Annotated in this window: 44 protein-coding genes and 1 pseudogene; 36 read left to right on the top strand and 9 right to left on the bottom strand. The window is 70.2% G+C overall.

Annotated features, from left to right (window positions below; genetic code table 11):
- The first annotated feature begins 19 nt into the window (after positions 1-19).
- The 4 genes and pseudogenes from ON36_RS31025 to ON36_RS37000 all read left to right on the top strand — a co-directional run.
- Positions 20-1225, top strand: coding sequence for a glycoside hydrolase family 76 protein (locus ON36_RS31025; protein WP_043661185.1), 1206 nt, complete (start codon positions 20-22; stop codon positions 1223-1225).
- A 122-nt stretch (positions 1226-1347) separates the two neighbouring features.
- Positions 1348-1815: a peptide-methionine (S)-S-oxide reductase MsrA gene (gene msrA, locus ON36_RS31020; RefSeq protein ID WP_373281868.1), complete on the top strand. Its 468-nt coding sequence runs from the start codon at positions 1348-1350 to the stop codon at positions 1813-1815.
- A 112-nt stretch (positions 1816-1927) separates the two neighbouring features.
- Positions 1928-3169, top strand: a complete 1242-nt coding sequence (locus tag ON36_RS31015) for an MFS transporter (protein ID WP_043661180.1) — start codon at positions 1928-1930, stop codon at positions 3167-3169.
- A gap of 40 nt (positions 3170-3209) precedes the next feature.
- Positions 3210-3434: pseudogene (locus ON36_RS37000) on the top strand (MHYT domain-containing protein); the annotation flags it as partial.
- 118 nt (positions 3435-3552) lie between these two features.
- Here ON36_RS37000 and ON36_RS31010 read toward each other — a convergent pair.
- The gene (locus ON36_RS31010; RefSeq protein WP_373281867.1) at positions 3553-5493 is read right to left on the bottom strand and encodes a gamma-glutamyltransferase family protein; all 1941 of its coding nucleotides are present in this window, start codon (positions 5491-5493) and stop codon (positions 3553-3555) included.
- Positions 5494-5578: 85 nt separating this feature from the next.
- On the opposite strand from ON36_RS31010, the gene ON36_RS31005 reads away from it, so the two are divergent.
- Together ON36_RS31005 and ON36_RS31000 are read left to right on the top strand one after the other, a co-directional pair.
- Complete coding sequence (locus tag ON36_RS31005) at positions 5579-5962, top strand: hypothetical protein (RefSeq protein WP_043661176.1); 384 nt, start codon at positions 5579-5581, stop codon at positions 5960-5962.
- On the top strand, positions 5959-7134 hold the full coding sequence (locus tag ON36_RS31000; protein WP_043661175.1) for a cytochrome P450: 1176 nt from the start codon (positions 5959-5961) through the stop codon (positions 7132-7134). Before ON36_RS31005 ends, ON36_RS31000 begins: the two co-directional genes overlap by 4 nt.
- Positions 7135-7137: 3 nt before the next feature.
- Here the strand turns inward: ON36_RS31000 and ON36_RS30995 are convergent, their stop codons facing one another.
- On the bottom strand, positions 7138-8259 hold the full coding sequence (locus ON36_RS30995) for a serine hydrolase domain-containing protein (RefSeq protein ID WP_043661221.1): 1122 nt from the start codon (positions 8257-8259) through the stop codon (positions 7138-7140).
- A gap of 32 nt (positions 8260-8291) precedes the next feature.
- Complete coding sequence (locus ON36_RS30990; protein ID WP_157225098.1) at positions 8292-9773, bottom strand: hypothetical protein; 1482 nt, start codon at positions 9771-9773, stop codon at positions 8292-8294.
- Between the two features lie 152 nt (positions 9774-9925).
- Between ON36_RS30990 and ON36_RS30985 the strand changes: the two genes are divergently transcribed.
- The gene (locus tag ON36_RS30985; protein ID WP_174377627.1) at positions 9926-10771 is read left to right on the top strand and encodes an oxygenase MpaB family protein; all 846 of its coding nucleotides are present in this window, start codon (positions 9926-9928) and stop codon (positions 10769-10771) included.
- Between the two features lie 7 nt (positions 10772-10778).
- Here ON36_RS30985 and ON36_RS30980 read toward each other — a convergent pair whose 3' ends face one another.
- Positions 10779-11330 (bottom strand): TetR/AcrR family transcriptional regulator, encoded by a 552-nt coding sequence (locus ON36_RS30980; RefSeq protein ID WP_043661173.1) that lies wholly within the window; start codon positions 11328-11330, stop codon positions 10779-10781.
- Between the two features lie 89 nt (positions 11331-11419).
- Here ON36_RS30980 and ON36_RS30975 point away from each other — a divergent pair, with 89 nt between their 5' ends.
- Complete coding sequence (locus ON36_RS30975) at positions 11420-11839, top strand: nuclear transport factor 2 family protein (RefSeq protein ID WP_043661172.1); 420 nt, start codon at positions 11420-11422, stop codon at positions 11837-11839.
- 3 nt (positions 11840-11842) lie between these two features.
- Here ON36_RS30975 and ON36_RS30970 read toward each other — a convergent pair whose 3' ends face one another.
- Positions 11843-13078 carry a PE-PPE domain-containing protein gene (locus ON36_RS30970; protein WP_052314565.1) on the bottom strand — a complete coding sequence of 412 codons (1236 nt, stop codon included), beginning with the start codon at positions 13076-13078 and terminating at the stop codon, positions 11843-11845.
- 475 nt (positions 13079-13553) lie between these two features.
- On the opposite strand from ON36_RS30970, the gene ON36_RS30965 reads away from it, so the two are divergent.
- Together ON36_RS30965 and ON36_RS30960 are read left to right on the top strand one after the other, a co-directional pair.
- Entirely contained in the window at positions 13554-15500 is a 1947-nt protein-coding gene (locus ON36_RS30965; protein ID WP_245558274.1) for a sensor histidine kinase, read from the top strand.
- Complete coding sequence (locus ON36_RS30960) at positions 15497-15877, top strand: DUF742 domain-containing protein (RefSeq protein WP_043661171.1); 381 nt, start codon at positions 15497-15499, stop codon at positions 15875-15877. The genes ON36_RS30965 and ON36_RS30960 overlap by 4 nt, the downstream gene beginning before the upstream one ends.
- A 4-nt stretch (positions 15878-15881) precedes the next feature.
- Here ON36_RS30960 and ON36_RS30955 read toward each other — a convergent pair whose 3' ends face one another.
- Both ON36_RS30955 and ON36_RS30950 read right to left on the bottom strand, forming a co-directional pair.
- Positions 15882-17183: a diacylglycerol/lipid kinase family protein gene (locus ON36_RS30955; protein ID WP_043661169.1), complete on the bottom strand. Its 1302-nt coding sequence runs from the start codon at positions 17181-17183 to the stop codon at positions 15882-15884.
- The gene (locus ON36_RS30950; protein WP_043661165.1) at positions 17180-19006 is read right to left on the bottom strand and encodes a glycoside hydrolase family 15 protein; all 1827 of its coding nucleotides are present in this window, start codon (positions 19004-19006) and stop codon (positions 17180-17182) included. The genes ON36_RS30955 and ON36_RS30950 overlap by 4 nt, the downstream gene beginning before the upstream one ends.
- Before the next feature lie 426 nt (positions 19007-19432).
- Here ON36_RS30950 and ON36_RS30945 point away from each other — a divergent pair, with 426 nt between their 5' ends.
- The 23 genes from ON36_RS30945 to ON36_RS30835 all read left to right on the top strand — a co-directional run bounded on the left by ON36_RS30945 (position 19433) and on the right by ON36_RS30835 (position 44161).
- The gene (locus tag ON36_RS30945; protein ID WP_157225097.1) at positions 19433-20338 is read left to right on the top strand and encodes an alpha/beta fold hydrolase; all 906 of its coding nucleotides are present in this window, start codon (positions 19433-19435) and stop codon (positions 20336-20338) included.
- A 167-nt stretch (positions 20339-20505) separates the two neighbouring features.
- Positions 20506-21354, top strand: coding sequence for a PaaI family thioesterase (locus tag ON36_RS33165; RefSeq protein ID WP_157225096.1), 849 nt, complete (start codon positions 20506-20508; stop codon positions 21352-21354).
- Complete coding sequence (locus ON36_RS30935; protein ID WP_043661161.1) at positions 21351-21626, top strand: phosphopantetheine-binding protein; 276 nt, start codon at positions 21351-21353, stop codon at positions 21624-21626. The genes ON36_RS33165 and ON36_RS30935 overlap by 4 nt, the downstream gene beginning before the upstream one ends.
- Positions 21627-21681: 55 nt before the next feature.
- Complete coding sequence (locus ON36_RS35205; RefSeq protein WP_043661158.1) at positions 21682-22644, top strand: ribonucleotide-diphosphate reductase subunit beta; 963 nt, start codon at positions 21682-21684, stop codon at positions 22642-22644.
- A gap of 32 nt (positions 22645-22676) precedes the next feature.
- Positions 22677-24788 (top strand): GNAT family N-acetyltransferase, encoded by a 2112-nt coding sequence (locus ON36_RS30925; protein WP_169334758.1) that lies wholly within the window; start codon positions 22677-22679, stop codon positions 24786-24788.
- Positions 24785-26602 carry an asparagine synthase (glutamine-hydrolyzing) gene (gene asnB, locus ON36_RS30920; protein ID WP_043661156.1) on the top strand — a complete coding sequence of 606 codons (1818 nt, stop codon included), beginning with the start codon at positions 24785-24787 and terminating at the stop codon, positions 26600-26602. The genes ON36_RS30925 and asnB overlap by 4 nt, the downstream gene beginning before the upstream one ends.
- 52 nt (positions 26603-26654) lie before the next feature.
- Entirely contained in the window at positions 26655-27494 is an 840-nt protein-coding gene (locus ON36_RS30915; RefSeq protein WP_043661153.1) for a TauD/TfdA dioxygenase family protein, read from the top strand.
- Positions 27491-29128 (top strand): GMC family oxidoreductase, encoded by a 1638-nt coding sequence (locus ON36_RS30910; RefSeq protein ID WP_043661151.1) that lies wholly within the window; start codon positions 27491-27493, stop codon positions 29126-29128. The genes ON36_RS30915 and ON36_RS30910 overlap by 4 nt, the downstream gene beginning before the upstream one ends.
- 13 nt (positions 29129-29141) lie before the next feature.
- Complete coding sequence (locus tag ON36_RS30905) at positions 29142-30518, top strand: DUF8614 domain-containing protein (RefSeq protein ID WP_043661149.1); 1377 nt, start codon at positions 29142-29144, stop codon at positions 30516-30518.
- Positions 30519-30538: 20 nt separating this feature from the next.
- Positions 30539-31222 (top strand): class I SAM-dependent methyltransferase, encoded by a 684-nt coding sequence (locus ON36_RS30900; RefSeq protein WP_043661148.1) that lies wholly within the window; start codon positions 30539-30541, stop codon positions 31220-31222.
- Between the two features lie 24 nt (positions 31223-31246).
- Positions 31247-32545: a diaminopimelate decarboxylase gene (locus ON36_RS30895; protein ID WP_052314561.1), complete on the top strand. Its 1299-nt coding sequence runs from the start codon at positions 31247-31249 to the stop codon at positions 32543-32545.
- Positions 32542-33363 (top strand): 2,3,4,5-tetrahydropyridine-2,6-dicarboxylate N-succinyltransferase, encoded by an 822-nt coding sequence (locus ON36_RS30890; RefSeq protein WP_043661147.1) that lies wholly within the window; start codon positions 32542-32544, stop codon positions 33361-33363. Before ON36_RS30895 ends, ON36_RS30890 begins: the two co-directional genes overlap by 4 nt.
- Positions 33344-34531, top strand: a complete 1188-nt coding sequence (locus ON36_RS30885; protein ID WP_052314560.1) for an aminotransferase class I/II-fold pyridoxal phosphate-dependent enzyme — start codon at positions 33344-33346, stop codon at positions 34529-34531. The genes ON36_RS30890 and ON36_RS30885 overlap by 20 nt, the downstream gene beginning before the upstream one ends.
- The gene (locus tag ON36_RS30880; protein ID WP_043661146.1) at positions 34522-36114 is read left to right on the top strand and encodes an AMP-binding protein; all 1593 of its coding nucleotides are present in this window, start codon (positions 34522-34524) and stop codon (positions 36112-36114) included. The genes ON36_RS30885 and ON36_RS30880 overlap by 10 nt, the downstream gene beginning before the upstream one ends.
- Complete coding sequence (locus ON36_RS30875; protein ID WP_043661145.1) at positions 36111-36362, top strand: acyl carrier protein; 252 nt, start codon at positions 36111-36113, stop codon at positions 36360-36362. Before ON36_RS30880 ends, ON36_RS30875 begins: the two co-directional genes overlap by 4 nt.
- Positions 36359-37354 (top strand): amidohydrolase family protein, encoded by a 996-nt coding sequence (locus tag ON36_RS30870; protein ID WP_052314559.1) that lies wholly within the window; start codon positions 36359-36361, stop codon positions 37352-37354. Before ON36_RS30875 ends, ON36_RS30870 begins: the two co-directional genes overlap by 4 nt.
- Positions 37355-37361: 7 nt before the next feature.
- Positions 37362-38267 (top strand): chlorinating enzyme, encoded by a 906-nt coding sequence (locus ON36_RS30865; RefSeq protein ID WP_043661143.1) that lies wholly within the window; start codon positions 37362-37364, stop codon positions 38265-38267.
- 26 nt (positions 38268-38293) lie between these two features.
- Positions 38294-38569: a phosphopantetheine-binding protein gene (locus ON36_RS30860; RefSeq protein ID WP_043661142.1), complete on the top strand. Its 276-nt coding sequence runs from the start codon at positions 38294-38296 to the stop codon at positions 38567-38569.
- An 83-nt stretch (positions 38570-38652) separates the two neighbouring features.
- Positions 38653-39552: a beta-ketoacyl-[acyl-carrier-protein] synthase family protein gene (locus ON36_RS30855; RefSeq protein WP_043661140.1), complete on the top strand. Its 900-nt coding sequence runs from the start codon at positions 38653-38655 to the stop codon at positions 39550-39552.
- A 60-nt stretch (positions 39553-39612) separates the two neighbouring features.
- On the top strand, positions 39613-41079 hold the full coding sequence (locus ON36_RS30850; protein ID WP_083885564.1) for an MFS transporter: 1467 nt from the start codon (positions 39613-39615) through the stop codon (positions 41077-41079).
- Positions 41076-41936, top strand: coding sequence for an amidohydrolase family protein (locus tag ON36_RS30845; protein WP_043661139.1), 861 nt, complete (start codon positions 41076-41078; stop codon positions 41934-41936). The genes ON36_RS30850 and ON36_RS30845 overlap by 4 nt, the downstream gene beginning before the upstream one ends.
- Positions 41933-43228, top strand: coding sequence for a cation:proton antiporter domain-containing protein (locus ON36_RS30840; RefSeq protein WP_052314557.1), 1296 nt, complete (start codon positions 41933-41935; stop codon positions 43226-43228). The genes ON36_RS30845 and ON36_RS30840 overlap by 4 nt, the downstream gene beginning before the upstream one ends.
- A gap of 90 nt (positions 43229-43318) precedes the next feature.
- Positions 43319-44161: an LLM class flavin-dependent oxidoreductase gene (locus ON36_RS30835; RefSeq protein ID WP_245558273.1), complete on the top strand. Its 843-nt coding sequence runs from the start codon at positions 43319-43321 to the stop codon at positions 44159-44161.
- 22 nt (positions 44162-44183) lie between these two features.
- Here ON36_RS30835 and ON36_RS30830 read toward each other — a convergent pair whose 3' ends face one another.
- A complete protein-coding gene (locus ON36_RS30830) occupies positions 44184-44999 on the bottom strand; it encodes a serine aminopeptidase domain-containing protein (RefSeq protein ID WP_245558272.1) in 816 nt (271 codons plus the stop codon).
- A gap of 121 nt (positions 45000-45120) precedes the next feature.
- Between ON36_RS30830 and ON36_RS30825 the strand changes: the two genes are divergently transcribed.
- Positions 45121-46035, top strand: a complete 915-nt coding sequence (locus ON36_RS30825; RefSeq protein WP_043661193.1) for an acetoacetate decarboxylase family protein — start codon at positions 45121-45123, stop codon at positions 46033-46035.
- 14 nt (positions 46036-46049) lie between these two features.
- Here the strand turns inward: ON36_RS30825 and ON36_RS30820 are convergent, their stop codons facing one another.
- On the bottom strand, positions 46050-46544 hold the full coding sequence (locus ON36_RS30820) for a winged helix-turn-helix transcriptional regulator (protein WP_043661134.1): 495 nt from the start codon (positions 46542-46544) through the stop codon (positions 46050-46052).
- A gap of 53 nt (positions 46545-46597) precedes the next feature.
- On the opposite strand from ON36_RS30820, the gene ON36_RS30815 reads away from it, so the two are divergent.
- Both ON36_RS30815 and ON36_RS30810 read left to right on the top strand, forming a co-directional pair.
- Positions 46598-47395: an acyl-CoA thioesterase gene (locus ON36_RS30815; protein WP_043661133.1), complete on the top strand. Its 798-nt coding sequence runs from the start codon at positions 46598-46600 to the stop codon at positions 47393-47395.
- Positions 47382-48429, top strand: a 1048-nt coding sequence (locus ON36_RS30810; protein WP_043661187.1) for an MFS transporter, incomplete at its 3' end; no start/stop codon positions are given. The genes ON36_RS30815 and ON36_RS30810, both read left to right, overlap by 14 nt.

Raw genomic sequence — 48429 nt, 5'->3', positions numbered from 1 at the left:
CGTCCACGAAGGGGAGCGCATGGTTCGCCCGAACCAGCAGATCAGCCGGCGTCGCGTGTTGTTCGCGGCCGGCGCGCTCGGCCTGACCACCCTGGGTCAGCCCGCGCGGCCGCGTGCGATCACCCGCGGCGCGGCCGGCACGCCCGCGGGCACCGCGCGCCGCGCCGAACTCGCCGAACAGGCGATCGTCGCCCGGCACGTGCGATCGCTGTGGGGCCTGCCGGGCCGCGAGCTCGGCGTGCTGGTCTGGCCCGCCTCGCTGCGCGAGCAGTCCTCGCTGGGCCGCTGGTGCTACTGGTGGCAGGCCCACCTGCTCGACTGTGCCGTCGACGCCGCCCACCGCGACCCGACCCGCGAACGCCTCGACCGGGTCGCCGACCTCGCCCGTGGCATCCGCGCCCGCAACGTCACCGGCTGGGCCAACCGCTACTACGACGACATGGCCTGGCTCGCCCTCGCCTTCGACCGGGCGCAGCGCCTGCTCGGCCTCGACTTCGCCGCGCCGCTGGCCGAGCTGCGCGCGGCGCTGCTGGCCGGCTGGAACGCCGACGTCGGCGCGGTGCCCTGGCGCACCGGCGACACCTTCTACAACACCCCCGCCATCGGCCCGACCGGCATCGCCCTGGCCCGCCTCGGCGATCCCGCCCGCGCCGGGCAACTCGCCGGCTTCCTGCACGACCGCCTGCGCGACCCGGCCACCGGCCTGATCCTCGACGGCGTGCACGAACCCGGCGGGCGGATCGACCGCACCGTCCGCACGTACTGCCAGGGGGTGGCCATCGGCCTCGACACCGAACTCGCCACGCGCACCGGCGATCCCACGCACGCCCGCCGCGCGTCGGCGCTGGTGACCGCCGTCCGGGACCACCTCACCGACGCCGGCGTCATCGCCGCCGCGGCGGGCAACGACTCCGGCCTCTTCATGGGCATCCTCGCCCGCTATCTCGCCGATGCCGCCCTCACCCTGCGGGACACCACCGCCGCCGCGGTGGTCCACGCCTCGGCCCGCGCCGCGTGGGACCACCGGGCCGAGGTCGACGGGCTCCCGCTCTTCGGCACCGACTGGGCCCGCCCGGTCGGCGTCCCCGACCCTCCGGAGCCCTTCCTCCAGCTCGCAGGCGCCGCCACCCTCGCGGCCGCCAACCTCTGCCGCGACCTCTCCGTGCAGCTCAGCGCCTGGCTGCTGCTGGAGGCCGACCACCGCCTGGCCGCCGCGGGGCTGTGAACTCCCGCGTCGCGGAATTTTCCGCGCGCGGCGTTCGTTGGTGGGGAAGCGTCCAAGTTGAGGAGGAGAGATCCGTGAGTGGTACTCGAACGGCGATTCTGGCGGGCGGTTGCTTCTGGGGGATGCAGGACCTGATCCGCAGGCAGCCCGGAGTGATCTCGACGCGGGTCGGGTACACGGGCGGGCGCAACGATCACCCCACCTACCGCAACCATCCCGGACACGCGGAGGCCGTGCGGATCGAATACGACCCCGAGCAGACCGACTACCGGGCCCTGCTCGAGTTCCTGTTCCAGATCCACGACCCGACGACGAAGGACCGGCAGGGCAACGACATCGGCAGCAGCTACCGCTCGGCGATCTTCTATCTCGACGACGAGCAGCGGCAGGTGGCGCTCGACACCATCGCCGACGTCGACGCCTCGGGCCTGTGGCCGGGCAAGGTCGTCACCGAGGTGACCCCGGCGGGCCCGTTCTGGGACGCCGAGCCCGAGCACCAGGACTACCTGCAGCGCTACCCGGACGGCTACACCTGCCACTTCCCGCGCCCGGGCTGGAAGCTGCCCGCCCGCGGCGAGGCGCGCGCGTAGCACCCGCGTCCGACGCACCGCCCCCGCGACGGCCTCCGTCGCGGGGGCGGTGCGTATCCGGCCGGGCGACGCGGGCCCGGTGCCGCGCCCCGGGTTCTGCGACGATGGGCCCATGAGCACCACCACCCGACCGGGTGTGATCACCGCGAGCACCCTGGTCCTGCTGTCGTCGCTGTACTTCGCCCAGGGCCTGCCGTTCGGCTTCTTCACCCAGGCGCTCCCGGTGGTCCTGCGCGAGTCCGGGTTCTCCCTGGTGGCCATCAGCGCCTCGGGCGTGCTCTTCCTGCCGTGGGCGCTGAAGTTCCTGTGGGCGCCCTGTGTCGACCGGTACGGGACCCGGCGCACCTGGCTGCTGACGATGCAACTGGGCGCGGCGGCGGTGGCGGCGATCCTGTCGTGCCTCGACCTGTCGTCCTCGCTGCGATGGCTCTTCGCGGGCATCGTGGTGGTGAACCTGCTCTCGGCGACCCAGGACGTGGCCACCGACGGCCTGGCCGTGCGGCTGCTCGGCCCGCGCGAGCGCGGCCTCGGCAACGGAATCCAGGTGGGCGCCTACCGGATCGGCATGATCGTGGGCGGCGGCGCGCTGCTGTGGCTGTTCGCGGTGTCGGGCTGGCGGCTGCTGTTCCTGGCGATGGCCGGGCTGATCGTGCTGACCACGATCCCGGTGTGGCTGCTGCGGGAACCGGTGACCGATCGGCCGCCCCGGCCGAAACCCGTACTGCTGCTGGGTACCTGGTTGGTCCGGCTGCGCCGTCCCGGCGTCGTCGGGTTCATCGCGCTCATCGGGGCCTACAAGTTCGGTGACTCCATGGCCTCGGCGCTGACCGGCCCGTTCCTGTCCGACGCCGGGCTCGATCTCACCCGCATCGCCCTGGTCAAGGGGGTGCTCTCGTCGGCGGGCGCGCTCGGCGGCGCCGCGCTCGGCGGCTGGCTCGCCTATCGTCACGGCCGCCGGTCCGCGCTGCTGATCGGCGGCGTCACCCAGACCGCCGCGATCTCCCTCTACCTGCTCGCCGCGCTCGGGGTCGGGGGTTTCGAACTCCTCGTCGCCGCGAGCCTGACCGAGCACATCTTCGGTGGCGCGGCGACCGTGGCCGTCTTCGCCCTCATGATGGACGCCGCCGACACCGACCATCCGGGCAGCGACTACACGCTGTCGGCCTGCGCGATCGTCGTCGTGCAGGGCGTGGCCGGGATGGTCGCGGGCGTCATCGGTGACACGGCGGGCTATCCCGCGCTCTTCGCCACCGGGCTGGTGCTCTCGGGCCTCGGCTGCGCCGCGCTGATCCGGGGCCTCGACCGCGGGCGGATTCCCGGGCAGCAGCCGCGATTCGCCACCTCGACGCTGTAGCGGATCCGACGGCTGGATCTCCCCGCTGCCGGCCTGTGTCATGTCCTTCCTGGGCTGTCTGCTCGGGCTGCGGTGCGCCGCGCGCGCCCGGAATCCGGAGAACGGGCGGGTCGCGTGGCTCATCGCGGCCGCGATCGCGATCGGCGGCACCGGGATCTGGGTCATGCACTTCATCGCGATGCTCGGCTTCTCCATCCACGGCGCCGAGATCCGCTACGACGTCCCACTGACGCTGTTCAGCGCCGTGACCGCCATGGCCGTGGTCGGGCCGCGTGGGGGCCATGCACTACACCGGCATGGCGGCGATGCACGCCCACCCCGCGCACCACGTCACCGCCCCGCCGCAGGGCGCGCAGGCACTGCAACTCCTCGGCCCGCACCCGTCAGCGGGTGTCGCCGAGGACCACGCCCTCGCGGCGCGGATCGGCGCCGCCGATCAGCCCGTCGCCGGTCAGCACCAGCGCGCTGAGCCCGCTGGTCTGCGGTGCCACCGACACCTGATGGCCCAGCTCCCGCAGGCGGAGCACCAGCGGGTCGTGGTCACCGTTGTCGCTGGCGTCGATCGCCGGATGTTCCCCGCCCACCCCGGTACTCGGGGTGTTGGCGGAGCCGAACGACACCGCCGAGACCGCCTGCTGCGGGTCCAGACCCCAATCCAGCAGCCCGATCAGCGTCTTGACCACGAACTGGATGATGACCGCGCCGCCGGGTGACCCCGTGACGTGGGTCAGTTCCGCGCGCGTCCCGTCGGCGCCCTGCGCGAACACCAGGGTCGGGCTCATGGAACTGCGCGGCCGCTTCCCGGGTTGCAGCCGGTTGGCCACGGGCGCGCCGTCGGTGCCGAGCGGATCGGCCGCGAAGTCGGTGAGCTGATTGTTGAGCAGGTACCCGTCGACCATGTGGAAGGAACCGAACGCCGACTCCACCGTGGTGGTCATGGCGGCGGCGTTGCCGTAGCGGTCCACGACCGAGATGTGACTGGTGCCGTGTTCGCGGGGCTGCGGCCCGGTGCCGACCGGGACGGGCCCGAAGTCGCCCGGCTGCGCGGTGCCCATGCTCCGCCCCGGGTCGATGAGCGACGCCCGCTGCTTCAGGTACGCGTCGTTCAGCAGGGTCTGCGGCGAATTGCCGGGCAGCGGGACGAAATCGGTGTCGGCGACGTACTTGTTGCGGTCGGCGTAGGCGAGCCGTTCCGCCTCCGCGATCAGGTGCACCGCCTCGGCGCGCGGCGTGCCGCCGTCGGCGTCGGGACGCTCGGGCCGCAGGGCGGCCAGGTCGAAGTTCTCCAGGATGCCCAGCGTCGAGGCGACGGTGATCCCGCCCGAGGACGGGGCCGGCATGCCGCAGATCTGGTGCCGCCGGTAGCCGGTGCACAGCGGATCCCGCTGGGCGGCTTTGTAGCCGGCCAGGTCGGCGGTGGTGAGCAGGCTCGGGGTGCGCCCGCCGGAGGCCGAGGCGGCCGCGGCGACCAGGTTCTGCGCGAGCGGCCCCGTGTAGAAGGCGTCGGCGCCGTCGGTCGCGATCGCGCCGAGGGTCTTGCTGTAGGCCGGGTTGGTCAGCACCGTGCCCGCGGTCTTGGGCTTGCCGTCCGGGGTGAGGAAGTAGGCGCGGGCGTTCTCGTCGCGCGCGAGGTCCGGCGCGGACTCGGCGATCTGGCCCGCCAGCCGGGCGCTGATCGGGAAACCGCTGTCGGCCAGCGCGATCGCCGGGTCGAACAGGGTCCGCCAGTCGGTGCGCCCGTGGTCGTCGTGCACCTGGTCGAGCATGCGCAGCACGCCCGGCACGCCGATCGAGCGGCCGCTCGCGCGGGTGTTCGGCGCCGGCTCGGTGCGGTCGGTGTCGCTGACCCAGCGCAGGTAGTTCTCGGTCGCGGCGGCCGGGGCGGTCTCGCGGCCGTCGTAGGCCCGCACGGTGCCGCTGTTCTTGTCGTAGTAGAGCAGGAAGGCGCCGCCGCCGATGCCGGAGGCCTGCGGCTCGACCAGGCCGAGGACCGCCTGGGCCGCGACGAGCGCGTCGGCGGCCGTCCCGCCGTCGCGCAGGACCTCGCAGGCGGCCTCGGTGGAGACGGGATTCGCCGTCGAGACCGCGAAGGTGCCGGTGCGTACCGGCGTCATCCCGGCGCGGTAGCCGCTCGCGATCTCGGGGTTGGTCGACAGGTCGCCGCCGCTCGCCGACGGCCCCGCCGCCGTCACCGGCGTCCCGTTCGGGACCGCCGCGCACGTGCCACCCGCGTCGTCGTCTCCGGAGGAACAGGCGGTGGCGAGCGCCACCGTCAACAGCAGCGCCGCCGTGGCGCCCGACCAGCTTCCCGACATGCGCCTCATGTCTGGACTGTATCGCCGCGGCCCGGGCCGACGGGGTGTTCTCGGCCGATCGCGCGGGAAAAATCCGGAGGCCGCGATCGGCTGGATGCTGTTCGCGCTGCCCGCCACCGTGCTGTTCGGGTGGATCGCCGGCTCCGTCGCCCACCGGCCCCGCCGCGACGTGGGCGGCCGTCGCCGTGCCGACCGTGCTGGTGCCGACCCTGCTCCTCGCACCGAGCGTGGTGAAACCGCGGACCGGGCCCGCGACGACGGCGACCTGCCCGCGCCGTCCTTCGTCGCCGTGATCATGGCCCGCCTGCTGATCCGGTCCGCCGGGCAGCTGGGCGCGGCGGACGCCGGTGCCCGAACCGAGCGACGAAAACTCCTCGGTACGAACGGATCCGGTGCGTCGCACCGGTTGACGCGACGCGGGGCGCGGGCGCACGATCTCCCGGACTGTTCGCTCGGATCCGCCAGGGGGCCGCCGTGACCGATGCCCATCGGAAGTACTTCGACGCGCTCGACTTCTTCGACGAGGAGCACTGCGCCCGGCTCGACGAGCACCTGCGGTGGGCGCGCGCCGAATGTCCGGTGGTGCACACCGGTTTCGGCGGCGGCATGCACGTGGTGACCCGCTACGAAGACCTGGTCACGGTCGCCGCGCACCCGGAGATCTTCAGCTCCGCCATGCCCGGGCTGACCACCGTGCCGGTCGCCCTCCCGCCCATCGACCTCGATCCGCCCCTGCACCAGGACTTCCGGGCCTTCCTCAACGGCCCCTTCGGCAAGCAGGCGCTGCGGCGCTACGAGCCGGTGCTGCGCCGGATCGCCGACGAGCTCGTCGACGGTTTCGCCGACCGCGGCGAGGTGGAGTTCGTCGGCGAGTTCGCGATCCCGTTCTCGGCGGGCGCGCTGGCCGAGATCGTGCTCGACGACGACAACGAGGAGCGGATGGCCCGCGCCGTCGACGCGGTCACCCAGGTGTCGGTGCAGAACACTCCCGAGAGTTTCGCCGCCGTCGCGGCCTTGGCCGCCGAACTCATGGCCGAGCGCGCGGCGGCCCCGCGCGACGACCTGCTCCAGTCCATCGTCGACGCCACCGTCGACGGCGGCAGGCCGCTCACGATCGAGGAGCGCCTCGGCGTGGTGACGGTGCTGTTGCTCGGCGGGCTGGACACCACCCGCGGGGCCCTGGCCTACCTCGCCGAGTTCCTGGCCGAGGTGCCCGGCCTGGAGGAGCGTCTGCGCGAGCCAGGGTGGGTGACAAGGGATCTAGACGAGATCCTGCGCTACACCTCGACGGTGAGTGTGATGGGGCGCGTGGTCGCCCAGGACAACGATCTGCTCGGCGTGCCGCTGGCGAAGGGCGACCGGATCGCCGTGCACTGGCGTTCGGCCAACCGCGACACGAGCCGCTTCGCCAACCCGGACGAGCTCGACTTCGACCGCAACCGGAACCCGCACCTGGCCTTCGGCATCGGCGTCCACCGCTGCCTCGGCAGGCACTTCGCGCGCATGCAACTCGAGATCGGGATCGACCGCCTGCTCGACCGCCTCACCGGCTTCCGTCTCGCACCGGGGGCGCCGGTGCGTCGCTCGGCGGGGATCAGCGTCGGCGCGCCCCGCGAGTTGCGCCTGCGGTTCGACCGCGTCGCGCCCTGACGCTCACAGCGCGGCGTACACCGCCTCGACCAGGTCGTACGCCCGGCGGTCCCCGTCGCGGGCGTCGCGGCGCAGGTTGGTGACGTAGGCGAAGGCGAGCGAGTGCTCGGCGTCGGCGAGTCCGAGCGACCCGCCGGCGCCCGGATGTCCGAAGGCCGCCCGGGCGGCGGCGGGCAGCGGCATCGTCGGGGACGGGAGCATGTAGCCGAGGCCGAAGGCGCTGGTCAGCAGCAGGACCTCGTCCGGCCCGCGAACCTGTTCGCGGGTCGCCTCGCGCAGCACCGATCCCGGCAGCAGGGCGCCGCCCACCAGGTCGCGGTAGAAGCCGGCCAGCGCGCGGGCGGTGGTGAACAGACCGGCGGCCGGCCAGCCACCGGCCTGGACGACCGGGTCGGAGAAGCTGGGCGTCGGGTTCATCGAGCCGCGCATCATCAGCGACCCGGGATCGGCGTAGGCGCGGGCGAGGCGGGCGGCGGCGTCGTCACCGGCGTCCGCCCGTCGCGTGACGCCCGCCGGGAAGGTGGCGCGCGCCGCGGTGGGCGGCGGTACGCCGAGACACAGTGCGGGATCGAAGGACTCGCGGACGTAGTCGGCCACCGTTCGTCCGGAGCGGCGCCGGACGAACTCGCCGGCGAGCCAGCCGAAGGTGAGGGCGTGGTACCCGTGGCGAGTGCCCGGCTCCCACAGCGGTCGCTGCGCCGCCAGCCGGGTGGCCAGGGCGGCGGGGTCGGTGGCCTGCTCGGCGGTGACCGGGTCCTCGAAGGCGGGCAGGCCCGCGCGGTGGGCCAGCAGGTCGGCCAGCGTGGTGGAGCCCTTGCCGTGAGCCGCGTACTCCGGCCACCAGCGCGTCACCGGGTCCAGGACGTCGATGCCGGTCGCGGCGCTCACCGCCAGGGCCGCGGTGGCCGTCACCGCCTTCGTGCAGGAGTAGGTGAGGCAGCTCGTGTCGTGCTCCCACGGCCTGCCGGAGCGCCGGTCCGCGACTCCGGCCCACAGGTCGACGACCGGGCGACCGTCGAGGTACACCGCGACCGCGCACCCGAGATCCCGGCCGTCGGCGATCTGTTCCGCGATCAGCGCGCGGACCCCGGCGAAGGCGGGGTCGTGGTGTCCTGTCACCGTCATGGGGAAAGTAGAACACGTTCCTGTTTCGTGGATCACCCGTTCGTGTCGACCGCCGCGAGGGCGACGGCCGGATCCAGGTGGTCGATCCCGCGCAGCGCCTCCGCGCCGCGCGGGCGCAGTCCCGTCGCGGCGCAGGCGTCCAGCAGGCGCACGTGCACGTCCCAGGTGACCAGTGGCTCCTCCACGAGCAGCGGCAGGACCGGCGCGACGCGGTCGCCCAGCAGCGACACCGCCTCGGCGCGGATGCTCTCGCGCGGGTCCGACCGGGCCAGGCCGATCAGCCGGTCGTCGAGCGCGCCCGGCGGCGTGTGGGCCGCGCAGGTGGCCAGCGCTTCGTAGCCGCCGATGCCCGCGACCGCGCCGGACGCGACGAGATCCCAGGTGAGGGTCGCCACGTCGGGCGATCGCGGGACGAAGCGCAGGTAATAGACCGCGCTCTTGCGCACGGTCGAGTCCGCGTCGTGCGCCAGCGCGAGCAGGGCGTCCGCCTGCCGCCACGCCGCCAGCGCCCGGCAGATCGGCGCGCGTACCCGTGGGTCCGGGTGCCCGGCGAAGAAGCGCGCGAGCACGGGCCGGTCGGCCGGCCGGGACCCGGACCAGTCCCAGCCGTGCAGGGCCGCGAGCTTCGGCGCCCACGCGCCGTCGGGATCGGCGTAGCGGGCGACGAGCTCGGTCGCCGGGGGCGGGGCGGGCGCGGGCCGCGCGGCGGACGAGCCGGGCGACGCGGGCGAGGGCCTGCCTGCCGGCTCCGGGGCGCGCAGGAGATGGGCGACCGGCGCCAGCCACGGCCGGACGGCCCGCGGCGCGTCCTCGAAGTCGCGCCGCAGATCCGCGACGGATTCGCGGGCGGCCGCGGCCCTCTCGTCGGTGCCGTGGCCGATCTCGTCGAGCAGCAGCAGCGTCGCCCGGCTGCGGTAGTACCGCAGGGTCTCGATCGCGGCCACCGCGACCGCCGGGTCGCCGTCGTGCGCGGCGCGATGCAGGGCCGGTTCGGCCGCCACCGGCTCGTCCCAGCGCAGCACCTCGGCCGCGACGCGGCGGACGGCCGGGTCCGCGTGGGTCGACCCACGGATCTTGTCCCGCTGCCAGTGCGGCTCCTCGAAGCCGAAGGCAAGGCCGTCGATCGCGTGCCGATGCAGGGGGTGTCGCGGATCGCGCGACACCGCGCCGAGCAGGTCGGCGTGTTCGCGGCCCGCCTGGCGCAGCACGACGGCGCGGACCATGTCGTCGCCGGAGTGCCACCATTCCCGTAGCGCGTCGCTTTCCGGGCACAGCCCCGCGTCCTCGAGCGCCGTGAGGGCCGCCTGCCGCGCGCCGGCCGGGCGCGCCCGGTCGAGGGCGATCCGGGTCAGGGGCGCGACCGCCCGCGGGTCGCCGAGACGGCCGAGGGTCGCTCCGATCTCCCGCCGCTCCGCCGTCCCGATGCGGTGATCGTCGAGCGCCGCGAGCGCCGCGAAGGTCATCGACCGGTTCTGCGTGTCCCCGATCTCCGCCCATTCCCCTGTCTCCCACACGCTTCCATCCTCGTCCGGTGCCGTCCGGGCGGCCCTGTCGGGGCGGTGTGTGGGAGGAGTGCCGGTCGGCGGGGTGGACGAGTGACGTTGTGAGGGCCGTGACGCGGTGAGAGAATTGATGTGACAATCTATCAAAGCCTCGCGAGGTGCGTATGTCCGAAGTGGGTAGCAGCCCCCAGTCCCCGCCCGCCGTCTCGAATCGCCGGTACATGGCCGGGCCCGCCGCCCTGCTCGGCGGGCCCGCCAACGTGATCATGCAGCTGAGCCTCGCGCCGGTCGGCCGCGGCGTGGTGGAAAGTACCGTCAGCAGTGGGCGTTTCGATCTCCACCCGCGCAAACGCGGCAAGACGACGCTGACCTACCTCGCCGTGGCCATGCTCGGCACGGACGACGACCGCGACGCGTTCCGCGCCGCCACCGACACCTCGCACCGCCAGGTCCGGTCGCGGCCGGGCAGCCCGGTGAAGTACAACGCTTTCGACCCACGGCTGCAGCTGTGGGTGGCCGCCTGCCTCTACCGGGGCACCCTCGACTCGCTGGTGTACCTGTTCGGCGCCGTCGACGACGCCTTCGCCGACGAGCTCTACCGGGACTCGGCCCGCTTCGGGACCGGATTGCAGATGCCGCAGGAGCTGTGGCCCGCCGACCGCGCGGCCTTCGCCGACTACTGGGAGGCCATGCTCACCGAGCTGTCTGTCGACGACGAGGTGCGGGCCTATCTGGTGGGCCAGGTGGTGGACATGGGTCCCTACCGCCCGTGGGAGCGGCTCCTGTTCCGCCGGGCCAACCGGTTCTTCACCACGGGCTTCCTGCCACAGCAGTTCCGGGACGAACTCGGGCTGGCGTGGAACCCCCGGCGGCAGAAGGTGTTCGAGGTCGTGATGCGCACCCTCGGCCGCATCCTGTCGGTGCTGCCCGAGGCGGCCCGGCTGTATCCCTTCGAGACCTACCTGCGCGACATGCGCCGGCGCAGGGAACTCGGCAAGCCGCTGGTGTAGATCGCGATCAGCGCCCGCGCAGCCCGTCGCTCATCACGGCGAACAGGCGGTCGGTGAGGCCGGAGTCGCCGCCGGCGTGCGCCGCCACGAAGAAGCCCTTGAGGACCGCGAGCAGGTCGTCGACGTCGATGTCGGTGCGTACGGACCCGTCGCGCTGTGCGCGGGTGAGCAGGTCGCCGAGGGCGGCACGCATGTCGTGTGACGGGCCGCGCAGCACGTCGGCCCCGCGCGCGCCGAGTGCGTCGACGAGGTCGCGCTTGACCCCGCCCTCGTCGGCCATCAGGCGCAGGAAACCGAAGAACGCGGCGCCCGCGTCCTCGTCGCGGGCGGCGGCCCTCGCGCGGGCGGTCATGGTTTCCACGCGGTAGACGATGGCCGCCTCGAACAGCGCCTCCTTGGTGGGGAAGTGGCGATACACGGTGCCCGCGCCGACCCCGGCCCGCCGGGCGATCTCGTCCAGGGGTGCCGAGATCCCCTGCGCGGCGAAGACTTCCTGCGCGGCGGCGAGCACCCGCTCGCGATTACGGCGGGCGTCGGCGCGCAGGGGTCGTCCGGTCACCGCCGTACCCTACCGCGACCGTTGACAAGCGGAACGTGCGCCCCGATTATGGAGCGGGTCGTACGTTCCGTTTATCCCGGAGGTGGCAGATGCCCGATACCGAATCCCGTGATCTCGTGGAGCGGTTGTTCCTCGGACTGCGTTCCCGCGACGCCGACGTGTTCGCCGGTTTCCTGGCGCCGGACGCGGTGTTCGAGATGCCGTTCGAGATACCCGGCCAGCCCGCGCGGCTGGAGGGGCGCGAGTCCATCCGGGACTATCTGGCCGCCCGGTGGGCCGGGCAGGGGGCCGTCGGCGTCGAGATCCACGCGGTCGTGCCCACGATCCACGAGACCATCGATCCGGAGGTCTTCGTGGTCGAGAACGACGTCGAGCTGACCCGCCCCGGCGGGCCGCGCGAGCGCGTGCGCACCTCGGTCAACGTGATCCGCGTGCGCGACGGCGCCGTGACGCTGTTCCGCGACTACATGGACACCGCGCGAATCGCCGGCCTCGCCGCGTCCCGCTAGCGCCTACGTCGCCGCCGGGAAGAGATCGCGCAGCAGCGGCGTCACCGGATTCGGCGGCAGCAGGTCCTCCAGGTTGGCCAGCGCGGTGGCGGGCGGCGCGGTCCGTTCCGCGTGGCGTGCCGGATCCTCCAGCGCCGCCGTGGCGTCGGCGATGCCCTCCTCGATCGCGGCGGGCAGCGTGACCGGCAGCGCGGCCGTCGCCGCCGGGTCGAGCGGCTGATCGAACCGCAGGGGCGTCGGTTCGGCGTAGTCGGCGCGGTCGTAGCCCGTCTCGATCAGGACCCGCAGGGCCGGTTCCACCAGCGCGGCCGCGGGTTCGGTCACCGCGATCGCGCCGGCCTGCTTCCCGGCGGCCCGCAGCGGATACAGCAGGGGCAGCGTGCCTTCCGGGTTCGGGATCGTGACGTAGGTCGTGTCGCCGTGGCGTTGGCAGTGGGCGGGATACCGGGCGCAGTCCTGCTGGGCGACGTACACGTCCTGGTCCGGGTATCCGTAGATCGCGGCGCCCGGTTTCGGGGCGCCGCCCGCGCCGTCGCCTTTGGGTTGCAGATAGGACGGATGGATCAGCAGGGTGCCCAGCAGGGCGTTCGCGTCGGCGAGCACGTTGAGCGGGTAGGCGGGGAAGTCGGAGATGCCGTCGTACTGCATGGCGATGTCGGTGGTCGCGATCCCGATGTCGGTGGGGGTCGGCGGGCCGAAGGTCACGTCGGCGACGGGGATCCCGCCGAAGCGCACCGGCCGTTCGATGATCCCGCCGTTGGGGCGGTTCGGGTTGGCGATGAGGACGAAGGAGAGCCGGGCCTTGTCGGCGGGGGAGAGGTCGGCGAGCGCGGCCTTCTGCGCCCCGGCGACCGTCGAACCCTGCGAGTACCCGAACACCACGACGGGCCCGGCCGCACCGCCGAGGCTCTGGGCCGTGCGTGCGGCCAGTGCGGCGACGCCGTCGGCCACCGACACGTCCCACTTCGCCGAGGAGGCGTGGGGACCCTTCGACGAGATGACCGGCCACAGCGCCGCGTCGTAGGGGACGGGCACGAAAACGACCCCCGGGCAGGCATTGTCGGTGCATCCCGGGGTGCCGGGCGCGATGAAGTTCCGGTAGGCGTTGCTCTCGAAGTCGTGCGCCACCGACGGATCGCTGGTTCCGGTGCCCGGGACGATCAGCGCCGTGGTGGCGGCGAGGGCGACGGCGCCCAAGCCCTGTATCGCGGTCCAGCCCAGCCCCGCCGCGGTCGCCACGGCCGCGCGGGCCCCGTGGCGTGCCGCGCCCGCCCGCGGCCTCGGCGAACCGGCAACGCGCGTATTCGAGGTCCGCGGCATGGACAAACCCTTCGTCGGCGGGAAGAGCGTGGGTCTCGGCGATCTCGGGGCAATTCTGCCAGTCGGTCGCGTGCGTCCCGGAGATTTCGGCGACCCGCGCGGCGGACGGAATTTTCGATCTTTCCGGTGAGGATCGCCGCGCACATCGGTATCGGAAAGGCGAATAGCGAACCTTACTGGTGGGTAGGGGTTTTCGGTTCGTGTAAAGCCCCCATCGACGCGACCGGTGGGCTAATCTCTGCGCGAGGACACGCGTGCCGGAGGCCGGAATGACCGGTGCGGGTACGCGGCGGAGCGCCCGGGGTGCTCCGGGAGTGGAAAGTTCGGCGTGAACATCTTGCACAGCTCGTTGTGGGGACGATTCCGATCCGGCGAGCGTGGTGTTCGCGGCCGGGTGAGCGTACGGATCCGCCTGCTATCGATCGTTCTCATCTCCAGCGTGAGCCTGCTGGCCATCGGCGGCGGCACCGCGATCTACCTGGTCGATTCGGCGCAGGAGTCGGCCGAATGGGCCGACCTCGCGGCCGCCACCACCGCCCCCGCGGTCCTGATGGTCTCGGCCTTCCAGGAGGAGCGTCGGCTCTCGCTGCTGCGCCTGGCCGGCGACCCGACCGCGACGCCCGCGCTCGTCACCGCCCGGCAACGTTCGGACACCGCGCTGGCCGCCCTCATGGACAAGGGCGACGCCGCGCGCGAACTCAACCCGGACGGCTCGCGCGAGGACATCGAGGGCTACAACAAGCTCTTCGCCATGGTCCCGACCCTGCGGGTCGGCGTCGACACCCTGCAGACACCGGCCGACCAGGTGTTCACCTTCTTCTCGCAGGTGATCGGCACCATCGTCGCGGCCTCCGTCCTGGCGGCCCGGGTGTCGCCGGAGGCGAAGATCGGCATCGAGCTGACCTACGCCGTGGCCGCCCTGCGCGCCGCCGAGGCGCTGTCCCAGGCCGACACCCTCGGCACGGTCGCCCTGGCCAACGGCCGTATGACCGCGCCCGAACTGCTCGAATTCCAGCACCGCGTCGGTGAGTTCCGCGGCGAGGTCGCGTACGCGAGCAGTGCGCTGAAGGGCGCCCGGCTCGCCCAGCTCGGCGCCGTCACCGCGAGCCCGCAGTGGCAGCAGGTCACCTCGGTGCAGGACGCGCTGTCGCTGCGCGGACCGTTCACGACCGAGCGCGCCGAGTCCGCGCTGCCGCTCTCGCCGATGGCTTGGCAGGAGGCCTCCCGCAACGTCACCCTCGCCCTGCAGAAGCTGTGGCAGGACCAGAGCGGCGACGCCCAGGCCATGGCGCGCGAGCAGGGCGAGTCCGACACGAGGACCGCGCTGCTCGGTGGCGCGGTCGTCGCCCTCGTCGCGGTGACCGCCTTCCTCGTCGCGCTGGCCATGGCCGATCGGTTCATCGCGCGCATGCGGCGGTTGCGTCGCGACACCCTCGAGCTGGCCGACGAGCGCATGCCCGACCTGATGCGCAGGCTGGCCGCGGGCGAACAGGTCGACGCGAGCGCGGAGACCTCCCGGCTCGACTTCGGCACCGACGAACTCGGCGAGGTCGCGGCCGCGTTCAACCGGGCACACCTGGCCGCGGTGTCGGCCGCCGTCGCCGAGGCGCGGACCAGGGAGGGCATCAGCACGGTGTTCCTCACCATCGCCCACCGCAGTCAGGTGGTCGTGCACAAGCAGCTGGCGTTGCTCGACCGCGCCGAACGCGACGAGGCCAACGGCGACCAGCTCGAACTGCTGTTCCAGCTCGATCACCTCGCGACCCGCAGCCGCCGCAACGCCGAGAACCTGATCATCCTGGGCGGCGAGCAGCCCGGCCGCCGCTGGCGCAATCCCGTGGCCCTGATGGACCTGGTGCGCGGCGCCATCGCCGAGAGCACCGAGTACACCCGGTTCCAGACCCGGCCGGTGCCCGAGGTCCGCATCGCCGCGCACGTGGTCGCCGACGTCGTGCACCTGCTGGCCGAACTCATGGACAACGCGACGGCGTTCTCGCCGCCGGAATCACCGGTGATCGTGTCCGGGGTGGTCGTCGGGCGCGGTGTGGTGGTCGAGGTGATCGATCAGGGCCTCGGCATGTCGGAATCGGAATTCGCCGAACGCAACGCGATGCTCGCCGATCCGCCGGACTTCAGTGTGGCCGCGCTGTCGGGAAATTCCCGGCTCGGATTGTTCGTTGTCGCGAAACTGGCGGGCAGGCATGATATCTCGGTGCGATTGACCGAATCGGAATACGGCGGGGTGCGGGCCGTCGTGCTGATTCCGTCCGCGCTGGCCGAGGCCGCCGACCCGTCCTCACCCATTTCCGGTCAGTTCCCGGCAGTCGCCCCGCGCCGATGACCGACGAGCGTGAGCACTGGTACGAGGAGGACGCGGGCCCGCTCGTGCGCCTCTACGCGGTCACCCGTGGCCGCGGCCGGACCGCGCGCACCGAACTCGACCTGACCACCCTGCTGGTCGACGCGGGCGCCGGGATGCGCCTGCGCCGCAGCGAGCCCGAATACGCCGCCATCGTCGACCTGTGCCGGACCCCGATGGCGGTGGCCGAGGTGTCGGCGCACCTGCAACTACCGCTGAACCTGGCCAAGGTGCTGATCGGCGACCTCGTCGAGGAGGGCCGGTTGCTGGCCCGCGCCCCGCAGTACACCCCCGTCGGCACGCCCGACCTGCGGGTGCTGCGGGCGGTGCTGGCCGGCATCCGGCGGCTGGACGCCTGACCCGTCACCCACGGCCCGAGGCCAGCTCGCGCAACCGCGTCCAGTCGACGCGCGGCGCCGCGGCGCGGGTTCCCGGGCGCGATCGCGGCACCCGCACCCGCAGCGCGCCCGGCTCGATGACGCAGCGCACCGGGGTGTCCAGCTGCAGCGACTCCCCGTCGACGCCCACCGGGATCCGCGCGGCGCCCGCGTCGACGACGACCTCGGGCGCGGTGGTCTGGATGAGCCCGGTGCTGTGCGCGCCACGGATCAGGCCGATGGCGTCGCGGGCGCCCGACACCGAGAGCGTGACCGCGCCGAGGGCGCCGCGGTCGAGCCGGTCCCGCCTGCTCAGCCCCGCGAGATCGGTCGTGCCGTAGGGGTTGTTGCTCACCAGGACCGCCTGCGGGCCCTCCACGCTCGTGTCACCGATGTGGGCGACCAGGCGGTTGGCGGTGTCGCCCGCGAGCAGGTCGGGCAGCAGCCGCAGCACGGTCGCGGCCTTGTCGTCGCGGTAGGCGGGGCTGCGCACGATCTCGGCGTAGACGCCGAAGGAGGCGTTGTTGACGAAGGGCAGCCCGTTGATGCGGCCCAGGTCCACCCGCAGTTCGGTGCCGTCGCGCAGCGCGTCGAGCCCGGCGGCGGGGTCGGCACGGTCCAGGCCGAGGTCCATCGCGAAATGGTTGCGGGTGCCCGCGCTGATCACCAGGAACGGCAGGTCGTGTTCGGCGGCCACGCCGGCCACCAGCGCCTGCGTGCCGTCGCCGCCCGCGACTCCGAGCAGATCCGCGCCCCGCGCCACGGCCGCACGCGCCAGGGCGGCGACATCGGTGGGGCCGTCCAGCAGCGCGACTTCCGCGCCGAGCTGTTCGGCCTTGCGCCGCAGGTCGAATCGGCCGACCTTGCCGCCCCCTGAGCGCGGGTTCATGATCAGGAACGGCCGCCGCGGGGCGGGCGCGAGCGGTTCGGCGGCCCCCTCCGCCGGGGCCTCGCGCAGGGCCGCCCGGGCGCAGAAGACCGCGGCGAGGGCGAGCAGGCCGGTCAGCAGCACCACCCAGAGCAGGCGTTCGCGCACGAACATGACGAGCGCGACGAGCGGCGCCGCCACGACCAGCGCCAGCGACAACCAGCGCAGCACCCCGCGCCGGGACAGGAACCAGTACAGCGCCGCCAGGGTGATCACCGCGCAGCCGATCGCCACCATGAGCAGCGCGATGGTTCCGAGCAGGCCGGCGAACAGCACCGGCACCGCCGCGGTCGCGGCGGCGAGCAGGAAGGCGGCGCGCGCCGACCAGCGTGCCCGGGCGGTGGATCCGGTGTCGCTCATGCCGATTCCGCCCGGTCGAGCTCCTCGTCCAGCGCCAGCGCGGCGGTGATCAGGGCCAGGTGGGTGAACGCCTGGGGGAAGTTGCCCAATTGCTCGCCGGACGGGCCGATCTCCTCGGCGAACAGCCCGACGTGGTTGGCGTAGGTGAGCATCTTGTCGAAGGCGTAGCGGGCCTGCTGGAGGCGGCCGGTGCGCGCGAGGGCCTCGACGTAGAGGAAGCTGCACAGGGTGAACGTGCCCTCCGCGCCGCGCAGCCCGTCCGGCGACGCCTCGGGGTTGTACCGGTAGACCAGGCTGTCGCTGACCAGTTCGGCGTTCATCGCGTCCAGAGTGCTCAGCCACATCGGGTCGTTCGGGGACAGGAAACCCATGCGCGGCATGAGCAACAGGGACGCGTCGAGGACATCGGTGTCGTAGTGCTGGACGAACGCGTGCCGGTCGATGTTCCAGCCCCGGGCCATGATCTGCTCGTAGATCGCGTCGCGTTCCTTCGTCCACCGGGGGATGTCGGCCGGGCGGGCGAACCGGGTGGCCATGCGGATGGCCCGGTCGAAGGCCACCCAGCACATCAGCCGGCTGTAGGTGAAGTTCTGCCGGCCGCCCCGGGTCTCCCAGATGCCCTCGTCGGGCCGGTCCCAGTGGTCGGCGAGCCAGTCGACCAGGGCGGAGAAGGTGCGCCAGCCCGCGACGGCGCCGCCGTCGGTGGCCTGGGCCAGCGCGTCGGCGGCCTCGCCGTAGATGTCGAGCTGGATCTGCCCGGCCGCGCCGTTGCCGACCCGCACGGGCGCCGAATCCCGGTAGCCCGACAGGTGCGGCAGGGTGATCTCCTCCAGCCGGGGGTCGCCGTCGACGCGATACATGATCTGCAGCGGCTCGCCCGAGGCGGTGCCGCCCGCCTCCACCCGCTCGCGCAGCCAGCGGCGGAAGGCGAGGGCCTCCTCGGTGAAGCCCAGGTCGAGCAGCGCCCGTACCGACAGCGACGCGTCCCGGATCCAGGTGTAGCGATAGTCCCAATTGCGTTCGCCGCCCACCTGTTCGGGCAGCCCCATCGTGGCCGCCGCGATCGGCGCGCCGGTGGGGGCGTAGGTGAGGAGCTTGAGGGTGATCGCGGACCGGTTGACCATGTCGCGCCAGCGGCCCCGGTAGGTGGAGGACCGCAGCCAGGACTGCCAGAAGCGCAGGCACTGCGCGAATTCGCCGGCGATGTCGCCCCACGCGGGCGCCGGCGACAGCGCCGCCCCTGCGGCGGTGGTGGTCAGCACGATCGCCACCCGCTCGCCGGCGCGCAGGGTGAACCGGGCGGTGAGATCGCCGTCGTCGGCGCGCACGGTGATCGGTTCGGTGGCCTGCACCTGCAGGTCGCCCACCGGGGACCGGAAGACGGCGGTGCGCTCGTCGGGCTGTTCGAGCGTGTGCGCGGCCCGCCCGTAGTCGAAGCGGGGGCGGCAGTCGAAGGCGAAGCCGAGGCTGCCCCGCACCACCCGCACGACCCGGACCAGCCGGTGCCGGTCGGAGGGTTCGGTGCCGCGCAGCGGGTCCATGAAGTCGGCGACCTCGCCGACGCCGTGCTCGCCACCGAAGCGGGTCAGCAGGATCGCGGTGTCGGGCAGGTACAGCTGGCGCACCGTCATCGAGCCGTCCTCGGCCTCCACCGCGATGCCGCAGTGTCCGCCGTTCTCCGCGTCGAGCAGCGACGCGAAGACGCTCGGTGCGTCGAAGCGGGGCGCGCACCACCAGTCGATCGTCCCGGCCGAGGACACCAGCGCGGCGGTCTGCAGATCGCCGACGATGCCGTGCTCGGCGATCGGTGGATAGGCGTTCACGGGCGGGTCTCCCTTCGCCGGCCGGACCGGTCGGCGTCCAGCCAACCAGCGGCGGCGCGGCCCGGCGTCACCCGAAACGGGTGAACCCGCCTCCGGAACCTTCACCCTGCGCATGGTCGTGCCCTACGCCAGGAACCTGGCGCGGATGTGCGCGCCCTTCCGGTACTGACCGTAACGAATCAATTCCTGCGTCACTTAACGGCGCGGAAACGGATAATTTACCCGGAAATATCGGTTGAGAAATGCGGCGATGTTGCGATCGTGTTCTCGAAGCGATAAGAGGGCAAATCGCATTATGCAAACCAACCGGTCTTTGATGTTTCCGCATGCAATTTACGAGATTTCGTTGACAGGCATGCGGATGTACCAGTACCGTCGGCTCTGCGGGGAGCAGGGCCCGCGAGGGTGACAAGAGGGGTTCTGGCCATGCGAAAACTGTCCGCCGAATGGTGTTCGCAGTTGTTGAGAGTCTCCGACGGCGTCGGTGTGAACGTGTACTTCTGCGGGTCGACGGAAAAGCCGGCGGTGCTCATATGCAATGCTGTCGGCATGCCGGTGGAATTCGTCCTTCCGCTGGCCGGGCGGTTGTCGGCGAGTCATTTCGTCGTGACCTGGGAGTCCCGGGGCCTGCCGAGCAGTGAGCCGGAACTCCCGGAGGACAACAGTATCGAACGCCAGGTCGAGGACGCCGCGGAAATACTCGCCCATTTCGGTGTCGATGACGTCCTGCTGGTGGGCTGGTGCTCGGGGGCACGACTGGCTCTCGGTCTCGCGCTCCGTTCCTCACTGAATCCGACCGGCGTGGCCCTGCTCAACGGTGGCTACAGTCTGGTGCCCGAAGAGTTCACCAGGTTCGAGTCGAACATCGCGGCCACCATGCCCCGAATCGCAGGCGACCGGCGATACGCCGATGCCTTTCATCGCATGGTTTTCGCAGGTCAAGAGACCGGAAGTGACACCTTTCACGCCGCCATGGCCGCTGATGGGAGCGCCCCGGCCGCGAGCGGGAGCGAGTCCCTGATCAGTGAACTGGCCGGACTGCCGTACCGGTCCGCGGAAAGTCTCTACCGGTTCGCTCGTCTTTCCGCTCCCTTTGTCCATGCGCCTTTGAACCTCGCGGAGATGGAGAGTATCTCGGGCCTGCCCGTGTTGGTGCTGACCTGCGCGGGCGACACCACCACGAACGCGAATGCGTCCCGCCGTGTCGCGGAAGCCCTGCCCGGTTGCAGGTTCACCGAATTCGCGACGGGTGATCATTTCTCGCTTTTTCGAGACGTAGACTATCAGGAAACAGTCGCGCAATTCGCGGCCGACGTATCGGCCTTGTCGTAGAAGCCTGCGGACGGATCTATTCGATCGTCGCTGTCGACGATGCCCGGGCGGCACAGGGGCCGCCGCAGACCTGTCGCAATTGTTTGTTTTCTTCGCGGCGGCCGCTATCGGCACGCCGAGTTCGTGAGAGTTCAGTTTTCGGCGCAGCCGAGGAAATGATGACGGGGATGACGATGGAAGAATCTGTACTGGAGGCCGGCTCCGTCGTGGACCACTATCCGAGATGTTTCGGATGTGGTGCGGCCAACGAGATGACGATGGGCATTCGCGGTACCCGCGAAGGTGAGGTGATGACCGCACAGTGGCTCCCACCCGCCTATGCGGAAGGCGGCCCCGGAATCGTCCACGGCGGATATTTGTCGGCGGCCGTGGACGAGATCCAGGCACTGCTGGCCGCCGCGGTCGCCGGCGTGCCTGCCATGACCGCGAAGATGGACATCCGCTACCGCAGCCCGGTCCTGGTGGGACGACCGCTCGACCTGCGGGCCGAGGTCACCGCGCGCACCGGGCGCAAGATGACGCTGTCGATGACGGCCACCGACGCGGAGTCCGGAACGGTCTGCTTCGAGGGATCCGGTCTGTATATCGCTGTGGCACAGGAGCTGTGGCTCGAACATCTGGCCCGGCACGGCAAGAATTTCAATCAGCTGGACCTCTCGGGCGGCGACGTCACGAGTCTGTTCGGCTGGCACGTGCGGTGGCTGCGCGAAAACTACCGACCAGCACCGATCACCACCCCGGTGGCGATCCTGGTCGAATTCGACGGCATCACGCCCTCGCGGTGGAAATTCCACATCGATGAAGACGGCCTGCGGATCGGGCCGGCCGACGACTCCGCGACCGCAGACGCCACGCTGGGCCCGATTCCGTTCGGTGTCTGGCAGCAGATGCTCGAAAAGCGCAGCGGGCTGGAGGGACTGCTCGTCGCTGGCGGCCATCCGGTCGCCGGCACGGCCCATGCCGTCGATGAGCTCTTCCGGCAGTTGCCGGGTGGACACAAGGAGAACGAGCAATGACCGACACTCTCCCCGCGAAGGTACGAACAATCGTCGCGAGCATGGCCCCGGTCCGTGATGTCGAAGTGGACTCGGGCACCCGGCTGATCGAGGATCTCGGCTACCACTCGCTGGCCCTGCTGGAACTCGCCATCGAGCTGGAGACACAGTTCGAGCTGCCGGGAATGGATGCGGGCAGCACCCGCGGAATCGTGACCGTCGCCGATGTCACGGCGCTGGTGGCAGGCCTCGTGCAGGCCCCCGCCCCGGTGGACAGCGAGCCCGTCGTTTGACACCGGATCCCGTCTGCACCCATTCCGGACACCGAAACATGCTGTGGGAGAACAGATGAACGACGCAGCGGTTCTGCAGGACATCGAACGAGAGATCACCGAACGGGTCACACCACTGGATCTCTACCACCGGTGGGAGGCCCAGCACTGGCAGATCCAGCAGCTCGGCATCGAGGGGGACAGCAGAGGCTGGCAAGCGCTGACGCCGTTCTTCCGTGGCGAGCTCCTGCGCACCCTGCGCCGGTTCGGCGCGGGCGAAATGGCCGTCACCGAAACCCTGGCTCCCATCGCCTACGCCGCGCCGTCGATCGACTACCAGATCTATCTGTCGACCCAGATCGCCGACGAAGCGCGCCACGCCCAGTTCTTCCGCGCCTACCTCACCCCTCTGGAGCGATCGCTGCCGGCCGCGGTGGCGGACACCGCGGAAACGCAGGTCGGGGATCTGTTCGCCGGCTCGTTGGCCCAGATCACCGACCGGATCCGGCGTGAACCCCAGGACATGGCGACATGGTACGAGGCGGTGGTGATCTATCACCTGCTCATCGAGGGCACCGTAGCGATGACCGGGCTGCACACCCTGCTGCGCACAGTGCGCGAGGTCGACGGGTTCACAGCCCTGCGGACGGGGCTGACCAATATCGCGCGGGACGAGTCGCGTCACGTGAACTTCGGGGTGCTCGCGCTGCGCGCGGGAATCAAGGCAGGCTACGGTGCGGCGATCGTCGATGCCGTGGCCCGCCACGCGCCGGCGGCCGCGTCCACCATGGTCGACCCACTGACTCGCGACACGACACCCAAACTCGTGCTCGCGATGACCGACCGCCCCCGGCAGCTCCGCGGGCAGTGGGACTTCGCCGCGGCGTCGCTGGGCAAGCGATTGGGATCGGCGGGCCTGGACGCGTCCACCGTCGACATGCTCGTGGACACCTTTCGCACGGGATGTGCCGATGCGGTGGCCGACTACCGCACACGCCACGGCGTGGATCACCCCGCGTCCTTCGCGTCGGCCCGCTGAGTCTGCAGCCATCCCCGGACCGGAGAAAGCCCATGACAACACATCTGCTCGACTGGATCGCCGACCCGTCACCGACGACCGGGATCTACCGCGCAACCCCTGAGGGATGGCGCTTCTCGTCATACCGTGAGCTGGCTGCTCGTGCGCGCGGGCACGCCCGCGCACTGCGCGACGCCGGGGTGAGCGCCGGTGACGTGGTCGGCATCGTCGACCCCGACGCCGACGAGTTCGTGATGCGATTCTTCGCGGTGCTGCTGGCCGGGGCCACCCCCAACCCACTCGCGCCGCCGTTTCCTGTCCAGGACCCCCAGAGCTACCGGCAGCAGCTGGTCCGGCTCGTCGCCGTCGCCCACCCGTCCGCAGTCAGTGCCGCCCCCGATCTGCACGAGCTGATCGCGCCAGTTCTCGGCAACGTCCCGGTACTCGGCCTCGAGGAAATCGGAGCCGACCCGACCGGGCGGGGGCTGGTGGAGCGCGTCGGCCCGGAGATCGCGCTGCTGCAGTTCACCTCGGGCAGCAGCGGCACGCCGAAAGCCGTCCAGGTGCCCACGGCCGCGCTGGAAGCCAACCTCGCCGCGATTCACCGGTGGGTCGGCCCCGTGGACGCCGACCGGATCGCGACGTGGCTTCCCCCCTACCACGACATGGGCTTGATCGGGTGCCTGCTCGGATCGGTCGTGATCGGTCTGGACATCGATGCCATGAGCCCCATGGATTTTCTTCGGGATCCGCACAAGTGGCTGTCGTGTTTCGGTTCCCGCGGAGCCACGATCAGCGCTGCCCCCAACTTCGCCCTGCCGTATGTGCTGTCGAAGGTGTCCGGGCAGGAGATGAGCGGCTTGGACTTCGCGCGCTGGCGCATGCTCATCCTGGGCGCCGAGCGGATCGACCCGGTGGTCCTGCGTGAATTTCTGACCGCGCTGGCACCGTTCGGGTTGCGCCCGGAGGCCGCGTGCCCCGCCTATGGGATGGCGGAGGCGACCCTGGCCGTGTCCGGAGTGGCGGTCGACCAGACGGTTCAGGTCATCGGGGTGGACCCGCGAAACGGAGCTACCGAGGGGCCCTACGAGCTGGCGACCGCGGCACTGGAGAACGACAAGACCTGGCTGGTGGGGTGCGGCGCACCCCTCGAGGCGGTCACCGTGGACGTCGTCACCGCCGGCGCCGCTCCCGGCGCCGGCGAACTGTTCGTCGGGGGACCGAGTGTCGCCGCCGACTACCGCACGGCGTCGGGAACTGTCGATCTCAGCCGCGACGAGCGCGGTCGTCTGGGCACCGGGGACGCCGGCTACCTCGTCGACGGGCAGGTCTATCCGGTCGGGCGCATCGGCGACTCGGTCAAGATCCGCGCGGTCACCGTCTACGCCGAGGACATCGAGTCCGCCGTCGCCCGGGCCACCGGAACGTCGTCGAACCGCGTGGTCGTCCTGGCGGGCCTGCGCGCGGGCAGTCCGCACGTCGCGGTGCTGTTCGAGCACGCCGACGCCGAGGCCGCACCGGTCCGGCGGATCGTCACCAGCCTCGTCGGGACCGACGCTCTGGTGCGACTGTTCGACGCCCCCCGCGGCACGATCAACCGGACGACCAGCGGCAAACCGCGACGCAGACGGATGTGGGCCAAGCTGTGCGCGGGAGACTACGACGCCTTCGAGGTAGGTGTCGATCCGGCACCGCAGATCCGCGTCGATGACCTGCTCGGCCCCGAGATCAAGGAATTCCTGCAGGAGCACATCGACGAGATGCGGTCGATCTCACCACCGGAGAGCAAGCATGCCCTGGACCTGGCCGGGCTGCGGGTACCGGAGGTCACCTTCTGGACGATGTGGTCCGACGAGGTTCTTCTCGGATGCGGTGCGCTGAAAGATCTCGGTGACGGGCACGCAGAGATCAAGTCGATGCGTACCTCGCGGGTGCACAAGCAGCAGGGTCTGGGCTCGAGACTGCTCTCACACATGCTGACCCACGCACGGGAACGGGGATTCCGCCGGATCAGCCTCGAGACGGGGGCCCAGGATTTCTTCGAACCGGCGCGACGACTCTATGCCAAACACGGGTTCGAGTTCTGTGGGCCCTTCGGTTCCTACCGGGAAGACCCGAACAGTGTGTTCATGACCTGTCAGCTCGCTGCGCAGGAGGCGTCGTGAGCGGATTGATCGCATGGGTCGACGAGCGCGACGACCTGCGAGGCGAGCAACCGATCGCCGAAGCGATGCTCGACCGGCTCCGACATCGGGGTACGGCGTCCACGGGACTCTGGATCAACCGGCGCGCCGCACTCGGATACCGCGGGCACGCCCCCGCTCAGGCGCAGCCCTTCGTAGCCCACACCGAGGTCGGTGACGTCGTTGCCGTCGTGGCCGGGCACATCACCAATCCGGCCGAACTGGAGAAGGTCACTGCCGACGCCGGTGTCGCGGCGCCATCGGCGACAGTCGCCGAGCTGGTCCTGCACGCGTATCTCTGCTGCGGTGAGGACTTCGTCGACCATGTCGACGGAGAGTTCGCGATCGCGATCCGCGACGAGCGCAGCGACCTGCTGTTGCTGGTTCGTGATCGACTCGGGGTGAAACCGCTGTACTACCACCGGTACCCGACCGGGATCATGGCGGCCTCGGAACCGAAGGGGATGATCGCCAACCCGAGATTCAGCGCCCAGCTGGATCGGCGCAAATTGCCGATTCTGCTGCAGCCCCGGCTGTCGCTGCCGGGAGAGACCCCGTTCCTCGACATGTTCGAGGTGCCGCCGGGTGCAGTGGTGCGGTACGCCGAATCCGGCCTGTCCGTCCGCCACTACTGGCGACTGCACAGCCACCCGCATACCGACGACGCCCCGACCACCGCGGCCAGGGTGCGGGAACTGCTGGAATCCGCGGTGCGGTCCCGGGCCGAGACGTCCGGGCAGTTGGCCGCGATGCTCTCGGGCGGATTGGACTCGACCTCGGTCGCCGCCCTGGCATCGCGGACGATCGGGCCGAACGCTCGCCTCGATACCTACTGCATCCAGTTCGACAGTGACGCGACAGGCTTCGTCGCGAGCGAGCTCCGCCCGGATCTGGATGCCCCCTTCGCCGCGGAGGCGGCCCGCTATCTCGGCACCTGCCACCGGCCGGTCACCGCGACCACCGCTGATCTGATGGCCGCGATTCCGGCGACGCGACGCGCCCGCGACCTGCCGGGCTGGGGACAGTTCGACGCATCGATGTACGTGTTGTTCGAACGCATGGCCGCCGGCGCGGCCGTCGCCCTGACCGGCGAAGCCGCCGACGAGATCTTCGGTGGCTACCCGTACTTCTTCCGGCCCGAAACCACCGGTCGCGGCGGATTTCCCTGGCTCTTCGACGGGCCGACCCTCGCCGACTGCCTGGCCGACGACGTGCGCGAGGTGGTGGACCCGGCAGCCGACCTGCGCGACCGCTACGACCAACTCGTGGCCGCTGTTCCGCGATTGGATGGCGAGTCGGCGAGTGACGCCCGGATGCGGGAGATGTTCTACCTGTCCATGGCCGGTCCGCTGTCGGTGATCCTGGACCGCAAGGAGCGCATGAGCATGGCTCACGGCTTGGAGGTGCGTGTCCCGTTCTGCGATCACCGGCTCGTGCAATACGTCTGGAACGTCCCGTGGTCGGTGAAGTCCGCGGGCGGGGTCAAGGGACTGCTCAAAACGGCGATGGCCGACGTGGTGCCGCCCTCGACGCTGAACCGCAGGAAGAGCGCCTACCCGCACGTCCGCAGTGCCGCCTACGACGAGTCCGTGATCGCGCAGGCCGAACGGGCGCTGGCGCCGGGCTCACCCGTCGCGACACTGTTCGACCGGTCCCGCACCACGCGGCTCATCGAACGCATCGCCGCGGGCGCCGTCCTCGGCGAGCTGCCCGGCGGCTCGAATCCGGCGGCGCTGCTCATCCAGCTCGTGGAGCTGCAGCATTGGATCGAAGACTACGAAGTGGGTGTCGCATGAGGACGAAAGCCGTGACGGTGCGCGAAATCAGGGTGCCGAGGGGGACGGGATCATGATCGAACTGCTGCCCGTCACCGAGAAGATCGGGACCGAGGTCCGAGGACTGACGTCCATCGACGACATCTCCGACGCCGACTTCGATCGCATCTACCAAGCCTGGATCGACACCACCATCCTGGTGATCCGTGGGGTCGACATGACACCGGGACAGCAGGTCGCCTTCACCCGGCGCTTCGGGGACATCTACACCTACACCCGATCGAAGTTCGCCCACGAAGAGCACGAGGAAATCCTCATCCTGTCCAACATCGCGCGCGACGGAAAGCCTATCGGTTCGGCCTACAGCGGGCGGGTCTGGCACACCGACGGGCACTATCTCGAACAACCTCCGGCGGGGTCGATGCTCTACGCGCGGGAGGTGCCACCGGTCGGCGGAGACACCTTCTACGCGAACATGTTCGCCGCCTACGAAGCCCTTCCCGAAGAGATGCGGCGCCGGATCGAGGACTTGCAGGTGGTCATCAGCCGGGTGCAGTCCCGGCCCTACAACTATCCGGACCGTCCGGCACCGACCCCGGCCGAGATCGAGGAGTGGGTCGACGTCGCGCAGCCCATGGTGCGAGTCCACGAGGTCAACGGCCGCAAAGCGCTCTACGCCGGCGGAAACGTGCCCTGGCGCATCGTCGGCATGCCGCTGCGGCAGAGTCTGCCCCTGATCACCTACATTCAGGAGTTCGCCATCCAGCCGGCGTTCACCTACCGGCACCGATGGCAGCCCGGCGACATCGTCCTGTGGGACAACCGCAGCGCCATGCATCGCGCGACGTACTACGACGATCGCGCACACCGGCGCCTGATGCATCGGACCACCGTCGCAGGGCCCGGCTCATGAGTGGCCCTCGCGACGAGCACTTCGACTTCGTGGTGGTCGGCGGCGGAGCCGCAGGGTCGGTCCTGGCCGCTCGGCTCAGCGAACGCCCCGAAGTGTCCGTCCTGCTCCTGGAGGCAGGCGAGCATCGGCGCAGCCCGCTGCTGATGATCCCGGCGGCGGAAACCATCCTGATGGGAAATCCACTGTACGACTGGAGGTTTCGCACCGAACCCGATCCCAGTCTGGGCGGCCGGGAATTGAGTATTCCGCGTGGGCGGGCCCTGGGCGGATCGAACTCCATCAACGGCATGATCTTCGTGCGCGGTCAGCGAGGTGACTACGACGGGTGGGCGGCGCAGGGCAACGAGGGCTGGTCGTGGAACGAGGTCTTGCCCTGCTTCCGGAAACTCGAGACCGCGCGAGGGGTCGGCGATCCCGCCACCCGGGGCACCCACGGTCCCATCTCCGTCGGGCTGCCGCGCGAACGCGATCAACTCTGCGACGCCTTTCTCGCCGCGGCGCAGGCACGCGGGCACACGCTCAACCCGGACTACAACAGCGGCGATCAGGAAGGGTTCGGCTACTACCAGGTCAACCACGATCGTGGCCGTCGATCGGGAGTGGTCGGAACGTATCTCGAGGTGGCTCGGGCCCGACCGAATCTGACGATTCGGACCGGAGCGCGGGTCGTCTCGCTCGCGATGGAGCGAACGCGCTGCACAGGCGTCACCTATGTGCGAGCGGGAAATTCGACCACGGTCCGGGCAGACAGCGAGGTGATACTCAGCGCGGGCACGATCCAGTCGCCACAGCTGCTGGAACTCGCCGGCATAGGATCACCGACAGTCCTCGCCGCCGCCGACGTCCCCGTCCGCCATGACCTGCCCGGAGTGGGGGAGAACTTCCGTGACCACTTCGCCGCGCGACTGCGCTGGCGGGTCAGCCGTCCGATCACGTTCAACGAACGCTCCCGCGGCACGGCGCTGGCGGCGGAGATCGTGCGGTATGCGGTATCACGGCGCGGACTGCTGAGTCTGCCCATCGCGCTGGGCTTCGGATTCGTGAAGTCCGAAAGCCACCTGCCGGAACCGGATCTGCAATTCCATTTCGCGCCGGCCAGCTACGCCGACGGAACCACGAGCAGGAGGCTCGACACCCGCCCGGGGATGACCCTCGGGGTGTACCCGTTGCGGCCGGAGTCGACAGGATCTGTGCACATTCGATCCGGTGACCCGTGCGCCGCGCCCAGAATCCGGACAACGTTCCTGTCCGAGCGCGCCGATCTGGAGAAGCTGATCGCGGGAATGCGCATCGCCCGCGACATCATGGCGGCGCCCGAGATCGCCTCGTTGTCCGAGCACGAAACCGTCCCCGGCGCGGCGATGGTGACCGATGACGAACTGGCCGAATATGTCCGAGCCTCGGGCGACACCTCCTACCACCCGGTGGGCACCTGCCGGATGGGCGGTGACGAAGCGGCGGTGGTCGACGACCAGCTGCGCGTCCGCGGGCTCGATGGCCTGCGCGTGGTCGACGCCTCGATCATGCCGACGCTCGTGTCGGGCAACACCAACGCAGCCAGCCTGATGATCGGCGAAAAGGGCGCGGAACTGATTCTCGAAAGCCAGGGACTGACTGCCGGCACGGCAGCGTGAAACGGGGGACCGAATGTCTGTTGAATCCCACCTCGACCGGTTCGACTTCGACCGCAACATCGAACGTGCCGGCCGCTACCGCGACTATCACAGCAGCCTGTGGCCGCCCGCACACAGCTATGCGCTCAGCAGTCTGGACCTGGCACGGGAGATACCCCGACTGGGGCCGGAGTTCCGTTCCGCCCTCGGCCACCTGGCATCGGTCGTGGAAACCGAATGGGCGAAGGTGAAACAGATCGGAATCCGCGAGCGGCGCCGATTCAACGAACCCGACACCGCCGCGTCGGCGATGGCCGCGGTGGCCGCGTTACTGCCCGACGAACAGTCTCGCAGGGCAGCGGAACTCCGCACCCAGGCCGTGGGGACCGGCTACACCGACGAGATCCTGGCCGAACTGGCCGGGCTCGACGAACCGACGACCATCGTGTGCGGCCAGGTCTCGACCTGGTTCGGCAAGGAGGTCCGCGGGCTGCCCACGGTCTTCGGCTGCCGCACCGACGCCGAGTTGCAGTCGCTGGTGACCCGCACGCACGAGTTCGACAACAACGTCCGCGCTCATCTGCGTTCGTTGCACGCCGACCTGCTCGTCGGCGACATGCCCGCATTCGCGGCGACCCGACTTTTCCTCATGGCGGGCGAGGGCAACCGCCACCCCAAGCACATCGCCTACTTCCTGCCCGAAGACGAGGGGGTCAAATACTCGCCGTTCAAGAAGTCCTACTATTTCGCGAACACCCACCGGGCGATGCTCGACCGCATCTCCGCGCCGCTGGCCGACCGGCATCTCGATATCGGGGTCTGCTTCGATCCCGGCGCGCGACAGTTCGCCGCGATACCCACGCTCGGTGTTCTCGCGCACGAGCTCGGCCATTTCGTCCATCGCCCGGGGAAGGATTTCACGCGGCTCAACGAAACCGACCGGTGGACCTCGGTCGTACTCCAGGAGACCGCCGCCGACGTCTTCGGCACCCTGGTACTCGCCGAAATATGGGCACCGCACTTCGGAATTGCCGCCGACGATGTGATCGCCTACTATCTTTCCGAGTGTCTGCGCTACACCAGTCGAGGATTCGGTCATTTCCCCGACAGTGACGGCATGTTCCTTCAGCTCTCCTACCTCGCGCATTTTCGTGCGCTCTCCCTCCATGAGGGCATCACTCCTCGGCTCACCGGCGAACCGAGTGCCGTTCTGGCAGGTCTGCGCTCGTTGGCGCGTGTCCTCGCGGACACGTTGCTCGACGACGACGCGCAGACTGCCCGAGAATTCTATCTGTACTTCGGTCCCGCATCCCGCGGCGAACTCGGTCCCCTGATCGAGGTCTTCCGCGAATCCTCGATGCCGTCGATCGAGTACATCCAAGAGACTCCACGCGCGACCAGCGCGACGTAGCACCGGGGATGACGATGACAATGACACAGAATCTGGAAGCACTCTTCCGCTATTACACGACTCCGCGATCAGAAGCCGGAACCGACACGATCTACACGATATGGGAACGCGGTGAGGCATTCAACGACTCGGTGACCCCCTCGACCTATGTCCCGGAGTACCGTTCGCATCTCATCCTGAAATTCCTGTCGCTGACCGACGAAGGAGAGCGGATCTTTTCGCTGGGCTGCGGTAATGCGGCCGTGGAGGGTGCCCTGGTCGAGCACGGCCGCAAACTCGGCGGCATCGACGTCTGCGCCGAAGCGGTCGACCTGGCCCGAGCCAAGGGTGTCGACGCACAGGTCGCCGACTTCTTCGACCTCACAGCCCAGGATCTGGCCGGCTACACCGCGGTCTATGCGGACGGATTCCTCGGGCACCTGTTCGACGGCCGCGAAGAGATCGGCCCGGCACTGCGCAAGCTGCTCGACCTCGACCTCGAGCCCGGCACGTTGATCGTTGTGTCCAACGACGCGCCACCGGATCGTCGCGCACCGTTCACGGCCCACGAGAAGGTGTCGGACTTCTGGTACCTGTCGAAGGATTATCTGGCCCACCGCCTCGCCGCCACAGGTCTCGACGTCGTCGAAAGCTACTACTTCCCGTACATCCGCCCGATCAGCGGCATGCGCAATCGGACCATCTGTATCGCCCGGGTGCACTGAGCAGCAGAGCCGAAGGGACCCGCAATGCCGACATCTTCCGACTTCGACCGCAGGCTGCGTGCCCTGCTGCCGGACCTGGTGCAGCAGTACGGAACCCCGTTCCACCTGTATGACGAGCGCGGCATCCTGGCCACCCACGCGGCGATCACCGCGGCGTTCGCGGGGGTGGACTACCGCCAGTACTTCGCGGTCAAGGCGCTGCCCAACCCCGCCATCCTCAGGATGCTCACCGCGGCGGGCAGTGGGCTGGACTGCGCTTCGCCGGCCGAGCTCGAACTCGCTCGCCGGACCGGGGCCGTCGGTACCGACGTGGTCTTCACCTCCAACAACACCACCACAGCCGAGTACTCGGCCGCACAGGAGTTCGGCGCGATCATCACCCTCGACGACCGGGCGATGCTCGATCGCCTCGACACCGTGCCCGAGACCGTCTGCTTTCGCGCCGCTCCCAACGGTATCGGCACCGACAGCAGGCTCATGGGCGACGCCGCCCACACCAAGTTCGGGGTGCCGATCGAGGAGTTGCCCGCCGCCTACCGGCAAGCCAGGGCACGAGGGGCCCGCCGCTTCGGCATCCACGCCATGATGTTCGCCAACGAACTCGATCTGTCAGCCGCGATCCGCGCGACACGGGCTGTGCTGACCGTGGCCGCCGACGTCGCGCGCGCCGCAGGCATCCGATTCGACTTCGTCAACCTCGGCGGCGGGCTCGGCATCCCCTACCTACCCGGCGACCGCCCGTTCGACCTGCCCGGCTACGCGCACGCGGTCACCGTGATGCTGGCAGAACTGTTCGGGACCAGGTCGCCGCAGGTGCTCACCGAGTACGGGCGCTATGTCACCGGTCCGCACGGTGTGCTGGTGACCCGGGTTGTCGGCCGGTACGACAAAGCCCGCGAGACCGTGGGACTGGATGCCTCGATGCCTGCTCTGATGCGGCCTGCCCTGTACGGGGCATACCACCACATCAGTCTGCCTTTCGCGGGCGAGCGAAGCCGCCACCACGTCGACGTGGTCGGGTCGCTGTGCGAGAACATGGACAAGTTCGCCACCGACCGGGAACTGCCCCGCGCCGAACCCGGCGACATCGCCGTCATCCACGACACCGGCGCGCACGGCCACGCCATGGGCTACACCTACAACGGCCGCCTGCGGCCTGCCGAGCTGTTGCTCACCGCCGACGGCGACGTCGTGGAGATCCGCCGCGCCGAGACCTTCGACGACTATGTCGCCACCGTGCGATGGGACCCCCAGCCGGTTCCCCTTTCTCCTGCCAGGACCGGCGATCAATCGCCTCACCCCAGTGACGAGGTTCGCGTATGACCGAACAGACCCTGATCGACGAGTGGTTCGCCCGCCGCGACACTCTCACCGCCGACGACATCGCCGCCTTGTCCGGACTCGTCGAAGACGGCCTGGCACAACTGGATTGCGGAAAGCTGCGCGCGGCCGCCCCGGTCGACGGCGGCTGGGTCGTCGACACCGCGGTCAACAAGCTGATCCTGCTGTCCTTCCGCACCAGAACGAACAGGGTCGTCGACTCCGGAGGAGGTCTCGCTCCCGCCTTCGACAAGATGCCGCTGAAATTCGAGAACTGGGGCGCCGCCGACTTCGAGGCGGCGCGGCTACGGGTCGTCCCAGGAGCCGTGGTGCGCCACGGCGCCTACGTCGGGCCGGGAGCGGTGCTCATGCCGTGTTTCGTCAACATCGGCGCCTACATCGGCGCCGACACCATGATCGACACCTGGGCCACCGTCGGGTCGTGCGCGCAAGTGGGCAGTCGCTGTCATATTTCCGGCGGGGCGGGGCTGGGCGGGGTCCTCGAACCGGTGGGCGAACAACCGGTGATCATCGAGGACGACGTATTCGTCGGCGCGCGGAGCGAGATCGCGGAAGGAGTCCGGGTCCGGCGGGGCGCGGTGATCGGCATGGGCGTGTTCCTGAGCCGCTCCACACCCATCCTGGACAGAACCACCGGGGACATCCATTACGGCGAGGTGCCCGAGAACGCCGTCGTCATCGCCGGCGGCCGCACCGACGCGGGCGGGCCCGCCCACTCGTTGTACTCGGCGATCATCGTCAAATACGCCGATGCTCGCACCCGGGGAAAGACGGCGTTGAATGCGCTGGCACGAGACTGACCAGGGTGCGGCCACGACCAGCGCCGCCGGCCGAATGCGCGCATTGCTGCGTGATGTCGCGGCACCGCGAGGGCTCGAACCGATCGCGCTGCACCTCGGCGAATCCGCGCTCATCACCGCGCACCACGGCGAGGAGCTCGACGCCGACCCGCAACGGTGGGCCCGCTACCCGCGTCCCGGGGGGACGCCGGAACTGCGTGCCGCCTACCTCGGGTGGCTGGCTCGCCGCTTCGGCGTCGACGGCCACGGCCTGGCGGTCGAGCCCACACCGGGCAGCAAACAAGCGATGTCGGTGGCCATCATGCGGGCCGTGGGGCGCACACCCGGACGGCCGGTGATCCTGCCCAACCCGCTCTATCCGGCGTATACGCATTCGTGCGTCTTCGCCGGCGCCGACCAGGTGTTCTATCGGCCCGGCCAGGGCGGCGAGGCGATCGCCGAGGCAGTGCGAGCCTGCGGGCGCGCCGCCGCGGTCGTGGTGTGCAACCCGGGCAACCCACGAGGGGAGGTGCTCGGGCGCGAGGAGCTGATCGAGATCGCCGGTGCCGCAGCCGAAGCCGACGCCGTACTGATCGTCGACGAGTGCTACGCGGACCTGGTCGTGACCGGCGGCTCGCCGAGTCTTCTCCAACTCGGCGCCGGGCTGGCCGGACAGCAGTATCTGGTAGCGCACACGCTGTCCAAGCGTTCGGCGATGCCGGGACTGCGCAGCGGATTCGTGGCAGGCGACCCCGAAACCGTCGCCGACTACGCCAGGTTCAACCGGTTGTGCGGGGTGAGTTCTGCCGATCCTGTCAACGAACTCGCGGCCCGCCTGTGGTCCGACGACGCACACGTCGAACTGGGCAGAACAGTCCTGCGGGGCAACTGGGACGCGGCCGACGACGTGCTCGGCCATCTGCCCGGCTACCAGCGCCCACGAGCCGGAATGTTCCTGTGGCTGCCGGTCGACGACGACGAGGACTTCGTCCGCGCGGCGTGGGGCAGGCAGGCGCTGACCGTGATGCCCGGACGCTACCTGGCCTGCACCGAGCCCGATGGCACGAACCCGGGGGCGGGCTACGCGCGTATCGGCCTGGTGCACCGCGGCGCGCTGATGCGCGACGCGCTGCGGCGACTCGCGCGCGCATTCGACCACGACACGAACAGGATCCCGACATGTCGCTAGCCGATCTGTACCAGAACCTGGACCGACACCCGGACGCACGGATCACCGTCTGCACACGCGACGGCCGCGAACGCGTACGAACCTTCGCCGAACTGCGCCGCGACGTCGGCGCGGCCATGCGTGTCCTCGAGCGCGCTGGACTGTCGGCCGGTGACTTCGTGGCCATTCTGAGCCCCAACTCCTATGAGTGGATCGTCGCCGACCTGGCCTTGTTGACGCTGGGTTGTGTGCCGGTCGCGCTGCCTGCCGAATACCGGCCCGGCGACCCTGCCGACCTGGAAGAGCTGGCGAGCCGCTATGCCCTCTCGGCGGTACTCGTCGCGGCGAAGGTACCGATCCGTGAGCCCGCGACCGAGTTCACCGCTGATCTGTCAGCCGGGGGCGAGCTGAAGCTGTGGGTCGCGCCGCCGCCGTCGAACCGTCCGCAACTACCGGAGGGGGTGCGCACCTTGGTGTTCTCTTCCGGTACCGCCGGGACCCGCAAGTGCCTGATGCTCAACCAATCGGGAATCGACAACACCATCGCGGTGTCACGACTCCTCTGGCGGGTCGGACCCGCGGACAACCTGCTGATCGTCATGCCGTTCTCCAGTTTCCAGCAGCGGTATCTGATCTACCTGGCCATCACCACCGGCGCACACGCTTCGGTGGTGGCCCCCGAGCGCATGCTCCAGAAGATGAAGCTCTACCGGCCGACCATCGTGTTGGGCCCGCCATCGTTCTTCGAGGTCGTCGCCACCCGGATCGACGCGGCAGAACCCCAGGAGCTACGAGGCCTGCGCATCGCCACGGCCCTGCACCGATGGCTACCCGGTCTCCTCGCGCCCCGCCGGCTCCTGGGCCGCCGCTGGACCGGGATCTACGGCGATCGCGTGCGGTTGCTGTTCACCGGCTCCGCGCCCGTCCCGCAGTCGATCGTCACCTTGTTCCTCAGGCTCGGGATGCCGCTGTACGAACTGTATGGGAGCACGGAGGTCGGGTGGATCGCCGCCAACCTGCCCGCGCGCTCACGGCCGGGCACCGCGGGACGTACCGTGCCCGGGGTACGGGTCGTCCTCGGCCAGGACGGCGAGGTGCTGGTGAAGACCGGCACGCCACAGGCCTCGGGCTACGTGTTCGAGGGCACGGCCGATCAGGAGACGGTCTTTCTGCCGGACGACACGGTCGCCACCGGCGATCTGGCCGAGTTCGACGGTGACTGGCTGCGGCTGGTGGGACGCAAGAAGAACGTCCTGATCACCCGCAGCGGAGTCAAGATCAACCCCGAAATCCTGGAACAGGAACTCGAAGCCGATACGCGCATCAGCCGCGCGATGGTCTACATCGAGCCGGGCGCCACCGTTCTGGCCGCGGTGCTGTGGCTCGACAACGGCGCCCCCGGCGAGGTGCGCGAACAGATCGCCGGCGCCGTACGCGCCCTCGCTGCACGTCATTCACACGCGCATCGCATCGAACGCGTCGGATTCCGGCCCGCCGCAGAGCTGTCCGTGGAATCCGGGCTGCTCACCAGGAACCTGAAGCTGGACCGGGCCGCCGTCCTCCGCAACCTGGCCGCCGATGAGACAAGGAGCGTCGCCTCATGACAACACCGATCACCGACGACACCATCTGCCGGATCATCGGCGCTGCCGTACCTCGCGCGCAGGGCGTGATCACCCCGTCCAGCAGCCTGCGCGGCGAGCTCGGCATCGACTCGGTCGGCCTGATGAGCATCGTGCTGATGCTCGAGGAGAAGGTCGGTATCGACGCTTTCGACCACGTCGAGGAGTTCATCGGCGCCGAACAGGTATCCGACATCATCGCGATCGTGCGGCAGGCGAGCGCGGCATGACCGACCACGCCGCAAACGCGATCATCGACTTCCACACCCACATCGCCGCGACCATGTGCTTCCCGGAGTCCTTTCGCAGCGGCGTCGTGGACAACCTCGCGGTCGCGCTGCACGCGAAAGGCCTGCGGGTTCCCCGAGGCAAGATCGCGACGATGCTCGAGGCGACGATGAACGATCCGCTCGCCGACGAACTGGTCGCCGAAATGGACAGCGCGGGTATCGGCGAAGCCGTGCTCCTGCTGCCGGACTTCACCTTCGCCCTCCGGGACAGTACCCACACGATCGAGGAGCTGATAGAGCACCACCGCCTGGTCCGTGACCGTCACCCCGGACGCTTCCGGGTTCTGGCCGGGGTCGATCCACGATGGGGCGCGGACGGGCTGGCGCTGTTCGAGAAGGCGGTGCTGGACTACGGATTCGACGGCATGAAGTTGTATCCGCCGTGCGGGTACCGTCTCGACGATCCCGGCCTGTTCCCCTTCTACGAGATCTGTAACCAGTACGGGTTACCGGTGCTGTCCCACATCGGTGCCACCTCCCCGGTCCTCGATTTCGAGATCGCGCGCCCGATCTTCGTCGACGCGGCCGCGCGGGCGTTTCCCCGGGTCGACTTCGTGCTGGCGCACGGCAGTGTGCAGTACACCGACGAATGCGTGATGCTGTGCCACAACCGGCCCAACGTCTACATCGACGTCAGCGGCTACGAGACAGCAGGCATGGCAGACCTGCACCGGCTCTTTCAGCGCGGCATCAACCACAAGATCGTGTTCGGCACCGACTGGCCGGTGTTCCGGATGCAGGGCAAGCAGGCCGATTTCGTCGCGCGCTTCGCCAGGGAGAACGCCTTCCCGGACACCATGACCGAACACGAACGGGCGCTGTTCTTCCACGGCAACGCCGAACGCATCCTGCCTCCGGCCGCCGCGACGACCGGCCGGCGCTCCACCACAGCCACCTCCGACGACCGACCACGTACACCCGCAGAAAGGTAGGCGCGAGATGAGCACCGACAACACGCGTGGCCTCACCGCCGAGGAACTCCAATCCTTCCACGACAACGGATTCATCGGCCCGTTCGACCTCTACGACCCCGACGAGGCGCCGATCAAATGGGACCAGGCCAAGATCGAGATGGTCGTGTCCAAGAACAAGCCCCACAACTCGACCATCATCAACTACGACCGCCACCTGGACTGCAACACACTGTCCGAGCACATCTCGCGCCCGGAGATCGTCAACAAGCTGCGCAGCCTCATCGGTGACGACGTGCTGTGCTGGAAGACCAACATCTTCAAGAAGGAGCCCGGCGACGAGGGCACCGGCTGGCATCAGGTGGAGACCTTCGTGGTCGGGGAGACGACGAACTCCTCGACACCGTCGCTGCAATACACCGAGAAGTCCACCGCCGCGGCCCAGGAAATCACGGTCTGGACCGCGTTCTCCCCGGCCGACCGCGAACACGGATGCCTGCGTTTCATCCCGGGTAGCCACAAGCGCTGGTACTACGACGAATCGAAGTCGTTGACCTACGACATCGAGAACAAGTCGCACAACTTCTTCGGCTACGACTACGCCGAACTCAAACTGGACAGCACGTGGAACCCCGACGAGGAGCGCATCCACGAAATGGTCATGAAACCCGGCCAGTTCGTCATGTTCCTGGCCAAGTGCATCCACGGATCCCTGCCCAACACCAGTCCGGACACACGTCTCGGGTTCGCCTCACGCTACGTCGCGCCCTCGGTCAAGGTCTACGAGAACGTCAACAGCCTCACCGAGTTCGGCGACACCATCAGCCTGGACTACCACGGCTGTGTCCTGGTCTCCGGCGAGGACAACTACGGCTACAACCGCCTGCACCGCAGCAATCTCAACGGCCAGAAGTTCGTCCATCACCCGGCCTGACCCGACAGGCACGCAAGGAGGCAATCATGTCCGCGACGGACAACTCCCTCGAAATCGACTACCTCACCGCGTTCACCGACCTCGTAGCGGCTCGGAAGCTCGACCTCGCCGCGACCGAGATCACACCGGAGTCGACCCGCAGAGATCTCGGCATCGGCTCCCTGGACGTGATCATGCTGATTCTCGAGTACATCGGTGACCGCCAGGTCGAACTGCGACCGGAATGGGTTTCCGAACTCGAGACCGTCGCCGGTATCTGCACGGTCTTCCACCGGATCGACCAGGCCGCTGCCGACGCCTGAAACACCGGCCGGCCGGTGCCGGATCGCCGGCCGGCCTTCCGGCGCCGGCCGGCCGAGACCCTGATCGGATCACAGGCAGAACCATGGACAACCCAGCCACCATCGGACACTTCGCCTGCGAGTTCGGCGATCGAGAACTCGCGCCACAGGACATCGCGGACTTCGACACTCTCTGGAGCCGTTGCTCGGAGACGCCGTTCGCCACCATGGGTGCCCTGACACTACGGACGATGTCCCGGCCGGTCCTCGACTACATCATTCCGTGCATCCGCGCGACCGCGGACAGTGCGGGCATCGAGCCCGGGGCCGTCGATCACGTCGTCTTCGCCACCAGCGACTCCCAGCTGACCGACCTACCGCACCATTTCGCCCGGACGGTACTGGGTGAATCGGGCATGAGCACGGCCGTGCCGGCACTGCTCGGCCTGCAACAATGCTGCACCTCCATCGCCGCCCTGGACTACGCCCACCGACTGGTCACCGAGGGAACCAGCACGACCACCATGGTGGTGACGTTCGACTACACCACCGAGGACGCCGACCGAGTCCAGCCCTTCGCGGTATTCGGGGACGCGGTCGCGACCTGCCTCGTCAGCAGCGCATCGCCCGGCGGATTCGTCCTGACATCGACGGCGATCGGCACCGACGCCGCCGGTCTGCGAGGCGAGGACTCCTTCGGCTCACGCCGGCGCGTCGCGGCCCGCGTGCTCGACCGGGTCCTCGACGGACGTGACGTGGAGGCAATATTCCCCACCAACCTGTATGCACCGATGGTGCTGTTCAACGCCGTCAGCGCAGGCCTGGACCGATCCAGGCTGCACTTCGCGCAGACGCTGCGGAACTACGGGCACTGCGGCAACTGCGACTGGATGATCAACCTGGTGGACTACGCCGGCGGACACCCGTTCCAGCAGGGCAGCAACTACCTGATCCAGTCCTCAGCACCGGGCTTCTACGCCGCAGGACTACTGCACGGGATCTGACCGATACCCGAACCCCCGACAGCACTGCGCCCGAGCGCAGGGCCGACCCTGAGGAAACCGATGGACGACGGATCCGGACACCCCCCGCAACAGAGACGAATACTGGCGGTCACAGCCGTGGCCGGTTTCATGGCATTCCTGGACATGTCCATCGTCAATGTCGCCTTCCCCGACATCAAGGCCGACTTCGCCGGCAGCGCCCTGTCGACGCTGACCTGGGTGGTCAGTGGATACGCGGTCCTCTTCGCCGCCGCTCTCGTCCCCGCCGGCCGCTACGCCGACCTGCTCGGACACGCCAGGATCTTCCAGCTCTCGCTACTGGGATTCTCGGTGGCCTCGCTGCTGTGCGCGGCGGCCCCGACCGTCGAGTTCCTCATCGCCGCCCGGGCACTGCAAGGTCTGGCCGCGGGCTGCCTCGTCCCCGCAGGACTGGGCATGGTCCTGGTGGCCTACCCGCCCGAACGGCGCATGGCCGCCGTCGCAGGCTGGGCCGCAGCAGGCTCGCTGGCCGCCGCCGTCGGTCCGGCACTGGGCGGACTGCTGGTCTGGGCTTGGGACTGGCGGGCGGTGTTCCTCATCAACATCCCGATCACCCTGGCCACCTACTACGCAGGCCGAACGTTGCCCACGAGCACGGTCACGGCCACAAACGCGCGCCCCGACGCCCTCGGCGCGGTGATCATCGCGGCGGGAGTAGGGCTGCTGGTCACCGGCCTGACACAGGGCAGCGACTGGGGATGGGCCGGCCCTGCTGTCATCGCCGTCATCGCCGCAGGCGCCGGCTTGTGCGCCCTCGGGGTATGGCGGGCGCGCAACCAGCCCGTCCCCGCGTTGCAGATAGATCTCCTCGACAACCGCACCTTCGCCGCGACCTGCACGGTGTCCTTCTTCTTCGGCGTCGCGTTGCACGCGTGGCTGCTCGCCGGACCCCTCTTCACGATCCTGGTGTGGAAGTACTCGGTACTCCAAGCCGGGCTCGCCAACACGCCGGGAGCCTTCACCGCCGCGGCGGGCGCCGCCCTGGTCGCCAAATCCCGGCACAGCGACACCGAGCGGCGGTCCATCTTCGCCGGTGCGGTCATCTTCGCCCTCGCCGCAGTGTATTTCGCGGTCTCCATGACCACCGACCCGCAATTCTGGCGGGTCCTGCTGCCTGCGGGGCTCCTCGGCGGTTTCGGTATCGGCCTGCTCATGACCGCGGTTGCCGCCGCAGCGGCGAACTCGATACCCCGAGACCGGTACGGGTCCGGATACGGAATGAACCTCACCTCCCGGCAGGTCGGCGGTGCGCTGGGCATCGCCGCGTTCGCCGCGATCATGGCAGGCGCCCACGCCGGAGTCCTCGACGGAGTTCGCGCCGTCTTCCTGTTCTGCGCAGCGGTCACCGTGCCGACCCTCCTCGCCGCGATCGCCCTCCGGCACGGCGACGTGCGCCCCCTCTCCGCGCCCGGCGCTCCCGAGGACGCGCAGGCCGCGTCAACGGGGCCGCGACCCCACACCGTCACCGGCGAGGAGGACCGGACATGAGCGAGCTCGACCGAATCGACAGCCACCTGCACCTGTGGGACCCCGGAACCGGGTGGTACGACTGGATGAGCAGCGAATTCGCCACGATCGCCGCACCGTTCGACGCGGACGACGCATGGGAAGAACTGTCGCGCAACGCGTTCACCGGCGCGGTGATCGTGCAGGGATGTACCCGAATCGAAGAGACACGCCTGCTGCTCTCCCATGCCGAGGAGAACGAGTTCATCCAGGCCGTCATCGGTTGGGTCGACCTCACCGACCCGGCAGTGGCGGAAACGATCGCCTGCCTCGCCGACGGGCCCGGCGGCCGGTTCCTGGCAGGATTTCGCCACCCCGGTCTCTTCGAAGCCGCCGACGACTGGATCAGCCGACCCGAGATCGTCCGCGGAATAGCGGCCGTCGGGACAGGTGGTCGTTGCTTCGAACTACTGGTCACACCCGCGCAGCTCCCCGCGGCGACCTCCGTCGTCCGCGCTCTTCCCTCGATGACCTTCGTCCTCGACCACATCGGCGAACCGGACATCGCCAACGGCCGATACCAGCCGTGGGCCGCCGCGCTGGCCGACATCGCCCGCGAGCCGAACGTCTACTGCAAGTTCTCCGGAATGGCGACCCACGCAGACTGGGCACGGTGGGAGGTAGCGGATCTGCGCCGATATGCCGACCACGTCCTGGAGGTGTTCGGACCGTCCCGCATCATGTACGGCTCGGACTGGCCCTACTGCACCCTCGCCGCGACCTACGATGAGCAGCTCGCGGCCACGACGAGCCTTCTCGCCCCCTTGTCGGGGGCCGAACGGGCGCTGGTCATGGGCGATACCGCCGCGGCCGTCTACCGGGTGCGGACTCGGGCATGACACACAACGCCGCCCAGATCTTCACCTACGTACTGCTCGACATCTGTTTGATCCTCGTGGCCGCCCGCGTCCTCGGCCGCATCGCGGCGAAGATCGGTCAACCGGCCGTCGTGGGCGAGATCGTCGCCGGTATCGCACTGGGGCCCACCGTCCTCGGAGCCCTGCCGGGAAACCTCATGGCCCAGCTGTTCCCGGCTGACGTGGTGCCCTATCTGAAGGTGCTCGCCCAGGTCGGACTCGTCCTGTTCATGTTCCTGGTCGGGCTCGAGCTGGACGTACGCGTACTGCGCGGACGCGGGCGTGCGGCCGGCGCCATCTCGTTGTCCTCGATCGTCGTGCCGTTCACCCTCGGCGCCGCGGTGGCGCTGGTGCTGTACCCCCACCACCATCTCGTGGCCAACCACGAGGTCTCCCGGACAGCGTTCATCCTGTTCCTCGGGATCGCGATGTCCATCACAGCGTTCCCCGTCCTGGCCAGAATCCTGTCGGACCGACGCATGCAGCACAGCATCGCCGGCACCTTCGCCCTGGCCGCGGCCGCGCTCGATGACGTACTCGCCTGGACGCTGCTGGCCTTCGTCGTCGCTGTGGTCAAGGGCGGCGACGCCATGGAGGTGGTCCGGATCGTCGGGCTGACGACCCTGTTCGCCGTCCTGATGCTGGTGCTCGTCCGGCGGCTGCTCGTCCGCCTGCTGAACGCATTCGAGCGTGCCGGGCGCCTGACACCGGACATGCTGGTGCTGATCCTGGTCGGGGCACTCGGCTCGGCGTGGATCACCGACAAGATCGGCATCCATGCCATCTTCGGAGCGTTCTTGTTCGGCACCATCCTGCCGCACAAGGACCGGTTCACCCGAGAAGTCCTCACTCGGCTGGAACAAGTCAGCGTCCTGCTTCTGCTGCCGTTGTTCTTCGTGGTGACCGGATTCGGCGTCGACGTCGGCGGCCTCACCATCGGCGCCTGGCTGCAGCTCGGCATGATCCTGCTGGTCGCGGTATCGGGCAAACTGCTGGGCGGGTATGCCGGCGCGAGACTCACCCGCATGCCACCACGCCAGAGCGCCGCCGTCGCGGTGCTCATCAACACCCGCGGTCTCACCGAACTCGTGATCCTGTCCGTCGGACGCGAGCTCGGCGTGCTCGACGACGAGATGTTCACCATGATGGTGCTGATGGCACTGATCACCACGGCGATGGCGACCCCCGTCCTCGACCGCATCTATCCCGCACGCATCTTCCTGACCGAAACAGGCTCGCCGCGCCCCGATGACCGAACGGCCGCCCGTCGGTAAACGGTGCGATAGTGCGCGTTTGGGACATGAATCCGATCGATTCGCGCATGGAAGTGCTCACTCGGGGGCCCTACCGTGGGTCGGGTAATCATGAACCGACACACTTTCGGAGGCACACCGGTGACCATGCGGCTCGGCGTATTCCTGCCCACATCCGGACCGGACGCCGCGGCGTCGGCGGTCGGCGGCGTCTGCGACAGCGCCCGCGCCGCCGAGGCGGCGGGACTCGAATCCGTGTGGGCCACCGACCATCTCGTGGCGAGCGCGCCCATGCTGGACAGCACGGTCGCGCTCGCCACCGCCGCGGCCGTCACCGACGACCTGCGGGTCGGCTTCGGCGCCCTGCTGCTGGCGTTGCGGCCGACCGCGTGGGCGGCCAAGGAGATCGCCACGCTGCAGCTCGTGTCCGGCGGACGGCTCCTCGTCGGGGTCGGTACCGGCAACCCCGCCCACGGCGACGCCGGGTGGCGCGCGGCGGGCGTGCCCTTCGAGGCGCGCGGCGCCCGCACCGACGACGCGCTACGAGTCCTGCCCGCGCTCGTCGCGGGCGACCCGGCGGCCCCGGGCGACGGTCCCTCGGTGACGTTGTCGCCGGGCGCGGCCCGTCCGCCGATCCTGATCGCGGGCAACGGCATTCGCGCCCGTCGTCGCGCCGCGGAGTTCGGCGACGCGTGGATGCCCATCGATCCGGGTCTCGACCGGCTGCCCGGCCTGGCCGAGGAGCTGGGTGACCTCGCCGCGCGGCACGGGCGGCCGGCCCCGGGGATCACGGTGGTCGCGCCCACGCTGCCCGGCGAACCGTCGGCGGCCGCGGACGCGCTGGCCGGCTACGAGGCGGCCGGGGCCGAGCGGGTGATCCTGGCGCCCACGGGCGCCGGGTGGCGCGACGACTACGCGTTCGCCGCACGGGTCAGGGCGGCGCTCGCGTCGTGACGGTGGGGCGGGCGCCGCGCGGTCAGTCCCGGCCCGGCTCGGTGGCCCCGACCGTCGCGCGCGCGGCGGCCTGCCCGTGCCACCAGCCGACGATCCGGTCGACCACGGCCTCCGGCGTGCGGACCCACTGCACGTGGTCGACGCTGCCGCCCGCGGGCGCGTCCTGCGCGCGGTAGTCCCAGCGGGTGGCGCGGCCGGGTTCGATCATGCCTCGGGCGAAGGCGTCGATGCCGCGGGTGGGCGCGAGCTCGTCGCCCTCGAGGGCGACCACCAGCGCCGGGGTGCGGATCGGGTCGGCGTGGGGAAACGGCGGCGTGCCGGTCAGCACCATGCGGGCCCACTCGCGCATCATCGTGCGGGCGCCGGGCGCGCCGAAGGCGGGTTTCGGCAGGTGGCCGAACAGGGTCGTCGCCACGGGGACGAGCGCGGCCATGGCCGCCACGTGCAGGCCGAGCCGGGGGTAGTACCGGAACCACGGCAACGACCCGGCGACGGTGACGATGCCGTCGGCGGGCGGGTGGGTCAGCTCGTGGCCGGCGACGAGTTGCGCGCCGAGGCTGTGTCCCAGGAGCACGACGGGCCGACCGGGCGCGTCGGCGCGGGCGGCGGCGACCGCGCGCCCGATCGTGTCGATCTCGTCGCGGTAGGACCAGTCGTTCGACCGGGAAGCCGGTGGTTGTCCCTTCTCGAAGCCGCGCCGGGGGAGCGCCCTGGCCTCCCACCCGCGCGCGGCGAAGGCTGAGACGAGGGGCCGGTAGAAGCGGGATCCGATCGCCATGGCCGGCGCGATGAGGACGAGGGGGTCGGGCAGGGCCGTTTCGGTGACGGGAGACTCCACGAGCGCTTATGTTAACAGCGAAAACATATGAAGGAAACCGCGCGGATGACAGGGTGTTGACGGTGCTTACATTGGCGCCTAGGGTGGTGCCACCTCATCCCGCGAGCAAGGAGACATGCCGATGTCGCCGACACGACCCGCCACCGTCGACGTGGACCTGGGCGGCCGCCCGGTCCCGGTGCCCGCCGGGGGCATCTACGACCGCTACCGGATGGCCACCGACCTCGACGCGATCGCCGCCGACCCGCGCGTGCGCAGCGTCGACTTCTTCCGGCGGTTGCCCAAACGGCGGGTGGACTCCGCCATCGGGGAGACGCTGAGTCCGAATTTCTACTATCGGATGTCCAGCACCCGGCTCACGCTGCTCGCGCGGTCCCGGGCCCTCCGCGCCCGGCTGCCCCGCGAGCTCGCCCCGCTCGAGGTCGCCCCCGGACTCGGCCTGGCCTCGGTCGTCTTCTTCCGCTACGACGTGTGCGACATCGACTTCTACACTGAGGCCGCCGTCGCGATCGCCGTCCGGCCCGCCCGGCACGGCGGGCCCGGTGTGGTCGACCTCGTCGCCGGGCTCGGCAACGACCACCTGCACTCGTATGTGCTGTCGCTTCCGGTGAGTTCGGAGATTGCGCGGGTGCGCGGCCGCGACGGCTACGGCTTCCCGAAATGGGTCACCGAGCTCGAGGTCGACATCGACCCCACCCGGACCGTGGCCCGGGTGGCCGACGACGACGGGCGGACCGACCTGGCCCTGACCGTGCCCACCCCGCCGCAGCGCCGTTACGCCGACGGCGCCCGCGTGTCCTCGCTGACCTCCTACACCCGGATCGGCGGCGCATGGCACTCGACGCTGACCCAGGTCAACACCTTCTCCGCCGCCTCGGCCACCCTCCCGCGCGGTGCCGCGCCGACCCTGGGCCGGGGGAGGCTGTCCGACGACCTCCGATCGCTGGGCACCCTGCGACCGGTCCGGCTCGATGTCGTCACGGAGGGGCAGATCGCCCTGCACATGCCGGTGCCGATCTCGATGCCGGCGGCCTGATCCGGGCGCCGGCCCTATGGGCTCGTCCGGTGGACCCGGTGCGCGGGCAGGAGGGATACCGGGCCCGCGCCGGGCCCGTCGACCGGGGTCAGGTCCCGGCCGAGCACTCGTTCGCCGCAGTGCGCGCAGACCGGCTCGACGGTGGCGACCCGGCCGCAGGTGCGGTGCACGGTCTGCACGGGCGGGCCCGCCGGGGCCGCCCATTCGTCGCCCCACTGCCGCATGGCGGTCACCACCTGCCACAGCGAGCGGCCCTTGGCGGTCAGCCGGTAGTCGTAGCGCACGGGATTGTCCTGGTAGGGCTCGCGGGTCATGACGCCGTGCTCGACCAGCCCGTCCAGGCGCTGGGTGAGGACGTTGCGCGCGATGCCGAGGCGCTCGCGGAACTCGTCGAAGCGGGTCACGCCGAACAGCGCGTCGCGCACGATCAGCAGCGTCCACCATTCGCCGACCACCTCCAGGCACTGGGCCAGGGAGCAGTTCATGTCTTCGAAGCTGGTTCGGCGCATGCCGCCAGCCTACTGGGTTGCATGAAAGAACTCACCCGTCTACGGTGAGTTGCATGATGAAACTCACTGGGCGGCTGGGTGACGGCTTCGCCCTCGCCCCCGACGGCCCCGGGCGCTGGCGTGCCGGCATCGACGACTCGTGGCGCGGCTGGACCGGACCGCACGGCGGCGCGCTCGCCGGTGTCCTGATCGAGACGGCCCAGCGGGCGAGCACCCGCGACCACCCGGTCCGGTCCGCCGACATCCGCTTCCTCGGCAGGCCCGCCACCGGCGAATTCCTCCTGCGCGCCACCGAACTCCCGATCGGGCGCAGCACCACGGCGCTCGAGGTGGTCGCCGAACAGCGGGGCACGCCGGTCGCCGCCGCCACGGTGACCCTCGGCGCCGCGACGCCGACCGCGACGCCCGCCCATACCGACCGCCCCGCGCCCGTCGTGCCGCCCGCCGCCGACTGCGCCGAGTTCCGGCTCCCGCCCGAGATCGTCCCGGTGGGTGCGCATTTCGTCATCCGCCCGGCGGCCGGGCCGCTCCCGCTCAGCGGGGCGGACGAGGCGATGATGTGCGCGTGGATCGGTCTCGATCCGGACCTCCCGGTCGACGCGCCGACCCTCGCGGTGCTGGCCGACGCGTTGCCGCCCGGGATCTTCCCGCTGCTGCGCGCCCCGGTCCCCGTGCCGACGGTGACGCTGTCGCTGCAGCTGTACGCCGCCGCCCCCGTCGACGCGCCGGTGCTGGTCCGCGCCGCCACCCTCGCCTCCGGCGCCGGCTGGTCGGTCGACGACACCGACATCTGGGACCGTGACGGCGCCCTGCTCGCGACCGCCCGGCAGACCCGCCGTGTCCTCGGCTGACCGCGCGGCGCGGGCCGCCGATCCCCGCCTCGTGCTCGCGGTCGTGTCGACCGGTGTCCTGCTGTCCAGCCTCGACCTGTTCATCGTCAACGTCGCCATGCCCGCGATGGCGACCGACTTCGGCGCCGGGCTGACCGGCCTGTCGTGGGTGCTGAACCTCTACGCGATCGTCTTCGCCGCGCTGCTCGTCCCCGCGGGCAGGCTCGGCGACCGTCACGGCAACCGGGCCACGTTCCTGCTCGGGCTGGCGGTGTTCGTAGCCGGGTCGGCGCTGTGCGCGGTGGCCTGGAATGTCGCCGCGCTCATCGGTTTCCGGGTGGTGCAGGCCGTGGGGTGCGCGCTGCTCACCCCGTCCTCGCTCGCGCTGGTGCTGGCGGCGACGCCGCCCGAGCGCCGGGCGGGCGCGGTCCGGCTGTGGGTCGCCTTCGGCGGCCTCGGCGCCGCGCTCGGACCGGTGATCGGCGGGCTGCTCGTCGAACTCGACTGGCGCTGGGTCTTCCTGGTGAACGTGCCGATCGGGCTGGCCGCCCTCGCGGCGGGCGTGCGGGTGCTGCCGCGCCCGGCGCCCGACGCCGGACCGCTGCCCGACCTGCTCGGCGCGGCCGCGCTCATCGGCGCCGTCGGGGCGTTCATCCTGGCGCTGGTGCAGGGGCCGGAATGGGGCTGGGCCTCGCCCGGCGTGTCGGCCGCGTTCGCGGCGGCCCTCGCGCTCGGCGTCGTTTTCGCGGTCTCGACGGCGCGGCACCGCAGCCCCGTCCTCGATCCGGCGCTCCTGCGCGCGCGGAATTTCTCCGTAGCGAGCGCGAATTCGCTGGTCTTCCAGATCGCGTTCGCCGGGATGCTGCTCTCGGTGTCCCTCTGGGCGCAGCAGGTGTGGGGGTGGTCGGCGCTGCGGACCGGTCTGGCGATCGCGCCGGGGCCGCTGCTCGTGCCGTTCGTCGCCGTCGCGGCCGGGCGGCTCATCGGGCGCGTCGGCGCCGGGCCCGTGATCGCCGCGGGTGGCCTGGCCTTCGGCGGCGGGCTGCTGTGGTGGG

The sequence above is a fragment of the Nocardia thailandica NBRC 100428 genome (assembly GCF_000308795.1).
Taxonomy (GTDB): Bacteria; Actinomycetota; Actinomycetes; order Mycobacteriales; family Mycobacteriaceae; genus Nocardia; species Nocardia thailandica.
This window is presented reverse-complemented; position numbering and strand designations above follow the sequence as displayed.

Bases quoted from the DNA above. Each gene is read 5' to 3' on its own strand.
- ON36_RS30835 (WP_245558273.1), top strand. From the start codon at position 43,319: ATGAACCGACACACTTTCGGAGGCACACCGGTGACCATGCGGCTCGGC.
- msrA (WP_373281868.1), top strand. From the start codon at position 1,348: ATGCAGGACCTGATCCGCAGGCAGCCCGGAGTGATCTCGACGCGGGTC.
- ON36_RS30850 (WP_083885564.1), top strand. From the start codon at position 39,613: ATGGACGACGGATCCGGACACCCCCCGCAACAGAGACGAATACTGGCG.
- ON36_RS30925 (WP_169334758.1), top strand. From the start codon at position 22,677: ATGACAACACATCTGCTCGACTGGATCGCCGACCCGTCACCGACGACC.
- ON36_RS30935 (WP_043661161.1), top strand. From the start codon at position 21,351: ATGACCGACACTCTCCCCGCGAAGGTACGAACAATCGTCGCGAGCATG.
- ON36_RS30855 (WP_043661140.1), top strand. From the start codon at position 38,653: ATGGACAACCCAGCCACCATCGGACACTTCGCCTGCGAGTTCGGCGAT.
- ON36_RS30860 (WP_043661142.1), top strand. From the start codon at position 38,294: ATGTCCGCGACGGACAACTCCCTCGAAATCGACTACCTCACCGCGTTC.
- ON36_RS30975 (WP_043661172.1), top strand. From the start codon at position 11,420: ATGCCCGATACCGAATCCCGTGATCTCGTGGAGCGGTTGTTCCTCGGA.
- ON36_RS30875 (WP_043661145.1), top strand. From the start codon at position 36,111: ATGACAACACCGATCACCGACGACACCATCTGCCGGATCATCGGCGCT.
- ON36_RS31005 (WP_043661176.1), top strand. From the start codon at position 5,579: ATGCTGTTCGCGCTGCCCGCCACCGTGCTGTTCGGGTGGATCGCCGGC.
- ON36_RS30820 (WP_043661134.1), bottom strand. From the start codon at position 46,544: ATGCGCCGAACCAGCTTCGAAGACATGAACTGCTCCCTGGCCCAGTGC.
- ON36_RS30900 (WP_043661148.1), top strand. From the start codon at position 30,539: ATGACACAGAATCTGGAAGCACTCTTCCGCTATTACACGACTCCGCGA.
- ON36_RS30845 (WP_043661139.1), top strand. From the start codon at position 41,076: ATGAGCGAGCTCGACCGAATCGACAGCCACCTGCACCTGTGGGACCCC.
- ON36_RS30865 (WP_043661143.1), top strand. From the start codon at position 37,362: ATGAGCACCGACAACACGCGTGGCCTCACCGCCGAGGAACTCCAATCC.
- ON36_RS30995 (WP_043661221.1), bottom strand. From the start codon at position 8,259: ATGACGGTGACAGGACACCACGACCCCGCCTTCGCCGGGGTCCGCGCG.
- ON36_RS35205 (WP_043661158.1), top strand. From the start codon at position 21,682: ATGAACGACGCAGCGGTTCTGCAGGACATCGAACGAGAGATCACCGAA.
- ON36_RS30915 (WP_043661153.1), top strand. From the start codon at position 26,655: ATGATCGAACTGCTGCCCGTCACCGAGAAGATCGGGACCGAGGTCCGA.
- ON36_RS30890 (WP_043661147.1), top strand. From the start codon at position 32,542: ATGACCGAACAGACCCTGATCGACGAGTGGTTCGCCCGCCGCGACACT.
- ON36_RS30825 (WP_043661193.1), top strand. From the start codon at position 45,121: ATGTCGCCGACACGACCCGCCACCGTCGACGTGGACCTGGGCGGCCGC.
- ON36_RS30905 (WP_043661149.1), top strand. From the start codon at position 29,142: ATGTCTGTTGAATCCCACCTCGACCGGTTCGACTTCGACCGCAACATC.
- ON36_RS30910 (WP_043661151.1), top strand. From the start codon at position 27,491: ATGAGTGGCCCTCGCGACGAGCACTTCGACTTCGTGGTGGTCGGCGGC.
- ON36_RS30815 (WP_043661133.1), top strand. From the start codon at position 46,598: ATGATGAAACTCACTGGGCGGCTGGGTGACGGCTTCGCCCTCGCCCCC.
- ON36_RS30895 (WP_052314561.1), top strand. From the start codon at position 31,247: ATGCCGACATCTTCCGACTTCGACCGCAGGCTGCGTGCCCTGCTGCCG.
- ON36_RS30870 (WP_052314559.1), top strand. From the start codon at position 36,359: ATGACCGACCACGCCGCAAACGCGATCATCGACTTCCACACCCACATC.
- ON36_RS30945 (WP_157225097.1), top strand. From the start codon at position 19,433: ATGCGAAAACTGTCCGCCGAATGGTGTTCGCAGTTGTTGAGAGTCTCC.
- ON36_RS30955 (WP_043661169.1), bottom strand. From the start codon at position 17,183: ATGAGCGACACCGGATCCACCGCCCGGGCACGCTGGTCGGCGCGCGCC.
- ON36_RS31010 (WP_373281867.1), bottom strand. From the start codon at position 5,493: ATGAGGCGCATGTCGGGAAGCTGGTCGGGCGCCACGGCGGCGCTGCTG.
- ON36_RS30885 (WP_052314560.1), top strand. From the start codon at position 33,344: ATGCGCTGGCACGAGACTGACCAGGGTGCGGCCACGACCAGCGCCGCC.
- ON36_RS31025 (WP_043661185.1), top strand. From the start codon at position 20: ATGGTTCGCCCGAACCAGCAGATCAGCCGGCGTCGCGTGTTGTTCGCG.
- ON36_RS30840 (WP_052314557.1), top strand. From the start codon at position 41,933: ATGACACACAACGCCGCCCAGATCTTCACCTACGTACTGCTCGACATC.
- ON36_RS31015 (WP_043661180.1), top strand. From the start codon at position 1,928: ATGAGCACCACCACCCGACCGGGTGTGATCACCGCGAGCACCCTGGTC.
- ON36_RS30960 (WP_043661171.1), top strand. From the start codon at position 15,497: ATGACCGACGAGCGTGAGCACTGGTACGAGGAGGACGCGGGCCCGCTC.
- ON36_RS33165 (WP_157225096.1), top strand. From the start codon at position 20,506: ATGACGATGGAAGAATCTGTACTGGAGGCCGGCTCCGTCGTGGACCAC.
- ON36_RS30985 (WP_174377627.1), top strand. From the start codon at position 9,926: ATGTCCGAAGTGGGTAGCAGCCCCCAGTCCCCGCCCGCCGTCTCGAAT.
- ON36_RS30880 (WP_043661146.1), top strand. From the start codon at position 34,522: ATGTCGCTAGCCGATCTGTACCAGAACCTGGACCGACACCCGGACGCA.